The sequence below is a fragment of the Streptomyces sp. NPDC054794 genome (assembly GCF_053611585.1).
Genome location: NZ_JBSHAQ010000023.1, coordinates 1 through 56,541, shown reverse-complemented (window position 1 = coordinate 56,541; position 56,541 = coordinate 1). Strand labels below are relative to the sequence as shown.

The window sequence follows — 56,541 nt, the reverse complement described above, 5'->3', positions numbered from 1 at the left end:
GATCTGTTCTGCGCACTCATCGGGGTACGCGGACTCGGCACTCCGTTCACCGGCGACTGTGCCGGAGGGAGCGGCCTGCGGTTCTGGCCGGGGGACGAGGCGGCGTCAAACATCTGAGGCACCCTAGCGTTGTCTGTGGGATTTCGTAAAACCCCCGGTGTCTTTCCTGGTTAAGGGCTTCGGGTACCCATTGATTTACAGAAGTTGACGTCCCTGTCTACGTGACGGTCAGCACAGCGCAGCCCGATGTTCACCCGTGATGTCCGGATTCATCCTGACTAATTGGTGCATAGGGTCGTCTCTGCGTCAACAATTCGAATTACCTGCGAACAAGGTATGTGGACACGGAAACGATGTTGTTCATATTCCTTGCGAGCCGCACGCGCGAGCGCCCTCGAATTGCTGTGCGGAAGATCGTCGGAGGCGGGCCCGTTCCCGACGATGCGTCACGCGTCGCATACGGGGGCCGGGTTGGTGGCACGATGGTTCTGGCGGGGGTGCGGGGATGTACCCCCGGGCCGGGAGAGCGGACCGACCTAGGGTGTGATCAGTGTGGCCATTTCACTGTCCGTGGTGCTGCTGTTGGCGATCATCCTGGTGGTCATGATCCGAGGAGGGAGCATCAAGGCCGGCCCCGCCATCGTCGCGGTGCTGTTCGGCTTCTTCCTCGCCTCGACCGGCATGGCTCCGTCCATCAACCGGTTCCTCAACTCGATAGCGGAAACGATCAACTCGATCAGCTTCTGACCGGCGGCACGGCGGAACAATCGAACAGCGGGGGGATGTACGGGGATGGCGCTGCGGGAGTCCGATCCGGCCGAGGTGGGCGGCTACCGGATCGAGGACCGTCTGGGCAGCGGCGGCATGGGCGTGGTCTACCTGGCGCGCTCCGCCTCCGGCCGCCGGCTCGCCGTCAAGGTCGTCCACGCCCAGTACGCCGACGACGACGAGTTCCGTATCCGCTTCAGCCGTGAGGTCGCCGCCGCCCGCCAGGTCAGCGGCGCCTTCACCGCCCCCGTCGTGGACGCGGACGCCGACGGGTCGCGCCCCTGGATGGCCACGCTCTACATACCGGGCGAGGACCTCGGCACCCACGTCCGCCGCCACGGCCCGCTGTCCGTGGACCGGCTGCGCGAACTCGCCGCCGGACTCGCCGAGGCGCTGCGCGACATCCACCGCGCCGGCGTCGTCCACCGGGACCTGAAACCGGCCAACGTGATGCTGGCCGAGGACGGTCCGCGCGTCATCGACTTCGGCATCTCGCGCGCCGCCGAGTTCGGCCCCTCCGACGTCCTGACCCAGACCGGCCGCGTGATGGGCACCCCGCCCTTCATGTCCCCGGAGCAGTTCTCCTCCCCGCACGACGTCGGCCCGGCCGCCGACATCTTCTCCCTCGGCGCGATCCTGGTGTACGCCGCCACCCGGCGCGGCCCGTTCGACAGCTCCAACCCCTGGGAGACGGCGACCCGGGTCGTCGAGGGCACCCCCGATCTCGACGGCGTACCCGAGGAGTTGCTCCCCTTCGTCCGGTTCTGTCTGGAAAAGCATCCCAAGTCCCGCCCCACCCCCGACGAGCTGCTGACCCTGCTGCGCGACGGCCGCCTGCCCGCGCCGGGACCGCGGTCCGCGTCCGGCGGCGCCGCGGGCCCGAAACGGCCGCGTGGGCGGCGCCGCCGGTGGTGGCTGGTCTCCGGTGCCGTGGCCGCCGTACTGGCCGTCGCCGGTACGACCTTCGCCGTCAGCCGCCAGGGCCACGGCACCCCGGACGACCTCCCGGCCGGCTGGCGGCCCTGGCACCAGCAGTCGAGGATTCCGTCCCCGCACGACCCGGACGCGCTTCCCAGCGGCTCCTTCAGCCGCTGCGTGGCCGCCGGCCCGTCCCTGGTGTGCGCCGGCGACAGCATTATGGCCACCCGCTTCGACCTGGCCCGCGGCCGCAACACCTGGGCCCTCCCCGTCGACTCCACGCCCGGCGGCAGCAGCGCGGGCAGCGGCGGCACGATCATCGGCACCCGCGGCGACACCGTGTACGTCTGGGGCGTCGACGACCGCACGGCCGCGACCGACCGTGACGCCACCCGGACCCGCTACTCGGTCCAGGCCCTGAGCGCCCGCACCGGCAAGGCGCTGTGGAAGACGGTCACCGGCGAGGGCGAGGTCCTCACCGGTGGCGAGGAGGGCTACGCCGTCCCCACGCCCCGGGGCGTCATCGCTGTGTACGGCGACAAGGGGCAGTCGTATGCTCTGCTGGGCGCCTCCGACGGCAAGATCCGCTGGAAGCACCCCATGCGGTACTCGGCGGCGAACGACAAGGGCGCCTGCCAGCTCGGCGGGGCCGCGGGACGCGTGTACATGCTCTGCGGGGCCTTCGGCAAGGACTACAGCCTCTCCGCCACGACCGTCACCGAGCTCGACCCGGCCACCGGCCGGTCCCGGTGGACGGTGACGGCCAAGGGCGCGCTGAGCGTCCTCGGCCAGGCCGGGGACCACCTCGTCCTGGCCGACGGCATGGGCACGCTGCGCACGCTGACCCTGGTCGACGTCCCCTCGCGCGTGGTGACCACCGTGCGGCTGTCCCGGCCCGAGGCCGCCGTCAGCGGCGCCTACCTGGAGCGCGGCGTCCTGTACTGCACCTTCACCAGCGGCAGCGTCCACGCGTTCTCGCCGCGCACCGGCCGCCTGCTGTGGCGGAGCAACTCCACCGTCGAGCAGCCCGGCCCGCCGACCGCCACGTCCACCCGCCTCTACCTGGCCTCCCCGACCGGCCGGCTGGCCGCCCTCGACCTGCGCACCGGCCGGGTCAGGGCCACCCGCCCCGGCCGCGACGACGGCGGCACCTCCGACTCCACCGGCCCGGCGAGCACCCCCCTGGTCCTGGTCGGGGACGCGCTCTACGTGCCGTACGGCATACGTTCCGTGTTCACGGTGAACATACGGCACCTGTGATCGGGTGACCGGGAGGAACTTTCCCCCCCGAGGTCGATCAGGAGCCCCAGTGAACGACATGGAATTCTCCGAAGGCGTGGAGACAGTCCTGCGTGACCTTCGGGCACAGTGCGCGGTGCAGCCGGACATACGGTGGGACGACGCGGGCGGGATCACGCTCTGGGCCCCGGACGGTTCAGGCCATGGCCTGACACCACACCCGGACGGCACCGCCGCGGAATTGCTCGTGCACCTGGCGGATCAGGTCCAGGACTGGGCGGTGGAGACACTGTGGTCCGAAGGCGCGTCGGCGGTCTGGCCGCAGTGCCCGACGCACCCGGACACGCATCCGCTGACGGCGACTCTCCGCACGGACGCGGCGGTGTGGGTATGCCCGAAGAGGGGAACGTCGGTGGCGCGCATCGGGGAACTGAAGACCCACTAGAGCGGATCACGGCTCCGGGAAACGATCAGGGCCAGGCGGAGGAATCATCCTCCGACCTGGCCCTGAGCCGTTCAGAGCGGGCGACGGGAATCGAACCCGCGTAGCTAGTTTGGAAGACTAGGGCTCTACCATTGAGCTACGCCCGCACAGCGCGCGCCGCAGGTTCGGCGACCGCGGCACAGAAGGCATCGTAGCGGGTCGTACGCCGTCGCCGCACACCCCTTTGGCCCGCCGCGCCACCGCGCACCCGGACGCTCGGAAATGCGGCGGCCGTACTGCCTGCGGGCATGTAGCCTACGTGTCGCACCAGACGGGGTGTGGCGCAGCTTGGTAGCGCGTCCGCTTTGGGAGCGGAAGGCCGTGGGTTCAAATCCCGCCACCCCGACCACCGACATCCGTGACTCGTCGTGATCGCCTTTTGGGGCGTTCAGCTGCTGCGGCTACTATGCAAGCTGCGCGCCCGTGTGTCCCGGCCCACTAGGCCTACGAACTCCTCCGGGCGGCGAAATCCGCCGGACCTGTCTGGCTCGGCAGTATCCAAGAAGTCAGCCACAAGGAGACCGAACCGTGAAGAGCGCCGTGGAGACCCTGAACCCGACCCGGGTTCGGCTCACTGTCGAGGTGCCCTTCGAGGAGCTCAAGGACAGCCTCGACGCGGCGTACAAGAAGATCAACCAGCAGGTCACGGTGAAGGGCTTCCGCAAGGGCAAGATTCCCGCCCGCGTCATCGACCAGCGGTTCGGCCGTGGCGCCGTGCTGGAAGAGGCCGTCAACGACGCGCTGCCGAAGTTCTACACCGAGGCGGTCAACGAGGCCGAGCTCAGCCCGCTGGGCCAGCCCGAGGTCGACATCACCGAGCTGAAGGACGGCGAGACGCTGAACTTCACCGCCGAGGTCGACATCCGCCCGGCCCTGGAGATCCCGGACTACTCCGGCATCGAGGTCGAGGTCGACGCCGTCGAGGTCACCGACGAGGACATCGAGAAGTCGGTCGAGCAGCTCCGCGAGCGCTTCGCCTCCACCGCCCCGGTCGAGCGGGCCGCCGAGGACGGCGACGTCGTCACCATCGACCTGCAGGCCAAGGTCGAGGGCGAGGTCCTCGAGGACGGCGTGGCCGAGGGTGTCTCCTACACCATCGGCTCCGGCGAGCTGCTGGACGGCATCGACGACGCCGTGACGGGCCTGGAGGCCGGTGGCGAGGCCACCTTCACCTCCGAGCTCAAGGGCGGCTCGGCGGCCGGCAAGGAGGCCGAGGTCACCGTCAAGGTCACCCAGGTCGCCGCCCGTGAACTGCCGGAGCTGGACGACGAGTTCGCGCAGCTCGCCTCCGAGTTCGACACCCTCGACGAGCTCAAGGCCGACAGCCGCAAGCGCCTCGCGAACATGAAGCAGTACGACCAGGCCACGCAGGCCCAGGAGCGTGTCCTGGACAAGCTGCTGGAGCTCGTCGAGGTGCCCGTCCCCGAGAAGCTCCTCGAGGACGAGATCAACACCCGCAAGCACAACCTGGAGCACCACCAGCTCGGCCAGATGGGCCTGACCCTCGACAAGTACCTGGAGATCCAGGGCAAGACCGCCGAGGAGTTCGACACCGAGACCCGCGAGGCCGCGGTCAAGGGCATCAAGACCCAGTTCGTCCTCGACGAGCTGGTCAAGCTGGAGAAGCTCAACGTCAACCAGGAGGAGCTCACCGAGCACCTCATGCGGCGTGCCGCCTCCTCCGGCATGTCCCCCGACCAGTTCGCCCAGGCCGTCGTCGAGGGCGGCCAGGTTCCGCTCCTGGTCGGCGAGGTCGCCCGCGGCAAGGCCCTGGCCGTCGTGGTCGAGGCCGCCACGGTGAAGGACACCAACGGCGAGATCGTCGACCTGGACGACGAGGACGAGGACGAGGCCGAGACGGTCGAGGCCGCCACGGAGACGGCCGAGGCCGCCGACGAGGAGAAGGCCGAGGGCTGACGCCCACGGCAGCTCTGACGCGCTCGTAGCACGGGCCCTGGGTACGTTGGTGACCCGGGGCCCGTTTGCCTACCCGGACGTCCGCACGGGCCCGTCCGGACGTCCGCACGGCGCTACGCCCCCGGCGAACACCCCCTTCTCCGGGATTCCCCGAGAGGACCCGCGCGTTAGGGTCCATGAATACGAGGGCAGGGGAGTCCCCTGAAAGCCCCCGGCAGGACGACGTGAGACGGCCCGGCGCCGTCGTAAGACGAGCAGGTGGATACGTGACGAATCTGATGCCCTCCGCCGCCGGCGAGCCTTCCATCGGTGGTGGCCTCGGCGACCAGGTCTACAACCGGCTGCTCGGCGAGCGGATCATCTTCCTCGGCCAGCAGGTTGACGACGACATCGCCAACAAGATCACCGCACAGCTGCTGCTTCTCGCCGCAGATCCGACCAAGGACGTCTACCTTTACATCAACAGCCCCGGTGGCTCGGTGACGGCCGGCATGGCGATCTACGACACCATGCAGTACATCCCGAACGACGTGGTCACGATCGCCATGGGCATGGCGGCCTCGATGGGCCAGTTCCTGCTCACCGGCGGTGCCGCCGGCAAGCGCTTCGCGCTGCCGCACGCGGACATCATGATGCACCAGGGCTCCGCGGGCCTCGGCGGTACGGTCTCGGACATCAAGATCCAGGCCGAGTACCTGATGCGCACCAAGAAGCGCATGTCCGAGCTGACCGCGCAGCACTCCGGGCAGACCGTCGAGACGATCATCCGCGACGGCGACCGCGACCGCTGGTTCACCCCGGAAGAGGCCAAGGAGTACGGCCTCATCGACGAGATCATCACGCATGCCTCCGGTGTTCCGGGAGGCGGCGGCACCGGTGCCTGACCGGCCCGGCCACGCCACGCACCGCCGAGTCTCCAGACCCCAGAACGCCACCAGGACGGTGAACAAGCACATGAGCAACTTCCCCGGCGCCGCCAGCGGCCTCTACGAGGGGCCGCGGCCCGACAGCCGTTATGTCATCCCGCGCTTCGTCGAGCGCACCTCCCAGGGCATCCGCGAGTACGACCCGTACGCGAAGCTCTTCGAGGAGCGCGTGATCTTCCTCGGCGTCCAGATCGACGACGCCTCCGCCAACGACGTCATGGCGCAGCTGCTGTGCCTGGAGTCGATGGACCCCGACCGGGACATCTCGATCTACATCAACAGCCCCGGTGGCGACATGACCGCCCTCACGGCGATCTACGACACCATGCAGTTCGTGAAGCCGGACATCCAGACGGTGTGCATGGGCCAGGCGGCCTCCGCCGCGGCCATCCTGCTCGCCGCCGGTACGCCGGGCAAGCGCATGGCGCTGCCGAACTCCCGCGTGCTGATCCACCAGCCGGCCGGTTCCACCGGCCGCGGCCAGCTCTCCGACCTGGAGATCATCGCCAACGAGTTCACCCGGATGCGTACGCAGCTGGAAGAGATGCTGGCGAAGCACACCAGCCGGCCGATCGAGAAGGTCCGCGAGGACATCGAGCGCGACAAGATCCTCACGGCCGAGGAAGCGCTGGAGTACGGCATCGTCGACCAGATCATCTCGACGCGGAAGATGAACAACGCCGACGTCCGCTGACGCGGAGCGAGCGTTCTCGCCGCCCTTGGCGTGGTGCACGTCAAAGTGAACCGTGCCAAGGGGGGCCCGTACGGGGGGCCCGGCAAGGTACCGTCGGACATAAGGCAGCACCAGGAGCCGCTGGATTCGAAAGCGTCCAGGCGTCTCCCAGGCGAAGGGGAAGCACACCGTGGCACGCATCGGTGACGGCGGCGATCTGCTCAAGTGCTCGTTCTGCGGCAAGAGCCAGAAGCAGGTCAAGAAGCTCATCGCAGGGCCCGGTGTGTACATCTGCGACGAGTGCATCGATCTCTGCAACGAGATCATCGAGGAGGAGCTCGCCGAGACGAGCGAGGTGCGCTGGGAGGAACTCCCGAAGCCCCGCGAGATCTACGAGTTCCTGGAGGGCTACGTCGTCGGCCAGGAGGCCGCGAAGAAGGCACTCTCCGTCGCGGTGTACAACCACTACAAGCGGGTCCAGGCGGGCGAGAACGGCGGCGCCCAAGGACGTGACGACGCCATCGAGTTGGCGAAGTCGAACATCCTGCTGCTCGGGCCGACGGGCTCGGGCAAGACGCTCCTCGCGCAGACCCTGGCCCGCATGCTGAACGTCCCGTTCGCGATCGCGGACGCGACGGCGCTGACGGAGGCGGGCTATGTCGGCGAGGACGTCGAGAACATCCTGCTGAAGCTGATCCAGGCGGCCGACTACGACGTCAAGAAGGCCGAGACCGGGATCATCTACATCGACGAGATCGACAAGGTCGCGAGGAAGAGTGAAAACCCTTCCATCACCCGCGACGTGTCGGGCGAGGGTGTCCAGCAGGCCCTGCTGAAGATCCTTGAGGGCACGACGGCCTCGGTGCCTCCGCAGGGCGGCCGCAAGCACCCCCACCAGGAGTTCATCCAGATCGACACGACGAACGTCCTGTTCATCGTGGGCGGTGCCTTCGCGGGCCTGGAGAAGATCATCGAGGCGCGGGCCGGCGCGAAGGGCATCGGCTTCGGCGCGACGATCCGCTCCAAGCGCGAGCTCGAATCCAAGGACGTCTTCGAGGACGTCATGCCGGAGGACCTGGTCAAGTTCGGCATGATCCCCGAGTTCATCGGCCGTCTCCCGGTGATCACCTCGGTCCACAACCTCGACCGCGAGGCCCTGCTCCAGATCCTCGTCGAGCCCCGCAACGCGCTGGTCAAGCAGTACCAGCGCCTCTTCGAACTCGACGGCGTGGAGCTGGACTTCGAGCGTGAGGCCCTGGAGGCCATCGCCGACCAGGCCATCCTCCGCCAGACCGGCGCGCGTGGTCTGCGCGCCATCATGGAGGAGGTCCTCATGTCGGTGATGTACGAGGTGCCGTCCCGCAAGGACGTGGCCCGCGTGGTCATCACGGCGGACGTGGTCCACTCGAACGTGAACCCGACGCTGATCCCCCGCGACGCCCGCGGCCGCGGCTCCGGCGAGCAGAAGACGGCCTGACGCCGCCCCCAAGTCCCAGAAATGCCCGGCACTTGCACAAGTGCCGGGCATTGCTCGTGTTCCGGCCCAGGATCTACGTGAAACTGCCGAAGTCGAAAAGGCTCCTGGCCGCGGCAAGTGCGGCCGCCGCGGCGGCAGTCGTCCCACGGGTGACGGCAACACCGGCCAGCGCCGACCGGGTCGACTGCATGAACTACGGGGGAAGCCATGGGTATCGGGTGGGCCCGAAGGTGCGGGAGATGTGCAGCAACCGCACGGGCCGCCTGCCGTCGCGCGTGAGGTCACGGGCGCTGAACGACTGACGGGGCGCCTCATCGAGTCGATGAGGCGCCCCGTCGGTGGATCCGGTGCCGATCAGGCCTTGACGCGCACGTCGTTGCGGAGCTTCGCGGCCAGTTCGGCCGCCTCGTCGATCGAGGTGCTCTTGCCCGCGGCGAGGCCGGCCATGTCGAACGAGATCACGTAGGCCAGCGTGCTGTGGTCACTCCACGCGCAGATCGGCATGGTGGTGGTCTTGCCCGACTGGTTGCTCTGCACGTTCTGGCACTTCATGACGCCGTTCGAGAAGCCGGCGGGCGTGACCTTCTCCGGGCTGCCGACGAGCTTGCCGTCCGAGGACGAGTCCTTCTCGGAGTCCTTCTTCATCTGGGCGAACATCCCGTCGAGGACCTTCTCGGGGTCGTCGATGGTGCCGTACACACCGGCGAAGCCGAGGCTCTTCATGGTCAGGCCCGAGCCCGCGCCGTACCCCGCACTCACGTCCTTGGGGTTCTTGACGCCCCACGACTGGGTGTCCTTGAGCTCGTCGTCGGTCATACCGTCGGTCGTGTTCTCCTTCGACTTCTTGTACGTCCCGTCGATCACCGAATCCGGCGTCGTCAGCTTGTGGGCGCCGTCGTCCTTGATGTCCGAGCCGCTCCCGCTTTTGCCGCCGAGGGCGACCGCCGCGACCACCGCGATCGCGGCCACGACCGCCACCCCGCCGATGATCAGACCCGTCTTCTTCTTGCCCCCGCCCGGAGCCGGCGGCTGCGGGACGGTGCCGTACGGCGGCTGCTGCGGGGCGCCGCCCTGCTGCGGGTAGCCGTACCCGGGCTGGGCGGGCGGAGCCTGCTGGGGGTAGCCGTAGCCGGGCTGCGCCGGAGGAGCCTGCTGGGGGTAGCCGTAGCCGGGCTGGGGAGCCTGCGGCTGCTGGCCGTAGGGGCCCGGCTGGCCGTACGGTCCGGGCTGCTGGGGCTGCCCGCCGTACGGGCCCGGCTGGTTGTGACTCATTACTGGGTTCCCCTCCAGAGCTTATGTGTTCCTGACATCCTGGCCCAGCCGCTGGAAGCACACCGCACCGGGGGCCGCACCGTTACACAACAAACGCGTTTCGGGACTGGGTCGTGACACCTCTAAACTGACCCCCGTGACCGAGAACGCTCATCAGCAGCCACCCGCGCCCGACACCGAACTGCCGACCCAGTACGCGCCGGCCGATGTAGAGCGGCCGCTGTACGAGCGCTGGGTGGAGCGGGGTTACTTCGAGGCGGACGCGAAGAGCGACAAGCCCGCGTACACCGTCGTCATCCCGCCGCCGAACGTCACGGGCAGCCTGCACCTCGGGCACGCCTTCGAGCACACCCTCATCGACGCCCTCACGCGCCGCAAGCGCATGCAGGGCTTCGAGACGCTGTGGCAGCCGGGCATGGACCACGCCGGCATCGCCACCCAGAACGTCGTCGAGCGCGAGCTCGGCAAGGAGGGCAAGTCCCGCCACGACCTCGGCCGCGAGGCCTTCGTCGAGCGCGTCTGGCAGTGGAAGGCCGAGTCCGGCGGCCAGATCAGCGGCCAGATGCGCCGCCTCGGCGACGGCGTCGCCTGGTCGCGCGAGCGCTTCACCATGGACGAGGGCCTCTCCCAGGCCGTCCAGACCATCTTCAAGCGCCTGTACGACGACGAGCTGATCTACCGCGCCGAGCGCATCATCAACTGGTGCCCGCGCTGTCTGACGGCGATCTCGGACATCGAGGTCGAGTACCAGGACGACGACGGCGAGCTCGTCTCCATGAAGTACGGCGAGGGTGACGAGACGATCGTCGTCGCCACCACCCGTGCCGAGACCATGCTCGGTGACACCGCCGTCGCCGTTCACCCCGAGGACGAGCGCTACAAGCACCTGATCGGCAAGCACATCAGGCTGCCGCTCACCGAGCGTTCCATCCCGGTCGTCGCCGACGAGCACGTCGACCCCGAGTTCGGCACCGGTGCCGTCAAGGTCACCCCGGCCCACGACCCGAACGACTTCGAGATCGGCCAGCGGCACGACCTGCCGTCCATCACCGTCATGGACGAGCACGCCGTCATCACCACCCCGGGCCCCTTCCAGGGCCTCGACCGCCTGGAGGCCCGCTCGGCGATCGTCGCCGCGCTGCGCGCCGAGGGCCGGATCGTCGCCGAGAAGCGGCCGTACGTCCACAGCGTCGGCCACTGCTCGCGCTGCAAGACCACCATCGAGCCGCGCCTTTCCATGCAGTGGTGGGTCAAGGTCGGCCCGCTCGCCAAGGCCGCCGGTGACGCGGTCCGCGAGGGCAAGGTCAAGATCCATCCGCAGGAGATGGAGAAGCGGTACTTCGACTGGGTCGACAACCTCCACGACTGGTGCATCTCGCGGCAGTTGTGGTGGGGCCACCGCATCCCGGTCTGGTACGGCCCCAACGGCGAGGTCGTCTGCGTCGGTCCCGACGACGAGGCCCCCACCGGCGAGGGCTGGCACCAGGACACCGACGTCCTCGACACCTGGTTCTCCTCCGGCCTGTGGCCCTTCTCCACGCTGGGCTGGCCCGAACAGACCGAGTCGCTCGCGAAGTTCTACCCGAACTCCGTCCTGGTCACCGGCTACGACATCCTCTTCTTCTGGGTCGCCCGGATGATGATGTTCGGCCTGTACGCGATGGACGGCACCCCGCCGTTCCACACCATCGCCCTGCACGGCATGGTCCGCGACCAGTTCGGCAAGAAGATGTCGAAGTCCTTCGGCAACGCGGTCAACCCGCTGGACTGGATGGACAAGTACGGTTCCGACGCGCTCCGGTTCACCCTCGCGCGCGGCGCCAACCCGGGCGTCGACGTCCCGATCGGCGAGGACTGGGTCCAGGGTTCGCGCAACTTCGCCAACAAGATCTGGAACGCCACCCGCTTCGCGCTGATGAACGGCGCGACGGTGGAGGGCCCGCTGCCGGACCCGGCGAAGATGTCGGCGACCGACCGCTGGATCCTGTCCCGCCTCAACTCCGTCATCACCGAAGTCGACGCGTTCTACGACGACTTCCAGTTCGCCAAGCTGTCCGACGCCCTCTTCCACTTCGCGTGGGACGAGGTCTTCGACTGGTACGTCGAGCTGTCCAAGACGACGTTCCAGGCGGGCGGCGAGCCGGCCGAGGTCTCGAAGCGCGTCCTGGGCGAGGTCCTCGACGTCACCCTCCGGCTGCTGCACCCGGTCGTCCCGTTCGTCACGGAGACCCTCTGGACCACCCTCACCGGTGGCGAGTCGGTCGTCATCGCCGAGTGGCCGGCCGACAGCGGCTTCCGTGACGCGGGCGCCGAGCGGGAGATCGAGACGCTCCAGTCCGTGATCACCGAGGTCCGCCGCTTCCGCGCCGACCAGGGCCTGCAGCCCGGCCAGCGCGTCCCGGCCCGCCTGACCCTCGACGGCACGGCGCTGGCTCCGCACGAGGCGGCCATCCGCCAGCTGCTGCGCCTGCAGCCGGAGGGCGAGGCCTTCACGGCCACGGCCACCCTGCCGGTCGCCGGTGCCGAGGTCGCCCTCGACCTCTCCGGCACGATCGACGTGGCCGCGGAGCGCAAGCGTCTGGCCAAGGACCTGGCCGCCGCCGAGAAGGAGAAGGCCCAGGCCACGGCCAAGCTCGGCAACGAGGCGTTCCTCGCGAAGGCCCCGGACCAGGTCGTCGACAAGATCCGCACCCGCCTGACCAAGGCCGACGAGGACATCACGCGAATCCAGGCCCAGCTGGACAGACTGCCCCAGGCCTAACCCTGAGTAGGCAGTGAAAGGCCCCCGGTGCTGACCAGCGCCGGGGGCCTTCGCCCACCTCCAGGGGCGCGGGGAACAGCGCGACAAGCCACGACGTACCCGCACCAGACCGACGACACCAGCTACCCCATACCGGCGCCGCGAAGCCCCCACCCGCTCCGTAGACTGGCCATGTGAGCGAAGCGCCCGGCACCAGTGACACGCCCGACCCCCTCGACGCCTTCGAAGAGATCATCGCCGAAGAGACCGACCGCGACCCCGACCTCGCGGTCATCGAGGCCGGCAGCCGCACCCTGCGCACGCAGGGCGGATCGTCGCAGGCGGACGTACCCGCACGGCCCGAGGACCGCGAGGTCGACAAGGCCCTGCGCGAGGTCGAGGCCGAGCTGGCCACCCGCTGGGGCGAGACGAAGCTGGAGCCGTCCGTCAGCCGTATCGCCGCCCTGATGGACGTGCTGGGGGAGCCGCAGCGCTCGTACCCCTCGATCCACATCACCGGGACGAACGGCAAGACGTCCACGGCGCGCATGATCGAGGCCCTCCTCGGCGCCTTCGAGCTGCGCACCGGCCGCTACACCTCCCCGCACGTCCAGTCGGTCACCGAGCGGATCAGCCTGGACGGCGCCCCGATCTCCGCCGAGCGCTTCATCGAGACGTACGAGGACATCAAGCCGTACATCGAGATGGTCGACGCCCAGCAGGAGTTCCGGCTCTCCTTCTTCGAGGTGCTCACCGGCATGGCGTACGCCGCGTTCGCGGACGCGCCCGTCGACGTGGCCGTCGTCGAGGTCGGCATGGGCGGCAGCTGGGACGCGACGAACGTGATCGACGGGGACGTCGCCGTCGTCACCCCCATCGACCTGGACCACACGGACCGGCTCGGCGAGACGCACGCCGAGATCGCCGGGGAGAAAGCCGGCATCGTCAAGCAGGACGCGACGGTCATCCTGGCCCAGCAGCCGGTGGACGCGGCGCAGGTGCTGCTGAAGAAGGCCGTCGAGGTCGACGCGACGGTGGCCCGCGAGGGTCTGGAGTTCGGCGTGGTCGCGCGGCAGGTCGCGGTCGGCGGGCAGCTGCTGACCCTGCGCGGTCTCGGCGGCGAGTACCCCGAGGTCTACCTCCCGCTGCACGGCGCCCACCAGGCGCACAACGCGGCCGTGGCGCTCGCCGCGGTGGAGGCGTTCTTCGGCGTGGGCGCGTTGCGTGCCGAGCCGCTGGACATCGACACGGTCCGCAAGGGCTTCGCCGCCGTCACCTCGCCGGGCCGCCTGGAGGTCGTGCGGCGCTCGCCCACGATCGTCCTGGACGCCGCGCACAACCCGGCGGGCGCGCGGGTCACCGCCGAGGCGATCGGCGAGGTCTTCGACTTCAGCCGGCTGATCGGCGTGGTCGGCGCGAGCGGCGACAAGAACGTCCGCGGCCTGCTGGAGGCCTTCGAACCGGTCTTCGCGGAGATCGTGGTCACGCAGAACTCCAGCCACCGCGCCATGGACGCCGACGAGCTGGCCGCGATCGCCGTCGAGGTGTTCGGCGAGGAGCGCGTGCAGGTCGAGCCGAGGCTGCCCGACGCCCTGGAGGCCGCGATCACGCTGGCCGAGGAGGAGGGCGAGTTCGCCGGCGGCGGCGTCCTGGTCACCGGCTCCGTCATCACGGTGGGCGAGGCCCGCCTGCTCCTGGGGAAGGGCTGATCCTCCCGTGCGTACGCTCTGTTCCTCGACCCTGATCGGCGAGTTCTTCGTCATCGGCTTCGCCGCTCTGGTGGCGATGAAGGACCCGGACCTGTCGACCTCCACGGTGTGGCTGGTCAGCGGGATCGCGATGTTCCTGTGCGTGGCGCTGTGCGGCGTGATCACGCGGCCCGGCGGGATCGCCCTCGGCTGGGCCCTGCAGATCGCGCTGATCGCCTCCGGCGTCTTCGTCCCGACGATGTACTTCATGGGCCTGGTGTTCGCGGCGCTGTGGTGGGCGTCGGTGCATTTCGGACGAAAGGTCGACGAGGCGAAGGCGCGTTTCGCGGCTCAGGCGGCCGCGCAGGGCGACTCCCCTACACCTGACGCTGCGTAACAGCCACCGGGACACGCCCTGTAGCCTCGTCGCACCGCACACATCTGCAAGAAGGAGCCCTCCGTGACTCAGCGCACCCTCGTCCTCCTCAAGCCCGACGCCGTCCGTCGTGGCCTGACCGGCGAGATCATCAGCCGCATCGAGCGCAAGGCCGGCTGGCAGATCACCGCGCTGGAGCTGCGCACGCTGGACCAGGACACCCTGGAGCAGCACTACGGCGAGCACAAGGGCAAGCCCTTCTACGAGCCGCTGGTGGAGTTCATGGCCTCCGGCCCGGTCGTCGCCCTGATCGTCGAGGGCGAGCGGGTCATCGAGGGTCTGCGCGCCCTGGCCGGCCCGACCGACCCGATCGCCGCCGCCCCCGGTTCCATCCGCGGCGACTACGGCGTCATCGTCCGCGAGAACCTGATCCACGCCTCCGACTCCGAGGAGTCCGCCGAGCGCGAGGTCAAGATCTTCTTCCCGGGTCGCGCCTGACCCTCCGGGGGTTCGGCGGTCGCGAACTTTTCGTCAAATTTTCTGAGGGTACGTCAGTCGTAGCAATTCTGTGACCTGCGGCGGAGGTGCGTTTTCGGCCACCGCTCGGCATATGCGTGGCGATCGGGGGAACGAGTGCCCCCGATGGCCCGTCTCCACAAGCGAGGCGGTACGCCATCTGCTGACAATGGCGAAGACCCTCGCGCAGTGTTCGTGAAGGCGCGTCTACGATGGAAGCCTTCACGTCACAGCACCCACTTCGCCGACCTGAAATGCCCTCAAAAGCTCCCGGGAAGGCCAGACGAATCCTGATGGGGAACTCAATGTCGTTCATCGGCCGTGACATGGCTGTCGACCTCGGGACCGCCAACACGCTGGTGTACGTCAGGGGTCGCGGGATCGTACTCAACGAACCGTCCGTCGTCGCGATCAACACGAACACCGGTGGCATCCTGGCGGTCGGCGCCGAAGCCAAGAAGATGATCGGGCGGACCCCCGGCAACATCGTTGCCGTGCGCCCGCTGAAGGACGGCGTCATCGCCGACTTCGAGATCACCGAGCGCATGCTCCGCTACTTCATCCTGAAGATCCACAAGCGGCGTTACCTCGCCCGGCCGCGCGTCGTCGTCTGCGTGCCGTCCGGCATCACCGGCGTCGAGCGCCGCGCCGTCATCGAGGCCTCGTCACAGGCCGGCGCCCGCCAGGTGCACATCATCGAGGAGCCCATGGCCGCCGCCATCGGCTCCGGCCTGCCGGTCCACGAGGCCACGGGCAACATGGTCGTGGACATCGGCGGCGGCACCACGGAGGTCGCGGTCATCTCGCTCGGCGGCATCGTCACCGCCCAGTCCATCCGCGTCGCGGGCGACGAGCTGGACAACGCGATCATCCAGCACATCAAGAAGGAGTACAGCCTCCTTCTCGGTGAGCGGACCGCCGAACAGATCAAGATCACCATCGGCTCGGCGTACGACCTCGACGCCGACGAGCACACCGAGATCCGCGGCCGGGACCTCGTCTCCGGGCTGCCCAAGACCGTCGTCATCTCCGCCGCCGAGGTGCGCAAGGCGATCGAGGAGCCCGTCAACGCCATCGTCGACGCCGTGAAGACCACGCTCGACAAATGTCCGCCGGAGCTGTCCGGCGACATCATGGACCGAGGGATCGTGCTCACCGGTGGCGGCGCGCTGCTGCGCGGACTCGACGAAAGGCTGCGCCGCGAGACCGGCATGCCGATCCACATCGCCGAGGACCCGCTGGACAGCGTGGCGTTGGGTTCCGGCAAGTGTGTCGAGGAGTTCGAGGCGCTCCAGCAGGTTCTGGACGCCCAGCCGCGCAGATGAAGTAACTCTTCGATTCCGCCGTACGAGATGATCTCCTCTCGTACGGCGGATCGTTGATATAGAGGCATAAGCTCCCACAAACGGGCCCCCAGGGTTTGCGCTTCGGGCTGGCGCTCTCGGGGGCCACCCGAATTCCAATGAGGAAGGGCACGGCCGCCGCACGTGAGGGACACGAAAGAGAGCCGGCTGCTCCTGGTGCTGCTGATCGCCATCGCGTTCGCGCTGATCACGGTGGACATCCGAGGCGGCCAGAACTCCCCGGTCGACGGTGCCCGACAGGCCGCCGCCGCGGTCTTCGGCCCGATCGAGAACGGGGTGTCGTCGGCGGTCGATCCCGTCGGCAACGCCGTGTCGGCCGTCCGTAATTCGGGCGAGCGGCACGACCGGCTCGCCCGGCTGGAGAAGGAGAACGCGGCCCTCAAGGCGAAGCTCGGCAGCGACGACCGCAACCGCAGCCGCCTCAAGCAACTCGACAAGATGCTGAAGGTGGCGGGCGAGGGGCAGTACGGCATCAAGGGTGCCGAGGTCATCGCCATAGGGTCGGCGCAGGGCTTCTCCTGGACCATCACCATCGACGTCGGCGCCAACGACGGCATCCGGCGCGACATGACCGTCCTCAACGGCGACGGCCTGGTCGGCCGCGTCACCACCGTCGGAGCCGACGCCTCCACCGTGCTGCTCGCCAACGACCCCGACTTCACCGTCGGCACCCGCATGGAGGGCAGTGACGAACTCGGCTTCGCCTCCGGGCAGGGCGACCGCCCGCTGCGCGTCGAACTCCTCAACGGCAAGGCGGAGGTGAAGAAGGGCGACCGGCTCGTCACCTTCGGCTCGCAGGCCGACAGACCGTTCGTGCCCGGCGTGCCGGTCGGTGTCGTCTCCCGTATCGACCCCTCCGGCGGCGGCCTGACCCGCACCCTCTACGTCACGCCGTTCGTCGGCTTCACCAAACTCGACATCGTCGGCGTGGTCGTCCAGGCCCCGAAGAAGGACCCCCGCGACGAGGTGCTGCCGGCCAAGCCCAAGCCGACCCCCACCCCGACCGTGACCGTCACGGTCACCCCGTCCGCCGACGCGACCGCCACCGACGAGCCGCAGCAGTAGGAGCTGAATCCCCATGCGTGTCAACCGGATCCTGCTCTCCTCCACGCTGGTGGTCGTCGCCCTGGTGATCCAGGTGAGCGTCCTCGCCCGCCTGCATCTGCCGGGCGCCGTCCCCGACCTGATGCTGCTCACCGTCCTCGGCCTGGCCATGGTCTACGGCCATGTCGGCGGCGCCCTCGTCGGTTTCGGCGCGGGCCTGCTCGCCGACCTCGCCCCGCCCGCGGACCACGCGGCCGGCCGCTACGCCCTGGTGCTGTGCGTCATCGGCTATCTGGCCGGCCTCATCAAGCCGGAGAACGGCCGCATCAAGTCGGCCACCGGCCCGATGCTCGTCGTGGTCGCCGCCGCCATCGGCTCGACCCTGCTCTACGCCGGCGTCGGCGCCCTCGTCGGCGACACCGCCGCCCGGCACGTCGGCCTCGGCGGCCTGCTGATCTCGGCCGCCCTGTACGACCTGCTGCTCGCCCCGTTCGTCGTCCCCGGCATCATGGCGCTGGCCCGCCGCGCGGAGAACGACCCGCTCGCCGAGGCCGGTTCCGCCACCAAGGCCACCGACATCTCCTCCGGCTGGCTCTCCTCCGGCACCGGTCTCAGGATCGGCGGCCAGCGCGGGGGCCTGGGCGGCCTGAAGACCAAGGCCCGCACCCGCACCACGCGCGTCGGCCGTATCAAGGGGGTCAAGCGGCTGTGAGGACAGGGGAGTTCGCGGGCGGCGCGCACAGCTTCGTCGGACATGACACAGACACACACTGAGAGGGGGAGGCAGCAGCAGTGACCAACATTCCCGAGACCGGACGGACCCCACGGGTCCAGATCAGACTGGTCGTCATCCAGATCCTCGTCCTCTCCCTGCTCGGCACCCTCGGCGGCCGCCTGTGGTACCTGCAGATCCGTGAGGGCGCCGAGTACCAGAAGGAGGCCTCCGGCAACCACGTCCAGCAGGTCGTCGACCCGGCCGTACGGGGCTCGATCCTGGACGCGCGCGGCGTGGCCCTCGCCGACAACGAGACCCGTCTGGTGGTCTCCGCCTCGCGCACGGACCTGCTGAAGCAGAAGGACGACGGCAAGGCGGTCCTCACCAAGCTCGCCGGGGTCCTCGGCATGGACCCCCGGGAGGTCCGCCAGAAGGTCCGGCTGTGCGACGCCAAGACCCCGCAGCCCTGCTGGAACGGCTCGCCGTACCAGCCGATCCCGATCACCGACGAGGCCACCGCCAAGCAGGCCCTGCAGATCCGCGAGCGTTCCGAGGACTTCCCCGGCATCACCGCCGAGCCGGAGGCCGTGCGCCGCTACGCGGGCCCCGGCAAGTCCAACACCGCCCAGGTCCTCGGCTACCTCTCGCCGGTCACCGACAACGAGATCCAGCAGGCCAAGGACACCGACTCGCCCTACCTGCGCTCCGACATGGTCGGCCGCAGCGGCCTGGAGCGGCAGTACGACAAGGAGCTGCGCGGCAAGGCGGGCGTCACCCGCTACGAGGTCGACAACCTCGGCCGTGTCATCGGCAAGGCCAAGTCGGATGCCGCGGAGCCGGGTTCCAACCTGGTCACCAGCATCGACTCCCGCGTCCAGCGGGTCGCCGAGTACGAGCTGAACGTGGCGATGAAGAAGGCCCGCCAGCAGTTCGACAAGATCACCGGCGAGAACTACAAGGCCGACTCCGGCGCCGTCGTCGTGATGGAGGCCAAGACCGGCCGGATCGTCGCGATGGCGTCCGCGCCGACGTACGACCCGAACGTCTGGGTCGGCGGCATCTCGGCCAAGGACTACAAGGCGCTCACCGGCAAGAACTCCGACTACCCGCTGCTCAACAGGGCCATACAGGGTCAGGCGGCGCCCGGTTCGACGTTCAAGGTGGTCTCCACGGCCGCCGCGGTCCAGGCCGGCTACGGGTGGGACGGCGGCTATCCGTGCACCAGTTCGTACTCGGTGGGCGGCCAGGTCTTCAAGAACTTCGAGGGCGAGAGCTTCGGCCCGATCTCGCTGGGCAAGGCCCTGGAGGTCTCCTGCGACACCGTCTTCTACGGACTCGCCGACCGGGAGTGGAAGAAGGACGGCGGCATCAACCCGAAGAAGGGCGAGCCCAAGGACTGGTTCTTCAAGACCGCCCACCAGTTCGGCCTCGGCAAGGAGACCGGCGTCGACCTGCCCAACGAGGTCACCGGCCGCATCCCCGACCGCCAGTGGAAGCTCGACTACTGGAAGGCCAACAAGGACGCCTGGTGCAAGAGCGGCAAGAAGGACGGCTCGTACGTCGAGAAGATCGCGTACGAGAACTGCCTCGAAGGCAACAAGATGCGCGAGGGTGACGAGATCAACTACTCCATCGGCCAGGGCGACACCCTCGTCACGCCGATCCAGGAGGCCGCGATCTACGGCGCCGTCGCCAACGGCGGCACCATGTACCACCCGACCATCGGCAAGGCGGTCATCAGCCCCGACGGCAAGTCCGTGCGGGAGATCAAGCCCAGGAAGAACGGCAGGCTGCCGGTCAGCCAGGCCACCCTCAAGGGCATGAACGAGGCCTTCGCGGGCGTCATCACCCGCGGTACCGCCGCCTGGAAGTTCGGCGGCTGGCCGCAGGACAAGATCGAGCTGCACGCCAAGACCGGTACCGCCGAGGTCTACGGCAAGCAGACCACGTCCTGGCTGGCCACCTACACCAAGGACTACACGGTCATCATGACCATCGCCCAGGCCGGTACGGGTTCCGGCGCCTCCGGTGAGGCCGTGCGCAACATCTACAGCGCGATGTACGGCGTCCAGCCGGACGGCTCCGTCAACCGGAAGAAGGCGCTGCTGCCCTCGCCGGAGAAGAAGCTGCCGAAGGTCCGCACGGACGGCACGATCGCCGCCCCGAAGGTCAAGGGCGACCCGGCCAAGGACGTGCAGGCAAGCCCCTCCGGCTCGCCGTCCCCGGACGCCTCGCAGCCCGCGGCGACCACCGCCTCGCCCGAGACGAACAACCGCACCACCCGCAGGCGGGCCCGCCGCAGGGGTAGCCGGAGGATGCTCCCATGACCGGCGCGAACAGCTTCTCCGTCCGCGGGTACGGCCCCCAGCGCGCAGGCTGGACGCGCCTGTTCGCCCGTGACTCGCTGGCCCGGCGCCTGGACTGGCCGATGCTGCTGGCGGCCCTCGCGCTGTCCATGATCGGCGCCCTGCTGGTGTTCTCCGCGACCCGCAACCGCACCGAGATCAACCAGGGCGACCCGTACTACTTCCTGATCCGGCACGTCATGAACACCGGCATCGGGCTCGCCCTGATGATCGGCACGGTCTGGCTCGGCCACCGCGCCCTGCGCAACGCCGTGCCGATCCTCTACGGCCTGTCGGTCTTCGGCATCCTGCTGGTGCTGACGCCGCTGGGCTCCACCGTCAACGGCGCCCACTCCTGGATCGTGCTCGGCGGCGGCTTCTCGCTCCAGCCCTCGGAGTTCGTGAAGATCACGATCATCCTGGGCATGGCGATGCTGCTCGCTGCCCGGGTCGACGCGGGCGACAAGAAGTACCCGGACCAGCGCACGGTCCTGCAGGCCCTGGGCCTGGCCGCCGTACCGATCATGGTCGTGCTGCTCATGCCCGACCTCGGCTCGGTCATGGTCATGGTGATCATCGTCCTCGGCGTGCTGCTCGCCTCCGGCGCCTCCAACCGGTGGGTCTTCGGCCTGCTCGGCGCGGGCGCGCTCGGCGCCATCGCCGTCTGGCAGCTGCACATCCTGGACGAGTACCAGATCAACCGGTTCGCGGCCTTCGCCAACCCGGACCTGGACCCGGCCGGCGTCGGCTACAACACCAACCAGGCCCGCATCGCGATCGGCTCCGGCGGACTCATGGGCGCGGGCCTGTTCCACGGCTCCCAGACCACCGGCCAGTTCGTCCCCGAGCAGCAGACGGACTTCGTCTTCACGGTCGCGGGCGAGGAACTCGGCTTCGCGGGCGCCGGCCTGATCATCCTGCTCCTCGGCGTCGTCCTGTGGCGCGCCTGCCGCATCGCCCGCGAGACCACCGAGCTGTACGGCACGATCGTGGCCGCCGGCATCGTCGCCTGGTTCGCCTTCCAGGCCTTCGAGAACATCGGCATGACCCTCGGCATCATGCCGGTCACCGGTCTGCCGCTGCCCTTCGTCTCGTACGGCGGCTCGTCGATGTTCGCTGTGTGGGTGGCGGTGGGGCTGTTGCAGTCCATTCGTGTGCAGCGACCGATGTCGGCGTAGGGGAGGCCGCGTTGTCCGAGGGGGAGTCCCACGCGGGGACGGGGTCCGCCGAGGAGGAGGACCACGCGAGAGTGGCCCTGTGCCCCGTCACCCCGGAGCTGGCCCACGGGCTCGTCGGCATCGCCGAGCTGGATCTGACCGGTCCCGGGACCGCCGGGCAGGCGCTCGGCGAGCTGGGCTGGCGGACCCTCGACGACGCCCTGGAGGACCCGGCGTACGAGACCGCGCCGGACATCCCGGAGTGCGACCTCATATCGCCGCTCGGACACTTCACCTACCTCGACGGCTACGTCGCGATGCCGTTCTCGTACCTCTACACGATCGGCGGCGAGCTGCTCCCCGACGACTACTGGGGCGCCCTGCCCGGCTGGCGCAGTGAGCCGGGGGCCTGGCGCACGGAGTTCGACGCGCACGCGGAGTCGGTGGTCCGGCTCATGACCGACCGGCTGGGCCCCGCGCACCACGACATCCGCCGGCCGAAGTACGGCGCCCGGTACGTCACCTGGGCCGTGGGGCCCAACGTGCTGGTGATCACCCAGCGGCGGGAGCCGATCTCGTACCACCAGTTCGAGCACGCCGAGGTCGTCGTCTGCCCTCGTACGGTCGAAGGCGGCCATCTTCCCGGCGGCCCCGCCCTCCGGGAACTCGTCACCACCTGACCTTCACCTTCACTTTCCCGTTCACCGGGGTTTTCTCGCCATTCACTTCGATGGTGCACTGCCGTCCGGGCCCGCATACCACTAGATTCGGTTCATGGCGGAGACGAAGCGCGAGATCGAGCGCAAGTACGAATCCGACGACAGTGGCCTGCCCGACCTCACCGGCGTCGGCGGGGTGGCGAACGTCCTCGACAAGGGCGTCGTGGAACTGGACGCCACCTACCACGACACCGCCGACGAACGCCTCGCCCGGTCCTCGATCACCCTGCGCCGCCGCACCGGAGGCTCCGACGCCGGCTGGCACCTGAAGTTCCCGGTCTCCACCGGCGTCCGCGACGAGATCCAGGCCCCGCTCTCCGACACCCTCCCCGAGGAGCTCGCCGCGCTGGTGCGCTCCCGCGTCCGCGACGCCGAGCTGATCCCCGTGGTCCGGCTGCGCTCCGCCCGCGACCTGCGCCACCTCGTCGACGCCGACGGCACGCTGCTCGCCGAGGTCAGCGTGGACGCCGTACGGGCCGAGCGGCTCACCGAGGGCGGCGGCACCGCCCAGTGGACCGAGATCGAGGTCGAGCTCGCCGACGGCGTCGAGACGACCCTGCTCGACAAGGTCGAGAAGCGGCTGCGCAAGGCGGGCGTACGACCGTCGGACTCACCGTCCAAGCTGGCCAGGGCCCTGGCCGAGACCGCCCCCGCCAAAAAGAAGGCCCGCCGCGGGCCGAAGAGACCGAAAGCCCCGGTCACCGCCGGTGACCACGTCCTCGCCTACGTGCGTGCCCAGCGCGACGCGATCGTCGAACTCGACCCGGCCGTACGCCAGGGCGTGGAGGACTCCGTGCACAAGATGCGGGTCGCCACCCGCCGGATGCGCAGCACCTTCCGCTCCTTCCGCAAGGTCCTCGACCGCACCGTCACCGACCGGCTCGGCGTCGAGCTGAAGTGGCTGGCGGCCGAGCTCGGCCTGGACCGCGACCGCGAGGTGCTCACCGAGCGCCTGACGGCCGCCCTCGACGAGGTGCCCGCCGAACTGGTCTCCGGCCCCGTCCACGAGCGGATCCAGCTCTGGGCGAACGCCAGCCACCGGGGAGCGCGCAGCCGTCTCATCGGCGTCCTGGACTCCCGGCGGTACCTGACCCTCCTCGACGACCTGGACGCCGTGGTCGCCGCCCCGCCGCTGCTGGAGGCGGCCGCCGGCAAACCGGAGAAGGTGATCGCCAAGGCCGTGCGCAAGGACTTCGCGAAGGTCTCCGACCTGGTCGAGCAGGGCATGGAGGTGCCGCCCGGCCACAACCGCGACCTGGCCCTGCACGACGCCCGCAAGAAGGCCAAGCGGACCCGCTACGCCGCCGAGACCGCCACCCCCGCCCTCGGCGACCCGGCCGCCGCCCTGGCCAGGTCCATGAAGTCCCTGCAGAGCCTGCTCGGCGACCACCAGGACAGCGTCATGGCCCGCCAGACGCTGCGCGAGCTGTCCGCCGTCGCGCACGCGGCAGGGGAGAGCGCGTTCACGTACGGCCTGTTGTACGGCCGCGAGGAGCGGCGGGCGGCGGCGGTGGAGGAGGAGCTGCCGGGCGTGTGGCGGGAGATCAAGGGCGGGGCGCCCGTCTGACCCCGTCCGACAAGGTCGGGCGTACGGGGGAGGCCGCCGAGCGGGTTACGCTTGATGGTCACCCCTGTCAGCTCACGAAGGTTCGTTGAGATGCCTGCCGAAACCGCCGAGGCCGCGGAGTCTGCTGAGTCTGTGTTTCCGCAGCTCGAAGCCCTGCTCCCACATGTGCAGAAGCCGATCCAGTACGTCGGCGGCGAGCTCAACTCCACGGTCAAGCCGTGGGAGTCCTGCGACGTCCGCTGGGCGCTGATGTACCCGGACGCGTACGAGGTCGGTCTGCCCAACCAGGGCGTCATGATCCTCTACGAGGTACTGAACGAGCAGGAGGGCGTCCTCGCCGAGCGCACCTACAGCGTGTGGCCGGACCTCGAGGCGCTGATGCGTGAGCACCGCGTCCCGCAGTTCACGGTGGACAGCCACCGCCCGGTGAAGGCCTTCGACGTGTTCGGCCTGTCCTTCTCCACGGAGCTCGGCTACACGAACATGCTCACGGCGCTGGACCTGGCGGGCATCCCCCTGGAGTCCAAGGACCGCACGGTCGACGACCCGATCGTCCTCGCCGGCGGCCACGCGGCCTTCAACCCCGAGCCGATCGCGGACTTCATCGACGCGGCGATCATCGGCGACGGCGAGCAGGCCGTGCTGGACATGACGAAGATCATCCGCGAGTGGAAGGCGGAGGGCCGCCCCGGCGGCCGCGAGGAGGTCCTCTTCCGCCTGGCGAAGACGGGCGGCGTCTACATCCCGGCGTTCTACGACGTCGAGTACCTCCCCGACGGCCGTATCGGCCGCGTGGTCCCCAACAAGTCCGGCGTCCCGTGGCGCGTGTCCAAGCACACGGTCATGGACCTGGACGAGTGGCCCTACCCCAAGCAGCCTCTCGTCCCGCTGGCCGAGACGGTCCACGAGCGCATGTCGGTCGAGATCTTCCGCGGCTGCACGCGCGGCTGCCGCTTCTGCCAGGCGGGCATGATCACCCGCCCGGTGCGCGAGCGCTCGATCACCGGCATCGGCGACATGGTCGACAAGGGCCTGAAGGCGACGGGCTTCGAGGAGGTCGGCCTCCTGTCCCTGTCCTCCGCGGACCACTCGGAGATCGGCGACATCGCCAAGGGTCTGGCCGACCGGTACACCGAGGACAAGATCGGCCTGTCCCTCCCCTCCACCCGCGTCGACGCCTTCAACATCGACCTGGCGAACGAGCTGACGCGCAACGGCCGCCGCTCGGGCCTCACCTTCGCCCCGGAGGGCGGCTCGGAGCGCATCCGCAAGGTCATCAACAAGATGGTCTCGGAAGATGACCTCATCCGTACGGTCTCCACGGCCTATGGCAACGGCTGGCGCCAGGTGAAGCTGTACTTCATGTGCGGCCTGCCGACGGAGACCGACGACGACGTCCTCCAGATCGCCGACATGGCGACGAAGGTCATCGCCAAGGGCCGCGAGGTCTCCCGCTCCAACGACATCCGCTGCACGGTCTCGATCGGCGGCTTCGTCCCCAAGCCCCACACTCCCTTCCAGTGGGCCCCGCAGCTCTCCGCCGAGGAGACGGACGCCCGCCTGGAGAAGCTCCGCGACAAGATCCGCGGCGACAAGAAGTACGGCCGCTCGATCGGCTTCCGCTACCACGACGGCAAGCCCGGCATCGTCGAGGGCCTGCTCTCCCGCGGCGACCGCCGCATCGGCGCCGTCATCCGCGCCGTCTACGAGGACGGCGGCCGCTTCGACGGCTGGCGCGAGCACTTCTCGTACGACCGCTGGATGGCCTGCGCCGACAAGGCCCTCGCCCCCTTCGGCGTCGACGTCGACTGGTACACCACCCGCGAGCGCACCTACGAGGAAGTCCTCCCCTGGGACCACCTCGACTCCGGCCTCGACAAGGACTGGCTCTGGGAGGACTGGCAGGACGCCCTCGACGAGACCGAGGTCGAGGACTGCCGGTGGACGCCGTGCTTTGACTGTGGGGTGTGTCCGCAGATGGATACGTCCATCCAAATCGGCCCGACGGGCAAGAAGTTGCTGCCGCTGACGGTCAAGAACGCTGGTCCGACGCCGACTTCGAGTGGTCACGCGCACTGAGGTGGGCGAGGCACTCGATCGGGTGGTTGAGGCGCTGGCGGGGGTGAGCGAGGACGAAGTGGCTGCTGTGATGGCGGCAGTCGGCCCTTCGAGCCCTCGCCGGTCGGCGCCCTCGGTGTCCTCTCGGACGCCGCCGCCTGGTCCTGTAGGGGACCCGCACATCGTCTCCGAGGTGGAGTGGGTCTGAGGCTCGTTGCATGCCCGTAGCCTCCGTTCACTTAACTGCCCCTGGCTGTCGCGAAAACCGTCGTCCTGCTCGATGTCCAGATGGATCGGCCCCCGAAGAACGGGGCTGGGTCGGTACGGCGGGGGGTCGGTGACCAGGCTGGGGTGGTCGAGTCGGCGTACCAGTTCGGTCAGGGCGATCTGGGTTTCCAGGCGGGCCAGTGGGCCGCCGAAGCACAGATGGGTGCCGCTGCCGAAGCCGAGGTGTTGGTTGTCACGCCGGTCGGGGTCGAAGCGGTCGGGATCGTGGAAGCGGTTCGGATCGCGGCTGCCCGAGGCCAGCATGAGCATGATCTGCGAACCCTTGGGGATGACGGTGTCGCCGACGGCGATGTCGCTGTACGCCGCCCGCCAGGGAATGATCTGCACGGGGGGCTCGTAGCGCAGCAACTCCTCGACCAGCGGGACGATCAAACCCGGTTCGTCGCGCAGTCGCCGCAGCACCTGCGGGTGGCGCAGCAGTGTCAGCATGCCGTTGGTGATGAGGTTGACGGCGGTCTCGTGGCCGGCGATCAGCAGCAGTTTGGCGGTGGCGACGATTTCGGTGTCGGCCATCCGACCGTCGGGCCCGTCATCGTTGGCCAGCCGCGACAGCAGATCGTCGCCCGGCCGGCCGTGGCGCTGTTCCACCAGCTCGCCGAGACACTGGCGCAGGTCCTTGCGGGCCTGTACGCCCTTGTCCAGTTTCTCCCTCGGGTCGGACTTGGGGTCGTAGTCGACCGAGTTCATGATGTCGTTCACCCAGAGGTGGAACCTCGGCTCGTCCTCGCGCGGCACGCCGAGCAAGTGACAGATCACGGCTACGGGGAGCGGGAAGGCGAAATCGTCGACGACGTCGATCCGCTCCTTGCCCGCCAAGTCGTCGATCAGGCTGCCGACGGTGGTGGTCAGGAAGCCTTCGAACCCGGTCACCAGCCCCGGGGTGTGCGGGGGGCCGAAGTGACGCATCGCCGTACGCCGCAGGCGATCGTGCTCGGGCGGGTCCATGTGGATGAACGACGACGCGGCCCCTCCCTCGACCGTGGGCGGACGCGACAGATTGCGTACGTCGGAGCTCAGATGCGGGTCATTCAGTACGTGCGTGATCTCGCGGTAGGTGCTGATGACGTAGCTGCCGTCCTGCTGCCGGGCCACCGGTGTCTCGCGCAACTCGGCATACAGCGGGTACGGGTCGGCCCGGGACGAGTAGTCGAAGATCCGCTGCAGCGTGCCGGACGTCTCGGTCGTGGTCAGCCGGCCTTCCTCCTGCCGATGCCGGCGCACGGCCGTGACGCGGCGCCCACCCGGGTCCTGGCCTGTGACGATCACGGTGGCGCCCTGCGCGAACAGGGCGGGGCCGGGGAAGTCGACGGGCACCGGTTTCATGTCGGCCGGCCGGTCCGGCGTGGGGCAGGGGGGCGGGAAAGGTGCGCCCGTCTCGATCAATCGTCGGTAGTGGTCCAGCCACCGGGCGCTGTTGAAGCTCACGGCGGCCGTGACGCGGCCCCGATAGCCGTACGCGGTGACGAAACGGTGGTCGTCCAGCGATCCATGGGTGACGACCACCTCGTCGGCAAAGGTCGGTACGCCGACGGACTTGATGTTGACGCCGAACTGGATCGACCAGAACACCGGGATGGACAGGTAGGGCCGGCGGTCCGCACGGCTGTTGACCATGTTGTGCGCCGCGACCTCGGCCTGCTCCACAGCATTCGCCCAGTGCTCCAGCGAGATCAGCCGGTTTTCGTAGACGGGGTTCGGGCAACGTGCCACGTCTCCCGCGGCGAAGACGTCGTCGGTGGCGCGGCCATTGCTGTCGAGGGCGCGGCAGCCCGTGTCGCAGGTGATTCCCCACACGCCCGCCGCCAGTCCCGACTCCCGCAGCCACTCGGTGTTGCGGATGCTCCCGAGTGCCACCACCGCCACATCGGCGTCGATCGTGCTGCCGTCGCCGAAGTGAGCGCGGCGGAACCGTCCCCGCGCGTCGCCCTCAAGCCGGGTGACCTTGACACCGCAGCGCAGATCGACACCGTGAGCGCGCTGCATGTCCGCCGCGACGTCACCGATCACGGCACCCAGCGCCCCGGCCAGCGGGGCCGCCCCGAGTTCGGCGACGGTCACCGGGATGTCCCGCTCGCGGCAGACGGAGGCGATCTCGGAGCCGGTGAATCCCGCACCGATCACGAGAACGCGGGACGGCCCCGCGGCGAGAGCTCGCTGCAGGCCCTCGGCGTGCTCGCGAGTCCGTACGACGAACACTCCGTCCAGGGCCGCCTCGCTCCCGACGAACCACGGCCGGGCCCGCACCCCGGTGGAGATCAGCACCCGGTCGAAGGGAACCTCGCGTCCGTCGGCGAGACGCACGTGGTGCGTCGCGCGGTCCAGCCCGCTGGCGGGCACGCCCAGCAGCCACTGCGCATCGATGTCACGACGGCGGGGCAAAGCGGTGTCCCCGGCCGGCACCCAGCCGGTCAGTACCTGCTTGGACAGGGGCGGCCGGTCGTAGGGCTCACCGAGCTCGTCGCCGATCATGGTCAGCGATCCGGTGAAGCCCTCGTCGCGCAGGGCCTCCGCGGCCCGCAGTCCGGCCAGTGACGCCCCTACGATCACGATGCGGCCGTCGCTCTTGAACGCTCGCGGATTGTCGGCGCTGGTCATGATGTCGACGCCTCAGCCGGTACGTTCCGTCCCTCCAGCTGGTCGACCAGGATCGCCTGGACCGGGCAGGCCGCCGCGGCGCGTAGCATCTGGTCGCGCCGGGCGTCGTCGGGGTTCGGGTCGTACATGAGCGCTTCCTCGCCGTGCATCCGGAACGCCTCCGGAGCCAGGAACGCGCACTGCGCACACTCCGGCGTTGCGGCTGCATTTTGGTTACGTAAGCGGCGCTCTTTGGGATTGCCGTTTTGAGGAAATCGTGTGACACGGGGCGTCGGATCGGGAGCAACGGTCGCGAGTGAGCGCCCTGCCAGACTTCGGCCCCTGACCAACTTGGCTGGTCAGGGGCCCTTTACCCGGAGTCAGTGAATCGGCTCTTGGCCGATGCTGTGCCGGTCGGCGAGGATCATCGCCACATCGTCCGCCAGATCGCCCCAGGTGTGGCGGATCAACGCCTGGTGCAGCTGTTCCAGGAAATCCTGTGGGGAGGTGTCGGCGCGTATCCCTTCCATGGTCTCCGGCAGAGCGAAGAACGCGCCGTCGCTGTCGCGGGCCTCGATGACGCCGTCGGTGTAGAGCAACAGACGGTCACCCGGGGTGAACGGGTAGCTGTCAGGCTTGTCGGGGAGGTCACTGGCGAGGTCTTCGAGGCCGAGCGGTGGCAAGGGTGAGGGCGGCATCAGAGGTGTTGTCCTGCCGTGGCGCAGCAGTAGCGGAGGCGGGTGCCCACGGTTGATCAGCTGCACCACGGGTTCGTTCGGCACCTGCGCGATGAGCGCCGTGATGAATCCTTCCAGCAGAGCTTCCTCCGTGTATGCACCGGGCACGGCGGCTTCCCGTCGTAGCGCGGCCGTGCAGTGGTTCATGACCTCCACGAGCTCGTCCTCGTAGTGCACGGCTTCCCGGAAGGCGCCCAGCACCACTCCCACGGCTCGCACCGCGGACAGCCCCTTGCCCCGCACGTCCCCCACGATCATCCGGACGCCGTACGGAGTCTGCACGGCCTCGTACAAGTCGCCGCCCACCCGTGCACCGGTTCCTGCCGCCAGGCACAGGCTGCCCACCGACAGTGGCCCCAGTCGCGATGGCACAGGTCGCAGCACGACCTCCTGGGCCGCCACGGCGATGCGGCGGACCTGGTCGAGTTCCCTCTGCCTGCGGGCCTGCACGGCGCTGCTGGTGATGAAACTGGCCGCGGAGACGAGGCCCAGAGCCAGGAAATTGGTGTAGACCTGCTGGGTGCCCCAGGCATTGTTATAGGTCGCGGTGGTCACGCTGATCACCAGTGTGAAAGCCGCCGCCGCGGTGGTTCCCCTGGGTCCCATGGTCACTGCCGCCAGCGCCGGGACGGCGGTGAGGAGAGGGCCGGTGTAGATGAAGTGCGCGGGCGTGAGCTCGATGACCAGCACGGCCAGGGCGATCAAGAAGGGTACGCACTGCATCAGCGTGAAGAGGGCCCGGCCACGACTGCCCGCTCCTGGCCGAGGGGGTGAGCGCAAGAACCACTGCATGCACCAAGCCTGCCTCGCTGAAGGCCATGGCTCCACTCTGCTGCCGACTACCCTGGGTGACCCGAAGAGTCGCCCGGCTCGATTCTTTTGTTGTGCTTCAGCCCTCAGCGGCAGCAACTTCCTGCCTGCCGGGCCGATTTGAATGTGGGAACGCCGGCCCGACACCGGTTGCGAGTGGTCACGCGCAGGCTCATACGAGACTGTGTGGCCTTTGAGACCCTTCCCGTCCGGGAGGGGCTCTCGGCGTGGTGGCGTTCGGGGCCGTGGATCCGGCGCTGTGAGGTCCTCGACGGAGCCGAACCTCAACTTTCCAAGAGGCTGTCGGCGTCCTGCGTGGAGGCCGCGAACGCCTCGGGGCCCTGCTCCGCCGCCGCCGGGTCCATCCACATGACCTGCCAGCCGTGGCCGTCGAGGTCGAAGAAGCTGCGTGAGTACATGAAGCCGTAGTCCTCGGCGTCATCTGCCTTGGAGCCGCCCGCCGCGAGCGCGGCGGCACTGACCGTATCGACCTCGTCGCGGGACGACACGCTGAAGGAGTACAGCGCCAGCGTGTGCGTGGTGGGATCGGCCATCGGCAGTTTCGAGAACTCCGCGAACTTCTCGCGGGTGAGCAGCATGACGAAGGCGTGCTCGCCGACCAGCATGCAGGCGGCGGTCTCGTCGGTGAACATCGGGTTGAAGCTGAACCCGAGCTCGGCGAAGAACGCCTTGCTGAGTTCGAGGTCCGCTACGGGGATGTTCACGAACAGCATGCGGCCGGGGTGTGCGGGATTGGACATGGTGGGTCTCCAGTCGGTGGCTCGATGGCGTACGTACTGGTTGACCGGTCCGGTCGGCGGAACTCATCGGTGGATCCCGGCCGGGTCGCAGTCGCAGCGTGGAGCGCTGGTCCGGCGCCGGCGGGGGTGAGCGGGGACGAGGTGACCCTGTGAATCAGCGGCGCGGCCGAAGTGAAGCGTGCGGGCTGGATTGTTGAGTCCAACCCTGATAAATCACCTTGTCATGACCATGAACACGATTGAACTGCACAGTATCAATCGTTGGGAGGCGTCCTTCCTGCGCGAGGAGGTGGACGGCTACTTCACCCACGGTGTCGAGTGCACGCCGGGCGCGACGGTACTCGACGTGGGCGCCAACATCGGTGTGTTCTCGGCGGCCGTCTATGAGCGGCTGGACGGGGACGTGCGGATCTACGCCTTCGAGCCGGTGCCGCCCCTCCACGCGACACTCGAACGCAATGCTCGCGAGTTCTTCAACGGACGTCTGACCGCGCTCCCTTACGGCTTGGCGTCCCGTGACGACGAGCTCGATTTCAGCTACGTTCCGGCCGCCACGATCTTCTCGTCCTCCTCGCGGGATCAGGGGAACATCGAGGCCGAGCGGCGGCGGGTCACCGCCAGCGTTGTCGAGATGATCCGCCAAGGCGGCCTGGGGCCGGTCCTGCGCCGCGTACCCGCGCCCGTCCTCACTCTTCTCGTCAGCCGCAAGCTCCGGGTGATGCGGCGGCTTGAGACGCACCGGGTGAAGGTCAGGCCCCTGTCATCAGTGCTCGACGAGCAGGGCATCGACCACGTCGACCTGCTCAAGGTCGACGTGGAAGGCGCCGAACTCGATGTGCTCAGCGGCATCGAGGAACGGCATTGGCCGCTGGTCCGCCAGGCCGTCGTCGAGGTGGAGCGCTGGCAGCAGAACCGCGACACGGTCTGTGAGGTCCTCCTCACACACGGCTTCACGGTCAGCACCGAGCAGGACCCGGTGCAGCAGGCCGGCGACATCGGCATGGTGTTCGCGGTCAGGCCTTGACCGCGCGCGGGGGGAGCAGCGGCAGGAGGTCAGCCCACGGCACACACCCCCGAGCCAACCCGATGACCACCATGTCCAACAGGTAGGTTGACCATGGCCGTTCAGAACACAGCGGCTGACTTGGGGGACTTCAGGGGGACTTGGGTACGAATCCGACGTGCGCGCCGACAACGCTTGGACGCAGACATCATCCGCGCCCTGCAGATCCCCGTTCCAAGGTTCGCGCAGGAACGGGCACGACAGCTGATCCAGCAAAGGAAGTGGGAGGAAGCGATCACCGAGATCAGGGAAGCGACGGGCTACGACCGTCGGGACGCCAGATGCGTCAATCTCGCCCTCATGTACGGATGCAGGGTCCCCACCCCCTGCCGCCTTCCTTGGGCCCGGAGGCGACCGGCCCAGAATGTCTCCGACAGCCACAGTTGACATCAACAGCACCGGAGGCGATCACCGTTCGGGGGAGGTTGCCGTATCGAACACCTAGCTGTCCCGGCCGTCTTCGAAGACGAAGAGCGGTTTGGCGCCGTGAGCGGGTGTTTCGGCGAACGCGATGGCTTCCGTGAAGCGTTCGAGCGGGAACGGCCGGCCTTGGGGAATGCTCAGCACTTCGTCGGCGACGAGGCTGCGAACCTCGGACAGCGCGCGCAGCGCATCCGTGGGTGAGGCAGTGCCGAACCAGCGGTTCAGCCAGAAGCCACGGACCACTTTGGTCTCGTAGATGAGCGAGCGCGCCGCCACTGGAATCGTCAGCGCCGCCGGGTCGGTCTGCCGGTGGGTGGAGAGCGCGCCGTAGACCACGACCTCTCCTCCCGGAGCCAATGCCTGGGACACCTGGGCACCTACCTGGCCCGCGACACAGTCGACGGCCTTGCGCACGCCGACCGGTCCCGCAATCTCGGTCACACGCCGCACCAGGTCCTCGTCCTCCGTGCAAATGACCTCGTCGCCACCAAGCGCCTTGATCTCCTCAACGGCATCGCGCCGCCGCACCACATTGATCGTGCGAATGCCCAGATGCCTGGCCAGCTGAATGACGAGCCGCCCGACGGTGGAGCCCGCCGCCGTCTGCAACAGCCATTCTCCCGGCTGTACGTCGAGTTCGCGTGTCACCAGGAGCAGCGCGGTCAACGGGTTGACGGCGAGTTGACAGGCGCTGGAGTCGCTCAGCCGGTCGGGGACCGGAAGAAGCCTGTGCGCATCGGCAACGAGGTATTCCTGCCAGGTGCCGGCCACACGCGGCCCGGGTACGGCCGGGACGGCAACGGTCACCACGCGCTCGCCGATCTTCAATCCCTCGGTGTCCGGACCCAGGGCCTCGATACGGCCCACGCATTCCATGTGCCCCCCGACAGTGGGGAATTCGGGGGAGAAACCGTAGCGACCACGCAACACGTGCAGATCGCTGGCGTGAATCGGAGTCGCCTTCACACGGATCAACGCCTGGCCGGCTCCTGCCGTGGGAACGGGCCGGGATTCCAGCCGCAGGACATCGTTCGGCTCACCGACCTCTCCGGCTACGAGCGCGCGCATGGATTGCGGCATGAGCGACCTTTCGTCTCCCGGCACCCCCCACGAACTCGGCGGACGTTCTGAGCAGGAACGACGCCACCTTCGGTGGGTCTCGACGCCGTATGTGCCGCTCACCTCGCCCGATCGCCCGATCGGCAGATTCATCGAGCGCCAGGTGTCCCCCTGCACTCATCCCAGCTTGCGCTCCTTCGCGAGCGCTGTCATGTCCGGAGTCTCGTGCCCTCGCCCGTGGGAACACACGGCAGGTCCCGGTCACCCGTCATGCGCTGGGAGCCCGATGAGCCCGATGAGCCCGCGGGATCGGGATAGGGGACAGGGCCGACAGATCCTTCGGGACTGGTCATCGCCGGTGGACTTCTGTCGGCCTGCGGTGCCGAGAGCCCTGACGTGACGTACAAAGCCTGGACCGAGGGCGGCAACCTGAAATCCGTCAGGCACGACTACGTCGACGGCCTCAACGGCGCGGTGAGCATTCCGGCCGAGGTGCGCGGAGCCGACTGGAACACACGGCAGGCCGGCCGGTGACCTGCTCCGCCCAGCGGTAGTGGGGCCCGGCCGTAGCTACCGGACCACGTCGAGCTCGGCGTACATGCCGGAGGCGTAGTGGCCGGGGAAGTTGCACAGCAGCTCGTAGCGGCCCGGCCGCAGCGTCATCGTGGTCCAGCCTGTCGTACGGGGGAGGATTCCGTCCCCCTTGCCCGCACCGCAGGTCCGCGAGGCCTCTCCGAGGCTGCCCGTCTCGGAAGTCCGCCCGTTGGCGCCCACGGCCCGTTCTCCCACGATCCGACCCGCCGGCAGCGGCAGCACGACGACTTCGTGCGTCAGTGCTCCCGCGTTGACCACCCGCAGTGTCACCTTCCCGGCCGGAGCCGTCGCCGGGGTGGCGACGAGGCGCATCATGCCCATGCCGTGCAGGCCCGGGCGGCCGCCCGTCATGCGTCCCATGTCCTCCACGGTCACACGGACCACGCTGCCGGTCGGCGTCGGTGCGCCGCATCGCGTGCCCTGCACCGTCCAGGACGCGGGTGCCGTGGCGCGGAAGGCCCCCGTGGCGGCGAAGAAGGCCGTCGTGGCGATGCCCAGCACCAACGCCGCGGCTGCGGCGAAGACCGCCGGCCACATTCCCGGGCGGGCCGCACTCACCGGTGCTCCCGAAGCAGCGCGAGACGCCGTTCGTACTCGTCGTCGTCGATCTCCCCGCGGGCGAACCGCTCGGCGAGCACGTCCTCGGCTCGGCGGCTTCCCCATCGGGGTTCGCCGTTCAACGGGTGCGGGCCGGAGTCCTGGTGGTGACGGGCACCGGCGAGGTAGCGCACGAGCGCGATGACTCCAGCGATGATCAGAGCCCAGAACAGCACCATGAACACGGCCATGGCGAACCAGCCGCCCCAGCCCCATCCGCCGTCGTACCACATCATGCCGATCACTCCCCTCGGCCGATGGCTCGGTGAGTTCCAGGATGGTCGGCAGGGGCGCGGCGGAGTAGGGCCATCGTTCCCCGCGAGGGGGCCGGACGGCCCAACGACCGCACCCACCCGAGAGACGTCCGTGCGGAGCGCGCGCCGCAGGCCACGCCGCGTTCGCCGTCTCCGCCGTCCATTCGATGTTCGTCGTGCCGGTGATCGCGGTCGCCTTCTGGGAGTGGACGGCGCTGGCGATCACGTTCACGTGCGCGGTGGTCGCCGGCGGCGTGCGGGAGGCCGCCGAGGCGACCGCGTCAGCCGGCCGGGTCGCGTCTCCGGTGAGCGTCTGACCGCCCTGCGCCCAACGGGGTGTGTGTACGTAGTCGCGCTCGGTCGGTTGCGGTCGCGGTGCCGCGGGATTGCGGTGATCCTGTCAGGGAGACGCGGCTGGCTTCGCACGGCCACTGTGCGTCGCTGACCGCGCTGTACAGGAAGGCGACGACCATGACAGCGATGCCCGACAAGGCACAGCAGGGGCACGGGGCGCCCGGCGGCGCCAAGTTGATCGACACTCCGTCCTTGGCCGCCGGGGCCATGATGATGCTCAGCGGACCGCTCAGCATTCTCATGGGCGTATCAGGCATCGCGCAGGACAGCCTGTTCGCCTCCTCGTCCCAGTACGCCTACCGGTTCGGCCTGACCGCCTGGGGCGTGATCCACCTCGTCGTCGGACTGGCGCTCGTCATCGCCGGTCTGGGCGTACTGATGAACCAGGCCTGGGGCCGCGGAGCCGGCGCGGCGGTGGCGGGGATCAGCCTGATCACCCAGTTCATGTTCGTTCCGTACTACCCGGTGTGGGCCATCTCGGTGATGACCCTCGACCTGCTGATCCTGTTCGCGCTGACGAGGTACCACATCGAGACCAGCGGCGGCCGGTGAACGTCATTTGCCGACCGTCGAGGCGGCCGGAGGCCGTGTGCCCCGGCCCTGGTCGCGGTACGGGGCCAGGAACGTGGTCAGCGCCGCGAGCAGCTCCTGGGGAGCCTCCTCGGCCACCCAGTGGCCGGAACCGGGAATGACGGCGCTGCGCACGCCGTGCGCGACGAGTTTCATCGTGCCGGCGACATTCCCACCGAGGCTCCCCGCGCCGCCGATCGCGAGGACGGGCAGGGTCAGCGGGTGTTTCCTGCGCTGCAGGTCCTGCGCGCTGGTGGTGTCGAGCGCCCGGTACCACCCGAAGCTGCCGCGCAGGGCGTCGTGCCCGGAGGCGAGGACCCGGACGTAGTGGTCGACGGCGTAGACGGGGAGTTTGCGTACGGCCTTGGTGGCGAACTGCCAGCCGAAGTAGATGCCTTCGCGTCCCCGGACGAGTTCTTCGTTCACGTCGGCGAGCCGGTTGAAGGGGATGTGCCACAGCCGGTTGTTGACCTGCGCGGAGCCGATCATGGGCGGCGACGGGGTCACGCCCGGGAGGATCGCCTCGGCGACGGCCAGGCGGTCGACGCGCTCCGGGTGATCCGCGGCCAGCGCGTAGGCGATGGGCATCCCGGTGTCGTGGCCGACCACGGCGAACCGCTGGTGGCCGAGCGCGTCCAGCAGAGCGACCATGTCGCGCGCCAGGGTCCCGGTGTCGTACCCGGACCTGGGCTTGTCCGTCAGCCCGATGCCGCGCTGGTCGACCGCGATGACCGTGAAGTGCTTGGCCAGCGCCGGCATCACCAGGCGCCAGGCGTACCAGGTCTCGGGCCAGCCGTGGATCAGGAGCAGCGGCGGCCCCTCGCCTCCGACGACCGCGTGCTGGCGCAGTCCATTGGCTTGGACGAAACGGTCGGTGAACGTCTTGGCGAAGCCGGCCGGCAGGTGCGGCGCCTGCCCGACGGAGCCGAGGTCCCGCGGCGTGGGTATGGGCGTGGCCTCGGGTTGCGGGGCCCCGCCGTGCGGCAGGGTGGCGGCGGCCAGTGCGGCGCTTCCCAGGCCGAGCCCCAGCGCACCCGCACCGGCCGTGCGCAGCACATGGCGCCGGGGCAGTCGGGTGGTGGCTTCGTCTTCGAAGTCGCCGTTCCCGGATGCCTGAGACATGAGGCTCCCTTTCCGCGTCCGACGGGCGTACGTCCGCCCAGCCCATGCTGGGTCGCACCCCTTGCTCCCGCAATCGGAGCCGGCGGTCTCCGGCGGGCCTGTACGCGGGGTGGCCCGGTCGCCGTCCGCGCGCGCGGGCCGGGCGATGCGTGGTGAGACTGGGAAGGGCAACAAGGAGGCAGGAATGAGCCGGATGGTGCTTTGTGTCCGCTTCACGCTGCGCGAGGGTGCCGGTGAAGCGTTCGACTCCGGCAAGTACCCCTCCGGGTCCGCGTAGCGGTTCGTCAGGCCACCACCCCAAGGAGGAGGGCGGATTCATGAGCGTGAGCGACATCGACGTGAACGACATCGACATGAAGGTGGAAGTACTCGTCCTACCGGTGTCGGACGTCGACCGGGCGAAGGAGTTCTACGGCCGCCTCGGGTGGCGGCTGGACCGTACCCCGCCCGGAGTCGTGCAGTTCACCCCGCACGGCTCCGCGTGCTCGGTCCAGTTCGGCACGCGCCTGACCTCGGCCGCGCCGGGTTCGGGCAAGGGGTATCTGATCGTCTCCGACATCGAGGCCGCGCGCGGCGCGCTGGTCGCCGCCGGTGTCGAGGTGAGCGCGGTCTTTCATCCCGGGCCGGACGGTCCGGTCGAGGGCCTCGACCCGGAGCGACGCAGCTACTTCTCGCGCGCCACGTTCGTCGACCCCGACGGCAACACCTGGCTGCTGCAGGAGGTCACGGCCCGCCTCCCCGGACGCGTCGATCCCGGGCCGACGTCCTACGGCTCCGTGCCCGATCTCGCGAGTGCGATGCGACGCGCGTCCGCCGCCCACGGTGAACACGAGAAGCGCATCGGCCAGGAGGATCCCAACTGGCCCGACTGGTACGCCCAGTTCATGGTCAACGAGCAGACCGGCGCCGAACCGCCCGAGTAGGGCCGGTACAGGGAGGAACCATGGCCGAGACCTACGATCCCCGCCGTACGGCCGTTCTGCTGATCGACCCCTACAACGACTTCATCTCGGAGGGCGGCAAGGTCTGGCCGCGGCTGGAGCCCGTGGCCGGCGAGGTCGGTCTGCTGGACCATCTGCGCTCCGTGATCGCCTCGGCCCGTGCGACCGGTGTGCGCGTGGTGTTCGTGCCGCACCGTCGCTGGGAGCCGGGTGACTACGACACGTGGGACCACCCGACCCCCTCGCAGCGGAAGATCCAGCAGTTGCACCACTTCGCCAGGGGCTCCTGGGGCGGGGAGTTCCACCCCGACTTCCAGCCGCGGCAGGGCGAGTTCGTCGCTCTGGAACACTGGGGGTCGAGCGGGTTCGCCAACACGGACCTGGACATGTGGCTCAAGCAGCACGGCATCACCCACGTGGTTCTCGTCGGCGTGCTGGCCAACACCTGCGTCGAGGCCACCGCCCGGTTCGCCATGGAGCTCGGCTACCACGTGACGCTGGTCCGCGACGCCACCGCGGCGCTCGGTCCCGAGATGATGCACGCCGCCCACGAACTCAACGGCCCCACCTTCGCTCAGGCCATCGTCACCACGGACCGACTCGTCGCCGCGTTCGACGCATCCCGGCCGTGAACGGCGGCTCACCCGAAGGGAAGGCCGACGAGCGCGGAATCAGTGGCCGGCGACGGCGAGTTCGTAGTCGCCGACGAGGTCGCCCAGGAGGGTTCCCGCGGTGAGGTCACTGGGGACGTGGCCCGCCATGTAGAGGCGGGAGTAGAGGACTTCGTCCTGCATCCACCGGTAGTCCTCGGCCCGGTGCGGGGTGAGGGCGCTGAGGAAGGTGACCGCGGCGGCGGCCCGGGTGGCGTGGCGGGAGGGGTAGGAGTACGGGCCCTTGGCGCCGGGCTTGATGTGCTTCTCCGGGCGCAGGCTCGGGTCCAGGACGAACGGGGCCGGCTGCTTGTCGCGGGTGGCGACCTGGTCGCTGATGGTCTTGGCCAGCTTCAGGGCCGCCTTGAGCTCCGTCTTCTCCGCCGTGCCCCGCTGGACGGGGACAAGTTCGCGCTGGTCGTGGAGGTAGAGCTTCCAGATGTCCTTCTTGCCGTTGAGCTCCAGCCAGGTGGCGGCCCTCTTCCCGGCGGCCGTACGGGACTTGGCGAGTTGCTGGACCTGGTGGAGTTCGGCGGTGCGCTCGGCGGCGGTGGGCGGTGCGGGGACCCGCCGCGCGGCCCAGGCGGCGAAGGCCTTGTCGTCACGGGCGGTGCCGTGCGCCTTCTTCCACTGGGCGAAGAGGGCATCGGCCTTCTGGCGCTGGGCGGCGGCCTGCCTGCCGATCGGCGCGAGGTCGGCGTCCGGGAAGAGGCGCGGGGGCGGGTTCCGCTTGATGCGGTCGGTCGCCGAGAGCTTCGCCTTGCCCGAGGAGGCCGCCGGAACCAGGTGCGGTCGCAGCAGGCCGAAGGCGGCGGCCGCCACGGCGAGCAGCGCGATCACGGCGTACGGCCATTTGATGCCGCGCAGGGGAGTCATACGACGGGGATCCTCTCGATGAGCGGAGCGGGAGCGGGAGCGGGAACGGGAGCGGGAGCGGGAGCGGGAACGGCTTCGGTGAGCGGGGCCGGCGGGGCCTCGGTGGTGAAGTGGGTGCGGGCGAGGCGGCGCACGTCGTTGTCCGGCAGTCCCGGGGTGAGCAGGGCCCGGCCGACGATGTACTTGCTGAGCGACACGGGCCGGGCACCGAGGCGCAGCAGCAGCCGGTCGGCCGGTGCCGGTCGGGCGGTGCCCTTCGTCTCGACGAGGACGTGTCCGGGATCGAGGGCGGCGGTGCGGTCGCCCCGGTGGCAGGTGAGGAGGCCGTCGAGCGTGACGCGGCTGCCGTGGTCCAGGTCCGCGAGGGCCGCGCGGACGTAGCGGACCTCGGCCGCGGGGGTCAGTGCGGCGGCGAGGACGGGGATGTCCGCCCGCCGCAGTACGTCGTCGACGAATTCGGCCGCGCAGACGTCCAATTGGCCGTAGGCCTGGGCGGGGGCCCGGAGGGCGTGTTTGACGGTGGCGCCGCGGCCGTCCTTCGTCTTCACCTCGACGCGGCACAGACCGTCCTCCGCGTACAGGCGCGTACGGACCTTCCAGCGCCGGCGGCGGCCCTGGACGTGGGCGTGCCAGGCGCCGAGCCGCTCGGTGTCGAAGTAGGTGCTGAGGTAGCTCGTCGTACGGCGGCCGGCCAGGTCGAGGACGTGGTGGCTGCCGGCGAGCCGGTCCACGAGGAGGCGCGCGCGGTCGAGGGGGAGCAGGTACTTGCGGTCGGTACGGTGCTGGAGTGCCGCGGCCGCGTCGACCTCGGCGAGCGTGGCACCGCGCAGCGCGGACAGGCCGAGGTCGGCCGCGAGGACGGAGGCGGCGGTCATGAGACGGTCACCTGCTCACGCGGCTCGGCGTCCTGGGCGGGGGCTGCCTCTCCCCCCTCGCCGGGTACGGCGGGGTAGCGGGCGGAGACCCGGGTGGTCTCACGGACGTAGTCGACCTCGTCGATCACCACCGACAGCGGGGCCCGGCCGAAGCGGAACGCGACGTCCTGGGCGATCAGGGAGGGGTCGTCGTAGACGCGGTCCAGGGTCAGTCTCACCGTGCGGGTCGGCGGCTGGTGGGCGCGGGAGTCGTCCACCAGCAGGACGGCCACCAGCACGACCGCGACCAACGCGATGACGAGCCAGTTCTCGCGCCGCGGCAGGCCGGTGCACAGGGCGATGACCAGGGCCACGAACGTGTAGGCGACGTCGCGCAGGGTGAACGCCGCGCTGCGCAGCCGGACGAGGGAGAGTATGCCGAACAAGCCGAAGCCGACCCCGGTCGGGAACTTGCCGGCGCTGATCGTGCTCATCGCCGCGAACAGGCCGACATTCAGCGCGGCCAGGACCAGCGGCATCGCCGGTGCGCTGGGACGGCGCCGGTAGAGCAGCCCGACCAGGATCAGCAGGGCCAAGATGTCGAGGCCACCGCGCGTGATCAGATCCAGGGGTGCGATGTGGTCGGTGATGCCCTTGGCGGCGAGCACCCGTGCGTCCATGACTGTCCCTTTCCGCCCCGGCGCATCGGACGGCGGACCGGTCGCGGCCCGCGGTGGCCGCGACGTGAAGGACGGTAGGGATTTCACATGAACAGACCATGAAGCCTTCCGGGCCCCCGGAGCCGGGCCCGTGGGCGGGTTAGCCTGGCCGCCATGCACTACCTGGTCGTCGATGACGAGACCCGCCTCACGGACCTCGTCGTCCGCTACCTCACCGAGTCCGGACACACCGCCGAAGGCCGCTACGACGGCCCCTCCGGCCTGGCCGCCGCCCGTGATCCCCGCCTGGACGGGGTCCTCCTGGACGTGATGCTGCCGGGCATGGACGGGGTCGAGGTGTGCCGCACCCTGCGCGGCGAGGGCGTCGACGTCCCGGTGATCCTGCTCACCGCGCGCGGAGCGATCAGCGAGCGGGTGGCCGGGCTGGACGCCGGCGCCGACGACTACGTGGTCAAGCCGTTCGCCATGGAGGAACTGCAGGCCCGGCTGCGGGCGATATCCCGGCGCCGCCCCGACAGCTCCGGCCGTCTGGAGGTCGGCGACCTCGTCCTCGACCCCGAGCGGCAGCGGGCCTGGCGGGCGGACACGGAGCTCGACCTGTCCCGGCGCGAGTTCGACGTGCTGCGGGTGCTGATGGAGAACGCGGGCCGGGTCGTGACCCGGCTGCAGCTGCTCGACGAGGTGTGGGACGGCGAGACCGACCTGCGCAGCAACGCCATCGACGTCCACGTCTCCAAGGTGCGGGCCAAGGTCGACCGCGCCTTCGACCGTACGACGATCACGACCCTGCGCGGACGCGGATACCGCCTGGAGACCGCCCCGTGACCCTGGCGGGCGCGGGCGGGCCGCGGGCCTGGTTCGGGCGGCTGCCCGTCGTCACCCGCCTCGTCCTGGCCGTCGCCGTCACCATGTCCCTCGTCCTGACCGGGACCGCCGGGTTGGTCTACTGGCGGGTCCAGACCGCACTCGACCGGCAGCTGCACGACGATCTGGCCGCCTACCAGCAGAGCCTCGACCGGGCTCTGCGCGCCCGTACCGCGCTGCCCCCGGGCCCCAGCGGCAGCCTCTACCAGGTCCTCGACGTGCACGGCCGCGTCCTCGGCGCCAGTGATGCCGCGGGCCGCCGGGCACTGCTCACTGACGCCGAACTCGACGCGGCCGCCCGGGGACACGCGGTACGGCGGGACATCGGCTCCCTGCTGCCGATCACTCCGGACACCTTGCGGCTGCAGGCCGAGCGCGTCACGGCCGGCGGTGCACCACGGATCGTCGTCGCCGCCGTCCGCCGGGGGCATCGCGACGAGGCCCTGCGCGAACTGCTCGCGCAGCTCGCCCTCGCCTCCGGACTGACCCTGATCGCCGCCTCGTACGTCGGCTACCGCACCGCACGCGCCGCCCTGCGCCCCGTCGAGCGCTACCGCACCGCGGCGGCCACCCTCGCCGACGGCGCCCAGAACCTGCGCCTGGACGTGCCCGCCGACCGCGACGACGAGATCACCCGCCTCGGCCACACCCTCAACCGCATGCTCGACCGCCTGGAGGCATCCGCCGTCCGCGAGCGCCGGTTCGTCGCGGACGCCAGCCACGAGCTGCGCACCCCGCTGTCCCTGCTGCGGGCCGAGGTCGACGTCGCGCTGCACCGCCCCCGCCCGGCCGAGGAGCTCACCGAGACCCTGCGCTCCGTGGACGCCGAGGTTCAGCGCCTGATCGACCTCTCCAACGCCCTGCTGGACCTGGAGGAGCTCGGCAGCGCCGACCACATCACCCGGGCCCCCGTACGCCTCACCGACCTCGTCGACACCGCCGTCGCCGCGCAGGCGCGCACCGCCGAGCGGGCCGGGCGCGCCCTGACCGTGGACGCGGCGGACACCACCGTCGACGTCGACGCCCGATGGCTCGTGCCTGCCCTCGGCAACCTCGTCGACAACGCCCTGCGCCACGGCCACGGGACCGTCCGCCTCACGGCCGCCGTCCACGAGGGCAGGCTGCGGCTGCGCGTCACGGACGAGGGGCCGGGCTTCCCGCCGCAGTTCCTGCCCCGGGCGTTCGACCGCTTCGCCCGCGCCGAGGCGAGCCGCACGAGCGAGGGGTCCGGGCTGGGGCTCGCCTTCGTACAGGCGGTGGCGACCGCGCACGGCGGCACCGCGCACGCCGAGAACGCGCGGCACGGGACCGCCGTCACGCTCGACCTGCCCTGCTGACCCCTGCCCCGCAGACCGGGTGCGCGGGCCTCTTCGCCCGGCACCGGCGACGTACGGTGGACACATGGACCCGCCCCTCCCGGGCCCGCTGGCCCACCTGGCCCCGCTGCTCGGCCATTACGGCTACTGGGCCGTCGGCGTCGTGGTCCTCGTCGAGGACTTCGGTGTTCCCGCCCCCGGCGAGACGATCCTGATCGCCGCGGGGATCTACGCCGGGGCCGGGCGGCTGAACATCGTCGCGGTCGCGACGCTCGCGTTCGCCGCGGCCGTCGTGGGGGACAACATCGGCTACCTGATCGGACGGTCGGGCGGGCGCACCTTCGTGCACCGCTGGGGTCGGCACGTGTTCCTCACCCCGGAGCGCTTCCAGAAGGCCGAGGAGTTCTTCACCGGCCACGGCGGCAAGGTCGTCACCGTCGCCCGCTTCGTCGAGGGCCTGCGCCAGGCCAACGGCATCGTCGCCGGCACCAGCGGCATGGCCTGGCGCCGCTTCCTCGCCTTCAACGCGCTGGGCGCCGCGCTGTGGGTCGGTCTGTGGGCGACCCTGGCCTACGCGGCCGGCACCCACATCACGACCCTCTACGACGAGATCACCCGCTACCAGCTCTACGCGCTCATCGCCCTCGGCGTCCTGGCCGCCGCGCTGGTGGGCCGGCATCTGCTGAGGCGGCGTCACCAGGTCCGTCCCAGCCGCCAGGACGGCGACTAACCGCCGCAGGGGCCGTCCGTGACCGTGCCGGTGTCGTCGGCGGTGTCCGGGACGGTGGCGCAGGCCTGCCTGCCGGTGGCCGAGTCGGTCACGGTCACCTGTCCGCTCGTGCCGAAGGAGGCCGCCACATTCACCCGGTACACGCCCTGGGAGGTCACCACCATCGAGTCCAGTGGCGCGTCGCGCGGCGAGGTACTGCACGGCGCCGGAGCGTACGTGGCCGCGCCGCCGGACGCCGATTCGCCCGGGTACGTGAAGGTGGGTTCCGGGGCGGCGGTGGCGCAGTTCCGGGCGGTGTCCAGAGCCTCGCCGATGATCTCGCGGCCGGCCGCTCGCAGCCCGCCGCTCGTCTGCCGGTCCTCGGAGTGGCGGACCAGCAGCCCTAGCCCACCCACCAGGCACAGGGTCAGGCCGAGACCGAACAGCCAGCCCGTCGGGCGGTGCCCGGCATCGCGCTCCCGCCGCCCCAGGGCGGCCGCCACGGCGGCCGTGACGACGACCACCCCGCCGACCCCGAGCAGGGCCACGGCGGGCCCGGTCGACACGAGCCCCACGTGCTCCCCGTCACGTGGCATCCACTGGGCGACCAGCACCGTACGACCTCCGTTCCGGTCGGCTGGCGGCCACCAGGACGACGGTGATGCTGATCAGCAGGGACCAGGCGCCGAACTTCTCCACGCCGACGGGCTGCCAGCCGTGGAGCTGGTACGGGTAGCGCCAGGCGCCCACGTAGGTGGCGAGGTTCTCCGCCACCCACAGGAAGAAGCCGATCAGGACGAACGACAACGCCAGCGGCATCTGTCGGCGTACCCCGCGCACCGTGAACCGCGCGGAGGTGCCCGCGGTGACGGCCACCAGCAGTCCGGCCAAGGGCCAGCGCGCATCGGGCAGCCAGTGATGACTGAAGAAGTTGAGGTAGACCGCGGCGGCCACCGCCGCGGTCGCCCTGGGCCGGTAGCGGATCAGTTCGAGGTCGAAGAGGTGCCAGGCCCGGCAGATGTAGCTGCCCACGGCCGCGTAGAGGAACCCTCCGTACAGCGGGACACCGGCGAACTTCAGCACGGCCGGCTCCGGGTAGCTCCATGAGCCGAGGGCCACCTTCACCAGCTCGAAGGCCAGCCCGATGACGTGGCAGACGGTGATGACGGCGATGTCCCGCCCGCTCTCCCAGCCACGCACCCAGAACAGGAGGGTGAGCAGCACGCCGTAGACGACGAGCAGGTCGTAGCGGGCCACCGGAAGTCCGGGCAGCAGGGTGGACACCGCCACGCCGGACAGCAGCGCGATGGCGAAAGCGCAGGCCCTGGTCTGCGTCCAGGCGAACACGAGCAGTTGGCGAACCGACGAGGCCAGGGGGCCGGCGAGGTATGCGCTGAAGCTCAACATGGTGCACGGGAGGACGAACATGCGTGCTGAGACGGTTCCGGCTCCCCTTCGCATGGGTCATCGTGGCCCGGCCGTGCTCGGTTCAGCCCTCGTCGGCGTGCGGGCCGTAGAGCGCGGCGATGGTCTCGGACGTCGCCCACCGGCTGTACGTGGGGGACTGGGGCCAGCCCTCGGGCGAGTCCTGCCACTGCTCCTGGCGTCCGTACGGCAGCAGGTCGATCAACGCGAAGGAATGACTGAGCTGTTCGGTGCCGCGGCCGTTGGTGTGCCAGGTCCGGTAGACCGTGTCCCCGTCGCGGAGGAACACGTTGACCGCGAATCCCCCGTCGGGCGGTGCGCCGACGTCGGCCCCGAACGGGCTGTCGGCGGTCGAGTACCACGTCATCCGGTTGCCGACCCGCTGCTTGTAGGCGAGCGCCTCCTTGATGGGGCCCTGGGTGACGACGACGAAGCGGGCGTCGTAGTTGTCCAGGAACTCCAGGCGCGTGTACTGCGAGGTGAACCCCGTGCAGCCCGGGCACTGCCATTCCTTGCCGGCGAACCACATGTGGTTGTAGACGATCAGCTGGCTCTTGCCCTCGAAGATGTCCGCCAGCCGAACGGGGCCGTCCTCGCCCTCAAGGGTGTAGTCGGGCATCTCGACCATCGGCAGGCGACGGCGCTCGGCCGCGATGGAGTCCAGCTCCCGTGTCGCGGCCTTCTCCCTGGCCCGCAGTGCCTCAAGTCGGCGCTCCCAGGTCGCGGCGTCGACGACGGGTGGTAGTGCGGAAGTGGTCATGATGCCCTCACAGAGCTCGTCGCGGTCTTCGCTTGCACGGAGGTGGACCGCTCCGGGCTCCGGAACTCATCGGTCGCCGGCCGACGAGTTCCGGTGCCCGGGCCCTTCTCTCTGTAGGATGTACGTGCTGCGCGAGTCCGGGTCGTGGAAGAAGAAATAGAGTTCGAGGGCCTTCTCGTCGTCGCGCCGCAGCTCGAACGTCCAGGTGTAGGTCTTGGGAATCCGGGGGCTTTCCCCCGTCGGGGCGGGCGGATCGTCCGGCTCCGGCGCGCGCGTGGCCACCGCGGTGCGTGAGGTGAGCTTCAGCCGGACGTGCTGGCCGTCGTTCCACCCGGTCCGCTTGTCGGTCAGCTCCCAGGTCCCCCTGCCCGACAGCCGCCACCGGTCGTCGAAGTCCCATTCCAGGCCGTCCAGGAGACGGATGTCGGCCTTCCCGTCGGGCCGGAGGACGACGTGCGTCCGGTCGTAGCCGAGCCAAGAGCCCGCTACTTCCGCCGGCTTCGCGTCATGCAGTGCGGGCACGTCGTCGTACATATGGGGATTGCATCCCGTGAGTGCGAGCAGACAGGCGACGAACACCGCGTGCCGTCCTCTGGCGAGGCCGGACAACTGGGGCAGCACGGCCTTCCCCCCTTCCCCCACAGCAGCGCCGAAGACGAGCGGACGCAACCGCTCGCCGATCAAGGTCCCGTCATGCTGGCATCATTTCTGAACGCGTTCAACTCCTGTGCGGCGGGCAACACCCCGTCGACCTCAGGTGAACCGTGCGTCACCGACGTCGATGGAGACCATCGTCTGTTCCAGGATCGGGCGGTTGTCCGCGTCGCTCCGGTAGGCCCGGCGCCTGGTGGGGAGCCGGATCCCGTCCGCCTCGACGATGTCATGGACGTACTGCGCCGCGGCGAACCCGCCCGCGACGTCGACGTGGTAGTCGTGCCGCCGCAGCAGATGGTCGAACCCGAAGTAGAAGTCCTGGTGGGTGCTGTGGCTGGCGATACCGGGCGGGAAGGTGGCGCGCAGGCCACGCCAGAGTTCGTCGCCCTCCCGCCAGGGGGCGATCTCGGTGACGTCGAAGCCGGGCATCGCGAGCAGGAAGGGCGTCGTGAGGTACGTCCACAGCGCGTACCCGTTGAAGTAGGCGCGGTCCAGCGGGTCCCAGGGGGTGCTGAGGTCATGGCCGGTGAACGAATCGCGCGGTGCGTCGCGTTCGGCCACCACGTGCCCGTCGAGCTTTTCGACGGCGACGCGGTCGGGCCTGAAGTCGGACCGCTGGTCGGGCGCACCGAACGGCAGCACCGAGGCGTGCTCCTCGTGCAGCCAGACGGTCATCTCCCGCGGCGTGGGGTCCTGCGGCATGCCTTTGATCGTGAACAGGTCGCCGCCGCTGACGATGGTGGCGCGGACCATGGTGAGCGCGTTCCAGCGGTCGAGGCCGCCATGGGCGTCGAGGACCGCTGAGAGCAGCGCGTTCATGTCGGTCTCCTGCTCGGTCGGGGCGCCCCACTCATCGTTCACCGTTTTGCGGACGTCCGCTCGACGGCGGAGCGGGCCGGAACCCGCCACGGGTCGTGGCGCGCCGGATGTGACGTTCCGAGCCCCTTCTCTGTCGCGCACGGAGACCGAGAAGAGGAACATCGGAGTGACGGAGGCGAGGTGGTGGCTGTAGTGGCTATGGGGACGCCGTCGATGCTGTTCAGCGAGAGTCCGGAGGATCCGTTCGCCCTCGGGCACGGAGCCACGGCCGTACTCGATGATCAGGGCACCGTGGTCGGCTGGAGCGCACGGGCCCAGGAACTGCTGGGCTATTCGGCCAAGGAAGTGATCGGACGGGCGTGGCGGGAGTTCCTGGTCGACACCCGTGACCTGCCGGTCGCGCGCTCCGTCGTCGTGAACGCCGTGAGGGCGGGGGGCTGGTTCGGGGTCCTGCCCGTGCGGCACCGCGACGGGCGGCGGGTGGAGATGGGCTTCCGGGCCCGTGCGATCACTCGGGACGGGGACGGCCAGGAGTGGATGCTGGTCGGAGCCCCCGCCGCGGAGGTCATCGCCTGGCAGCGGGACCGTGCGCTGCTGGATGGCCTGTACCGCCGGTCCCCGGTCGGTCTGGTCACCTATGGCCCGGACCGGAAAGTGCTTCGGGTCAACCGTGCCATCGCCAAGGCGAGCGGCGTCCCGGTCGATGCGCCGGTGGGCCATCACCCCCGGGACTTCATGGTGCAGGACGACGCGGCGCGGGCCGACGAGCGAGTACGGCACGTCCTGGAGACCGGAGAGCCGCTGATCTTCACGGAGCAGTCCGCGCGAGCCGCCCACGAACCCGGTCGCGAACGGATCGTGTCCGTCTCCGCGTTCCGGATGGAGGACCCCGCGGGCCGGGTGCTCGGCGTCGCCGAGACGATCGAGGACGTGACCGACCGCCACCGGGCGCAGCGCAGGCTCGCCCTGCTGAACGAGGCGAGCGCCCGGGTCGGAAACTCACTGGATGTGATCCGGACCGCCCGGGAACTGGCCGAGGTGGCCGTCGACGGCCTGGCCGACATCTGCTGCGTGGACCTCATGAAGCCGGTCACCCTGGGCGACGAACCGCCCCCCGGTGTGACGGGTCCGCTGTTGCGCGTGGCCCTCTCGCCCCCGGATCCCCGGATACCGTTCCACGAAGGCGAGGTGGTCCCGATCCTGCCGCAATCCGCGCAGGCGCGGTGCCTGGACGAGCGGCGCACGATTCTCGACCGGCAGCTCACCCTCCGCCCCGAGTGGTACGTCATGGACCGGCGACGGATCGAGGTCGCCTCGGGTCTCGGCGTTCATTCGCTGATCGCGGTGCCTCTGGTGGCGCGCGGCCTGATCCTGGGCGTGGTGAGCCTGTGGCGATCACGCCATTCGGAACCCTTCGAGGACGACGATGCCGCGGTGGCCCAGGAGATCTCCTCGCGCGCGGCCGTCTGCATCGACAACGCGCGCCGCTTCACCCAGCAGCAGAACGCCGCGCTGACCCTCCAGCGCAGTCTGCTGCCGAGCGCGGCGACCGACCTGCCGGCCGTCGAGGTGGCCTGCCGGTACCTCCCGGCCAGCGGTGAACCGGGCATCGGCGGTGACTGGTTCGACGTGATCCCGCTGTCGGGAGCCCGGGTCGCCCTCGTCGTGGGGGACGTGGTCGGCCACGGGATCCACGCCGCGGCCTCGATGGGCCGCCTGCGGGCCGCCGTGCGCACCCTGGCCAGCCTCGACCTCGAACCCGACGAGGTGATGGCCCGGCTGGACGATCTGGTCAGCCTGCTGGCCGCCGAGGTGGAGGCGAACGCCCACGGCAACGGGTCGGCGGACGAGCAGGTGCTCGGGGCCACCTGCCTCTACGCGGTCTACGACCCGGTGTCCCGGCACTGCTCCCTGGCCCGCGCCGGCCACCCGGCACCCCTGTTGTCCACACCGGACGGCGAGGTGACCGTGCTCGACCCGCCCGCGGGGCCGCCGCTCGGCCTGGGCGGACTGCCGTTCGAGACGTACGACCTCGATCTTCCCGAGGGCAGCCTGCTCGCGCTCTACACCAACGGCCTCCTGGAGGCGCGCAGCGGCGACATCGACGCCGCGCTGGAGAGCCTGCGCACATGTCTCTCCGCCGTCGGTGATCCGCTGGACCACACCTGCCACGCCGTGATCGAAGCGCTGCTGCCGGTCGGCCACGTCCCCGCCGACGACATCGCGCTGCTCATCGCCCGGACCCGGGTGCTGCCGCCGGAGAACGTCGCCTCGTGGGAGCTGCCCCTGGAGGCGACCTCCGCCGCCCGGGCGAGGGAGCTGACCACGGCGAAACTGACCGAATGGGGGCTGGAGGAGCTGGCCTTCACCACCGAGCTGGTCGCCAGCGAGCTCGTCACCAACACCTACCGGTACGCGGAGGGCCCCGTCACGTTGCGCCTGATCCGTACGCAGACCCTGATCTGCGAGGTGTCCGACACCAGCCACACCTCCCCGCACCTCAGGCGGGCGCACAGCACGGACGAGGGCGGACGCGGGCTCTTCCTGGTCGCGCAGCTCACCGAGCGGTGGGGCACCCGCTACACCCACGACGGCAAGACCGTCTGGACGGAGCAGCCGCTGCCGCCCACGGCCGGCGACGCACAGCCGCCGGAGGCCGACTGACCGCCCACCGCGGACCGGATCCGGCGGAAACAGGCTGGTCACGACGCGGGGGTCGGGCGATCATCCCTCGTCGACGGCCGCCGGGGGAGAGGCACCGTGCTTGCGGGGCCGCGTCCGCGGGGGAGGGGCCAGTGGGAGAGGACCGACCTGGTACGGGAGTACCGTGGGCGCTCCCAGATGGCCGCCGCGTTCCTCACCCGCATCGCCGGAGACACGGTCGAGGTCCGCCGGAACGGGCGTTCCGCGGTACGGAGTTCCGCGCTCGGCCGCCGCGCTCAGCCCGTCGCCGTGCTCGCGGTCAGCGCCTCGCGGAGCCAGGAGTCCGCGGCGCCCAGGGTCGGGCCGGGGACCAACTCGCCCGCCAGCTGCCAATACCGGGACATCACCGGGTGGTCCGTCGCGGCGAGTCCGGCGGTGAGGGTGCGGCGGAAGGCGGGGGTGTCCCGGGCGGCACTGGCGCGGGCGTGGGCGGCCACATAGCAGTCCAGGGCCTCGCCGGGGCCGGGGGAGCGGTCGGCCCGTAGAGCGCGTTCCACCAGGTCGTAGGCCTCGTACAGGCCGTCGTAGAGCAGGTCGGGGTGCGCGGCCGTGGCGGGTCGGTGGGTCGCCAGGCAGCCGTCCGTGGCGGCCGTCGCCAGGGCGTGCAGCCGGGCGAAGGCGACGACCTGGTCCGGCGTCGGGTCCGCGGGAGGCTGGGGTATGGCCGCCTCGGCGACCGCGGAGCGCAGGCGGGCGGACAGGCGCACGGGAAGCAGCCGGCGCCAGTAGTGCGCGAGCGCGGCCGTGCTGGGCGGGACGCTCACCGCCCCGATCAGCTCCAGACGTTCCGCCACCTGCTCGGGACCACCTTCCTGTACGGCCCGCAGCGCGGCCTCGCGCCAGCGCAGCGCGGCGAGTTGGGTGCCGACGTCGTCCAACTGCCGTGTCACCAAGGCCTCCAGGGAGTCGTCCCCGCAGTCCAGAACCCGGCCGATCTCGGGCACGGGCACACCGAGCGAGCGCAGCGCGCGGATCGTGCGCAGCCGGGCCGAGGCCTCGGGGCCGTAACGGCGGTGGCCACCGGAGCTGCGCGTGGCCTCGGGCAGCAGCCCCTGGTCGGAGTAGAAGCGGACCGTCTTGACCGTGGTCTTCGCGTGCGCGGCGAGCTCGCCGATGCTCATGCCGTCCGGGTCCGTGGGCAAGGGTTGAACCTCCCTCAGGGGGAGTTCCTAGGTTACCCGCGACGACCCCGCCCCTGGAGGTGCTGATGACTGTATTCGTGCTGGTCTCCGGTCCGTTCACCGACGAGCGCGTCTGGAGCGAGGTGACCGGACCGCTGCGGGAGTCCGGCGCCGAGGCGTACCCGGTGACCCTGAGCCGGTGGCCCGGGGCCGACCTTCGGACGCATGTCGACGACGTGGTCCGGCTGATCGACTCCCTGGAGCCCGGGCCGGACGCAAAGGTGGTGCTGGTCGGCCACGACTACGCGATCCACCCGGTGCTGGGCGCGGCCGACCGCAGGCCGGAGCGGATCGCCCGCATCGTGTACCTGGACGCCGGACTGCCGCAGGACGGCGACCCGGCGCTGGCCCTGGTGCCCGACCCGACGGTGGGCGAACTCCTGCGCGCGGACGGCGACTCCGGGCGGGAACCGGCATCGGCGACGGCGACGGCGACAGCGACGGCACCGGCCCCGGTCCCCGTCCCGGCTCCAAAGGAGTGGCAGCGCTGGGGCAGCACGGAGGGACTGTCGGCGGAGCGACTGCGGCAGCTGACCGCTCTCGCCGCCCCGCAGCCCGCGCGCACGCTGACGCGACCGCTGCGGCTGACGGGCGCCGCGGCGGACGTGCCCACCACCGGAATCCTGTGCACGGCGGGCGGCGTCACCTTCGAGACGGTGCAGGCCCTGGTGCGCACCGGCCCGCCGCAGTTCCGCAGGCTGGCCGACCCACGGGTGGGCTTCTTCGAACTGGCCACCGGACACTGGCCGATGCTCTCCCGGCCGCGGGAGCTGGCCGAGGTGCTGCTCCGCGCGGCCGCGGGCGTGGGCCGGCGGCTGACGGCACCCGAGGGCGAGTGGGACCCGTTCCGCGAGCCCTTCCTGCTCGACGTCCCGGAGCTGCCGCGGGTGCGCGACGGGCGCCTGGACCTGCACCTGCCGGATCCGCCGCGCGGGCCACGGCCCGCCGTGCTGTTCGTGCACGGCGGCCCGGTGCCGCGCGACCTCGACGCCACGCCGCGCGAGTGGCCGTTCTACGTCGGCTACGCCCGCTACGCGGCGAGCCTGGGCGTGGTGGGCGCCGTCGTGGACCACCGCCTGCACGGCATCGCCGACTACGCGCGGGCCGCGGGGGACGTGGCCGCGGCCGTGGAACTGCTGCGCGCCGACCCCCGCGTCGACCCCGGGCGCATCGCCGTGTGGGCCTTCTCCGGCGGGGGGCTGCTCGCCGCCGACTGGATCACCGCCCCGCCCCGGTGGCTGCGCTGCCTGGCCCTCACCTACCCGATCCTGGCTCCGCTGCCGGGCTGGGGCGCGGTCGGCGCCCGTTTCCACCCGGTCGACGCGCTGCCGGCCGACGGCGGTGCGCTGCCGCCCCTGGTGCTGACCCGGGCCGGCCTGGAGACGCCGCGGATCGCCGCCACGGTCGAGTCGTTCCTGGACAGGGCGGCGCGGACGAAGGCCCCGGTCGAGGTCATCGACGTACCGCACGGCGTCCACGGCTTCGAGATCCACGACCGGACGGACGAGTCCCGCGAGGCCGTGACCCGTGCGATGCGCACGGTGCTCGGGCACCTGGGGGTCACACCCGCGTAGACGGCATGCGAAGGGCACGTACCCACGGCAGGCTGGGAAAGGAGGGGGCGGGCCCGGCGAGCGAGGGAGAACCCTCATGGGGCAGCAGTCGACGCGGGCGGCGACGAACGTGGCGGCCGAGAGACCCGCCGCGGGCGGCGGCGTGTTCCTGTCCTTCGCGCCGTGGATCATCTTCGGCGTCGTCGCGAGCCCCAGCACCTGGAAGTACGCGGCGCTGGCCGCGCTGGTCGCCGTGATCGGCCTGTCCGGGAGGGACATGCTCCGGGGCCGGTTCTACGTCCTCGACATGGTCGGCATCGTGTTCTTCGCCGTGATCTCGGTCCTCGCGCTCGCGCTGGACCGGTCGCGACTCGTCTGGCTCGAAACGTATGCGCAGGTCATCTCCAACGGGATCGTGGCCCTCGTCGCGCTGGGATCGCTGGCCGTCGATCCCTTCACCGCGCAGTACGCCCGGCGGACGACCGACCCGGGCGTGTGGGACTCGCCCGTCTTCAAGCACATCAACCAGGTGCTGACCGCCGCCTGGGGAGCGGTCTTCGCGCTCATGGCCGTCTCGGCCTGGCTGGCCGTCCGCGTCCCCTCCCTGGACGACTGGTTCAACTGGGTCATTCCCGTGGTGCTGCTGGTCGCCGTCGTGAAGTTCACGGAGCGCTATCCGGAGGCCTACAAGCAACGGGCCCTCGCCACCTGACCGACCGCACGGATCCGTCCTTTCCACGGAGACAGGGCATCCGTACGAGGGGCTGCGGCGTCTACGCGGGTATGGATTTCGAAAAGGCGCCCGAACCGCGGCGACCGGAGCCCGAGGGGTGCCTGGTCGTCGCGGTGCGCATCCCCGTACGCATCGTCGTGCTCGTGCTGGTCGTGCCGGTGCGGATGCTGTGGGACGCGCTCGTCGCCGGCGGCCGACTGCTGCGGGACACCGTGCTCAGGCCCCTCGGCCGGGCGCTGCAGTGGGTGGCCAAGGCCCTGTTCGTCTGGCCGTTCGTCGCCCTGTGGCGGTACGTCCTCGTGCCCGTCGGCCGGGCGCTCGCCTGGCTCGCCCACGTCCTCCTCGTCGTCCCGGCACTGTGGTTCCACCGGTACGTACTGACTCCGGTGGGGCAGGCCCTCGCCCGGGCGGCGCGTGGGATCGGCGCCGCGATCGCCTGGGTGGCGCGCGGTGTCGGGGCCGGGCTCGCCTGGATCAACGCGCGCCTGCTGACCCCGGTCGGGCGCGTCCTGCTGTGGCTGCTCACGGGCATCGGGGCGGTGTGCGCGGCCATCGGCCTAGGGGTCTACACCGCCGCCGCCTGGCTGGTGCGGTACCTGCTCGTCGTCCCCGCCCTGTGGCTGTACGAGTGGTTCCTCGCGCCGGTCGGACGGGCGATCGCCTGGTGCGCCCAGGGCCTCGTGTGGCTGCTGGGTCTGCTCGTCACCGGCATCGGCATGGCCCTGTACTGGACCACCCGGATCCTGGTGGTGCTGCCCGCCCTCGCCCTGTGGCGCTGGGTGCTGGTGCCCGTCGGCCGGGTCCTCGCCGTCGTCGGACGCGAGATCGCCGAGGCGCTCGGGCACGCGTGGCGCATCGCCGGGCGGATCTCGCTCGCCGTCGGCCGGTTCCTCGGCACCCTCTTCCGATGGATTTTCGTGGACCCGGTGCGCTGGGTGTACCGGACGGTCCTCACCCCGGTCGGCCACGTCGTACGGGACGTCGTGCTGCGCCCGGCCGCCGAGGCCGCGTGCGCCGTGGGCCGAACCGCTCGGCAGGCCCTGACCACCGCCCGGGAGACGGTCCGACAGGCACGCGCCGACTTCCGCCGGATGCTGTTCGGCGAGCAGCGGCAGCCGCAGGCCGTGGCCCGACGGGAACCGCCGGGCCGTGACACACGTACTCTTGGTAGCAGTACGACCGCTCTCACGAAGGACTGAACGACACTGGGCAAGCGACAGCCCGAAGGCCCGCCGCCCGCACCCGCGGTGCAGCGCATCCGACTGCGCTACACCAAGCGCGGCCGCCTCCGGTTCACCAGCCACCGTGACTTCCAGCGCGCCTTCGAGCGTGCGTTGCGCCGTGCCGAGGTACCGATGGCGTACTCGGCAGGTTTCACGCCGCATCCGAAGGTGTCGTACGCCAATGCCGCACCCACCGGCACGGGCAGTGAGGCGGAATACCTGGAGATCGCACTCGCCGAGGCCCGCGATCCGCAAGCCCTGCGGAGCCTCCTCGACGAGTCACTGCCCGCCGGGCTCGACATCGTCGACGCGGTCGAGGCACACACGTCGGGCCTCGCCGACCGGCTGACCGCTTCCGTCTGGGAGTTGCGGCTGGACGGCGTCGACCCGGCCGGCGCCGAGCGCGCGGTCGAGGCCTTCACCCGGGCCGAGACCGTGGAAGTACAGCGCATGACCAAGAACGGCGTCCGCACCTTCGACGCCCGTTCCGCCGTGGTGACCCTGGAGAGCCGGGCCAGCACGGAAACGCAAGGTTCGCAGGCTGATAGGCCGAGCGACCAGCCCTGTGCGATACTGCGGCTGGTTGTTCGGCACGTGACGCCTGCCGTACGACCCGACGACGTCCTGTCCGGTCTCCGCGCCGTGGCCGACCTGGCGCCGCCGGTCCCCGCAGCGGTGACCAGGCTGGCGCAGGGGCTGTTCGATGCAGAGACCGGCACGGTGACCGACCCGCTCGCGCCCGACCGCGAGGCAGCAGCGACCGAGCCCCACCCGGCCGCCCTGACTGCCGCCGCGACGGCGCCGGTGCCGGAAGGTTCCGCGTAAGGACGGACGTCGAAAGCGCCGCCCTCGTACTCGGGAGCCACCTGGGTCGGGCAGCGCCACCGACCAGAAGACTTTCGCCAGGCCGTAAGCGACAAGGCGTACGGAACCGGCGAGACAGGACACAGAGAGCTCCCGTGCGGCGCCCGCGCCCCGGACGGCGGCCATCGCGCATCGCGCGGGCCGCGGACGTCAACGGTGGTCGATCCTTGTGATCGACGCCGGACCAGGCGCGGCGCCCGGGAGCCTGACGGGAGAAACGCCCGCATGCTCGAACCGACCGAGCCCACCGAGGGCTCCGAACTGAACACCCCCAGCGACACCCTGCCCCCGCGCAGGCGTCGCCGTGCCGCGTCGCGCCCGGCGGGTCCCCCCGCCGCCGCCGAGAACGCGGCCGAGGTCACCACGCCGGCCATACCGGCCGCCGACCTCACGCAGGAGCCGGCCGCCGCCCAGGCGCCGGAGACCGAGAAGATCACCGAGCCGGTCGAGGCCGAGGTCGTCGAGGCGCCCGTCGCTGTGGAGGAGGCCGCGCCGCGTACGCGTCGTCGTGCCACCCGCCGCGCGTCCGCGCCCGCCGGAACGCCCGCGGCCGCGGAGGCCGCCGAG

Annotated in this window: 52 protein-coding genes, 2 tRNA genes and 2 pseudogenes (1 of these 56 only partly in view); 35 read left to right on the top strand and 21 right to left on the bottom strand. The window is 70.2% G+C overall.

Features of this window, described 5'->3' with window-relative positions:
• Positions 1-20 carry the 5' end (the start) of an acyltransferase family protein gene (locus ACWGKT_RS24170; RefSeq protein ID WP_453275324.1) on the bottom strand. It extends 1,072 nt beyond the left edge of the window, so the window shows 20 of its 1,092 coding nt (coding positions 1-20); it begins with the start codon at positions 18-20; the stop codon falls past the left edge of the window.
• 532 nt (positions 21-552) lie between these two features.
• Here ACWGKT_RS24170 and ACWGKT_RS24165 point away from each other — a divergent pair.
• The 3 genes from ACWGKT_RS24165 to ACWGKT_RS24155 are packed head-to-tail and all read left to right on the top strand — an operon-like array spanning position 553 to position 3,370.
• Positions 553-747, top strand: coding sequence for a hypothetical protein (locus ACWGKT_RS24165; protein ID WP_235453825.1), 195 nt, complete (start codon positions 553-555; stop codon positions 745-747).
• A 45-nt stretch (positions 748-792) separates the two neighbouring features.
• Positions 793-2,946: a protein kinase domain-containing protein gene (locus tag ACWGKT_RS24160; protein ID WP_453275323.1), complete on the top strand. Its 2,154-nt coding sequence runs from the start codon at positions 793-795 to the stop codon at positions 2,944-2,946.
• A gap of 58 nt (positions 2,947-3,004) precedes the next feature.
• The gene (locus tag ACWGKT_RS24155) at positions 3,005-3,370 is read left to right on the top strand and encodes a hypothetical protein (RefSeq protein ID WP_356145170.1); all 366 of its coding nucleotides are present in this window, start codon (positions 3,005-3,007) and stop codon (positions 3,368-3,370) included.
• Positions 3,371-3,445: 75 nt separating this feature from the next.
• On the opposite strand, the gene ACWGKT_RS24150 is transcribed toward ACWGKT_RS24155, so the two are convergent.
• Positions 3,446-3,516, bottom strand: a tRNA-Gly gene (locus ACWGKT_RS24150).
• Positions 3,517-3,681: 165 nt separating this feature from the next.
• Between ACWGKT_RS24150 and ACWGKT_RS24145 the strand changes: the two genes are divergently transcribed.
• The 5 genes from ACWGKT_RS24145 (at position 3,682) to clpX (ending at position 8,402) form a co-directional block, all read left to right on the top strand.
• A tRNA-Pro gene (locus ACWGKT_RS24145) sits at positions 3,682-3,758 on the top strand.
• Positions 3,759-3,937: 179 nt separating this feature from the next.
• A complete protein-coding gene (gene tig, locus ACWGKT_RS24140) occupies positions 3,938-5,326 on the top strand; it encodes a trigger factor (RefSeq protein WP_356145042.1) in 1,389 nt (462 codons plus the stop codon).
• Between the two features lie 278 nt (positions 5,327-5,604).
• Positions 5,605-6,210, top strand: coding sequence for an ATP-dependent Clp protease proteolytic subunit (locus tag ACWGKT_RS24135; protein ID WP_235453840.1), 606 nt, complete (start codon positions 5,605-5,607; stop codon positions 6,208-6,210).
• A gap of 70 nt (positions 6,211-6,280) precedes the next feature.
• Positions 6,281-6,946, top strand: coding sequence for an ATP-dependent Clp protease proteolytic subunit (locus tag ACWGKT_RS24130; RefSeq protein WP_235453822.1), 666 nt, complete (start codon positions 6,281-6,283; stop codon positions 6,944-6,946).
• A 169-nt stretch (positions 6,947-7,115) separates the two neighbouring features.
• Positions 7,116-8,402 (top strand): ATP-dependent Clp protease ATP-binding subunit ClpX, encoded by a 1,287-nt coding sequence (gene clpX / locus ACWGKT_RS24125; RefSeq protein WP_235453821.1) that lies wholly within the window; start codon positions 7,116-7,118, stop codon positions 8,400-8,402.
• Positions 8,403-8,756: 354 nt separating this feature from the next.
• Here the strand turns inward: clpX and ACWGKT_RS24120 are convergent, their stop codons facing one another.
• On the bottom strand, positions 8,757-9,674 hold the full coding sequence (locus tag ACWGKT_RS24120) for a hypothetical protein (RefSeq protein WP_453275322.1): 918 nt from the start codon (positions 9,672-9,674) through the stop codon (positions 8,757-8,759).
• Between the two features lie 136 nt (positions 9,675-9,810).
• Between ACWGKT_RS24120 and ACWGKT_RS24115 the strand changes: the two genes are divergently transcribed.
• The 12 genes from ACWGKT_RS24115 (at position 9,811) to ACWGKT_RS24060 (ending at position 25,984) form a co-directional block, all read left to right on the top strand.
• Positions 9,811-12,435 (top strand): valine--tRNA ligase, encoded by a 2,625-nt coding sequence (locus ACWGKT_RS24115; protein ID WP_356145037.1) that lies wholly within the window; start codon positions 9,811-9,813, stop codon positions 12,433-12,435.
• 173 nt (positions 12,436-12,608) lie between these two features.
• Positions 12,609-14,123 carry a bifunctional tetrahydrofolate synthase/dihydrofolate synthase gene (folC, locus tag ACWGKT_RS24110; RefSeq protein ID WP_453275321.1) on the top strand — a complete coding sequence of 505 codons (1,515 nt, stop codon included), beginning with the start codon at positions 12,609-12,611 and terminating at the stop codon, positions 14,121-14,123.
• 7 nt (positions 14,124-14,130) lie between these two features.
• Complete coding sequence (locus tag ACWGKT_RS24105; protein ID WP_453275320.1) at positions 14,131-14,499, top strand: DUF4233 domain-containing protein; 369 nt, start codon at positions 14,131-14,133, stop codon at positions 14,497-14,499.
• A gap of 63 nt (positions 14,500-14,562) precedes the next feature.
• A complete protein-coding gene (gene ndk / locus ACWGKT_RS24100; RefSeq protein ID WP_235453816.1) occupies positions 14,563-14,976 on the top strand; it encodes a nucleoside-diphosphate kinase in 414 nt (137 codons plus the stop codon).
• A gap of 323 nt (positions 14,977-15,299) precedes the next feature.
• On the top strand, positions 15,300-16,319 hold the full coding sequence (locus ACWGKT_RS24095; RefSeq protein ID WP_004931372.1) for a rod shape-determining protein: 1,020 nt from the start codon (positions 15,300-15,302) through the stop codon (positions 16,317-16,319).
• A 162-nt stretch (positions 16,320-16,481) separates the two neighbouring features.
• Positions 16,482-17,423 (top strand): rod shape-determining protein MreC, encoded by a 942-nt coding sequence (gene mreC / locus ACWGKT_RS24090; RefSeq protein WP_453275319.1) that lies wholly within the window; start codon positions 16,482-16,484, stop codon positions 17,421-17,423.
• Positions 17,424-17,436: 13 nt separating this feature from the next.
• Positions 17,437-18,114 (top strand): rod shape-determining protein MreD, encoded by a 678-nt coding sequence (mreD, locus tag ACWGKT_RS24085; RefSeq protein WP_453275318.1) that lies wholly within the window; start codon positions 17,437-17,439, stop codon positions 18,112-18,114.
• Between the two features lie 80 nt (positions 18,115-18,194).
• Complete coding sequence (gene mrdA, locus ACWGKT_RS24080) at positions 18,195-20,444, top strand: penicillin-binding protein 2 (protein WP_453275317.1); 2,250 nt, start codon at positions 18,195-18,197, stop codon at positions 20,442-20,444.
• Positions 20,441-21,640: a rod shape-determining protein RodA gene (rodA, locus tag ACWGKT_RS24075; RefSeq protein ID WP_356145025.1), complete on the top strand. Its 1,200-nt coding sequence runs from the start codon at positions 20,441-20,443 to the stop codon at positions 21,638-21,640. Before mrdA ends, rodA begins: the two co-directional genes overlap by 4 nt.
• 11 nt (positions 21,641-21,651) lie before the next feature.
• Positions 21,652-22,299: a hypothetical protein gene (locus ACWGKT_RS24070; RefSeq protein WP_453275316.1), complete on the top strand. Its 648-nt coding sequence runs from the start codon at positions 21,652-21,654 to the stop codon at positions 22,297-22,299.
• A gap of 94 nt (positions 22,300-22,393) precedes the next feature.
• Positions 22,394-23,905 (top strand): CYTH and CHAD domain-containing protein, encoded by a 1,512-nt coding sequence (locus ACWGKT_RS24065; protein WP_453275315.1) that lies wholly within the window; start codon positions 22,394-22,396, stop codon positions 23,903-23,905.
• A gap of 90 nt (positions 23,906-23,995) precedes the next feature.
• Positions 23,996-25,984, top strand: coding sequence for a TIGR03960 family B12-binding radical SAM protein (locus ACWGKT_RS24060; protein ID WP_453275314.1), 1,989 nt, complete (start codon positions 23,996-23,998; stop codon positions 25,982-25,984).
• 357 nt (positions 25,985-26,341) lie between these two features.
• On the opposite strand, the pseudogene ACWGKT_RS24055 reads toward ACWGKT_RS24060, so the two are convergent.
• The 5 genes and pseudogenes from ACWGKT_RS24055 to ACWGKT_RS24035 all read right to left on the bottom strand — a co-directional run.
• A pseudogene (locus ACWGKT_RS24055) lies at positions 26,342-27,259 on the bottom strand (cytochrome P450); the annotation flags it as partial.
• A 216-nt stretch (positions 27,260-27,475) separates the two neighbouring features.
• A pseudogene (locus tag ACWGKT_RS24050) lies at positions 27,476-28,846 on the bottom strand (NAD(P)/FAD-dependent oxidoreductase); the annotation flags it as partial.
• Complete coding sequence (locus ACWGKT_RS24045) at positions 28,843-29,175, bottom strand: ferredoxin (protein WP_453275313.1); 333 nt, start codon at positions 29,173-29,175, stop codon at positions 28,843-28,845. The pseudogene ACWGKT_RS24050 and the gene ACWGKT_RS24045, both read right to left, overlap by 4 nt.
• Positions 29,176-29,205: 30 nt before the next feature.
• Positions 29,206-30,354 carry a PP2C family protein-serine/threonine phosphatase gene (locus tag ACWGKT_RS24040; protein WP_453275312.1) on the bottom strand — a complete coding sequence of 383 codons (1,149 nt, stop codon included), beginning with the start codon at positions 30,352-30,354 and terminating at the stop codon, positions 29,206-29,208.
• Between the two features lie 302 nt (positions 30,355-30,656).
• Positions 30,657-31,133: a VOC family protein gene (locus ACWGKT_RS24035; RefSeq protein WP_453275311.1), complete on the bottom strand. Its 477-nt coding sequence runs from the start codon at positions 31,131-31,133 to the stop codon at positions 30,657-30,659.
• Between the two features lie 229 nt (positions 31,134-31,362).
• Here ACWGKT_RS24035 and ACWGKT_RS24030 point away from each other — a divergent pair, with 229 nt between their 5' ends.
• Complete coding sequence (locus tag ACWGKT_RS24030; RefSeq protein WP_453275310.1) at positions 31,363-32,157, top strand: FkbM family methyltransferase; 795 nt, start codon at positions 31,363-31,365, stop codon at positions 32,155-32,157.
• A gap of 480 nt (positions 32,158-32,637) precedes the next feature.
• Here the strand turns inward: ACWGKT_RS24030 and ACWGKT_RS24025 are convergent, their stop codons facing one another.
• On the bottom strand, positions 32,638-33,687 hold the full coding sequence (locus ACWGKT_RS24025; protein WP_453275309.1) for a zinc-dependent alcohol dehydrogenase family protein: 1,050 nt from the start codon (positions 33,685-33,687) through the stop codon (positions 32,638-32,640).
• Between the two features lie 387 nt (positions 33,688-34,074).
• Between ACWGKT_RS24025 and ACWGKT_RS24020 the strand changes: the two genes are divergently transcribed.
• Positions 34,075-34,212 (top strand): hypothetical protein, encoded by a 138-nt coding sequence (locus tag ACWGKT_RS24020; protein ID WP_356145544.1) that lies wholly within the window; start codon positions 34,075-34,077, stop codon positions 34,210-34,212.
• Positions 34,213-34,248: 36 nt separating this feature from the next.
• On the opposite strand, the gene ACWGKT_RS24015 is transcribed toward ACWGKT_RS24020, so the two are convergent.
• Positions 34,249-34,830: a sulfocyanin-like copper-binding protein gene (locus ACWGKT_RS24015; protein ID WP_453275308.1), complete on the bottom strand. Its 582-nt coding sequence runs from the start codon at positions 34,828-34,830 to the stop codon at positions 34,249-34,251.
• Entirely contained in the window at positions 34,827-35,105 is a 279-nt protein-coding gene (locus ACWGKT_RS24010) for an SHOCT domain-containing protein (RefSeq protein ID WP_453275307.1), read from the bottom strand. The genes ACWGKT_RS24015 and ACWGKT_RS24010 overlap by 4 nt, the downstream gene beginning before the upstream one ends.
• Before the next feature lie 185 nt (positions 35,106-35,290).
• Between ACWGKT_RS24010 and ACWGKT_RS24005 the strand changes: the two genes are divergently transcribed.
• Both ACWGKT_RS24005 and ACWGKT_RS24000 read left to right on the top strand, forming a co-directional pair.
• On the top strand, positions 35,291-35,440 hold the full coding sequence (locus ACWGKT_RS24005) for a hypothetical protein (protein ID WP_453275306.1): 150 nt from the start codon (positions 35,291-35,293) through the stop codon (positions 35,438-35,440).
• Positions 35,441-35,594: 154 nt separating this feature from the next.
• On the top strand, positions 35,595-36,029 hold the full coding sequence (locus tag ACWGKT_RS24000; protein WP_453275305.1) for a DUF7144 family membrane protein: 435 nt from the start codon (positions 35,595-35,597) through the stop codon (positions 36,027-36,029).
• A gap of 3 nt (positions 36,030-36,032) precedes the next feature.
• Here the strand turns inward: ACWGKT_RS24000 and ACWGKT_RS23995 are convergent, their stop codons facing one another.
• Complete coding sequence (locus tag ACWGKT_RS23995; RefSeq protein WP_453275304.1) at positions 36,033-37,169, bottom strand: alpha/beta fold hydrolase; 1,137 nt, start codon at positions 37,167-37,169, stop codon at positions 36,033-36,035.
• Positions 37,170-37,486: 317 nt separating this feature from the next.
• On the opposite strand from ACWGKT_RS23995, the gene ACWGKT_RS23990 reads away from it, so the two are divergent.
• Both ACWGKT_RS23990 and ACWGKT_RS23985 read left to right on the top strand, forming a co-directional pair.
• Positions 37,487-38,092, top strand: a complete 606-nt coding sequence (locus ACWGKT_RS23990) for a VOC family protein (protein ID WP_356145500.1) — start codon at positions 37,487-37,489, stop codon at positions 38,090-38,092.
• A gap of 20 nt (positions 38,093-38,112) precedes the next feature.
• On the top strand, positions 38,113-38,742 hold the full coding sequence (locus tag ACWGKT_RS23985; protein WP_356145498.1) for an isochorismatase family cysteine hydrolase: 630 nt from the start codon (positions 38,113-38,115) through the stop codon (positions 38,740-38,742).
• A 39-nt stretch (positions 38,743-38,781) separates the two neighbouring features.
• On the opposite strand, the gene ACWGKT_RS23980 is transcribed toward ACWGKT_RS23985, so the two are convergent.
• From ACWGKT_RS23980 to ACWGKT_RS23970, 3 genes are read right to left on the bottom strand one after another with little or no spacing between them, the layout of a single operon-like run.
• Positions 38,782-39,636, bottom strand: a complete 855-nt coding sequence (locus tag ACWGKT_RS23980) for a phosphatase PAP2 family protein (protein ID WP_453275303.1) — start codon at positions 39,634-39,636, stop codon at positions 38,782-38,784.
• A complete protein-coding gene (locus ACWGKT_RS23975) occupies positions 39,633-40,511 on the bottom strand; it encodes a VTC domain-containing protein (protein ID WP_453275302.1) in 879 nt (292 codons plus the stop codon). Before ACWGKT_RS23975 ends, ACWGKT_RS23980 begins: the two co-directional genes overlap by 4 nt.
• On the bottom strand, positions 40,508-41,170 hold the full coding sequence (locus ACWGKT_RS23970; protein ID WP_453275301.1) for a DUF4956 domain-containing protein: 663 nt from the start codon (positions 41,168-41,170) through the stop codon (positions 40,508-40,510). The genes ACWGKT_RS23975 and ACWGKT_RS23970 overlap by 4 nt, the downstream gene beginning before the upstream one ends.
• Before the next feature lie 153 nt (positions 41,171-41,323).
• Here ACWGKT_RS23970 and ACWGKT_RS23965 point away from each other — a divergent pair, with 153 nt between their 5' ends.
• From ACWGKT_RS23965 to ACWGKT_RS23955, 3 genes are all read left to right on the top strand, one after another.
• Entirely contained in the window at positions 41,324-41,995 is a 672-nt protein-coding gene (locus ACWGKT_RS23965; protein ID WP_453275300.1) for a response regulator transcription factor, read from the top strand.
• Complete coding sequence (locus ACWGKT_RS23960; protein WP_453275299.1) at positions 41,992-43,371, top strand: ATP-binding protein; 1,380 nt, start codon at positions 41,992-41,994, stop codon at positions 43,369-43,371. The genes ACWGKT_RS23965 and ACWGKT_RS23960 overlap by 4 nt, the downstream gene beginning before the upstream one ends.
• Positions 43,372-43,435: 64 nt before the next feature.
• Entirely contained in the window at positions 43,436-44,080 is a 645-nt protein-coding gene (locus tag ACWGKT_RS23955) for a DedA family protein (RefSeq protein WP_453275298.1), read from the top strand.
• Here the strand turns inward: ACWGKT_RS23955 and ACWGKT_RS23950 are convergent.
• The 5 genes from ACWGKT_RS23950 to ACWGKT_RS23930 form a co-directional block, all read right to left on the bottom strand.
• The gene (locus tag ACWGKT_RS23950; protein WP_453275297.1) at positions 44,077-44,625 is read right to left on the bottom strand and encodes a hypothetical protein; all 549 of its coding nucleotides are present in this window, start codon (positions 44,623-44,625) and stop codon (positions 44,077-44,079) included. The genes ACWGKT_RS23955 and ACWGKT_RS23950 overlap by 4 nt on opposite strands.
• Positions 44,626-44,644: 19 nt before the next feature.
• A complete protein-coding gene (locus ACWGKT_RS23945; protein ID WP_453275296.1) occupies positions 44,645-45,466 on the bottom strand; it encodes a DUF817 domain-containing protein in 822 nt (273 codons plus the stop codon).
• A gap of 82 nt (positions 45,467-45,548) precedes the next feature.
• Positions 45,549-46,244 (bottom strand): DUF899 domain-containing protein, encoded by a 696-nt coding sequence (locus ACWGKT_RS23940; RefSeq protein ID WP_453275295.1) that lies wholly within the window; start codon positions 46,242-46,244, stop codon positions 45,549-45,551.
• Between the two features lie 66 nt (positions 46,245-46,310).
• Positions 46,311-46,865, bottom strand: coding sequence for a hypothetical protein (locus ACWGKT_RS23935; RefSeq protein ID WP_453275294.1), 555 nt, complete (start codon positions 46,863-46,865; stop codon positions 46,311-46,313).
• A 132-nt stretch (positions 46,866-46,997) separates the two neighbouring features.
• Positions 46,998-47,717: a hypothetical protein gene (locus tag ACWGKT_RS23930; protein WP_453275293.1), complete on the bottom strand. Its 720-nt coding sequence runs from the start codon at positions 47,715-47,717 to the stop codon at positions 46,998-47,000.
• A 198-nt stretch (positions 47,718-47,915) separates the two neighbouring features.
• Between ACWGKT_RS23930 and ACWGKT_RS23925 the strand changes: the two genes are divergently transcribed.
• Complete coding sequence (locus tag ACWGKT_RS23925; protein WP_453275389.1) at positions 47,916-50,381, top strand: SpoIIE family protein phosphatase; 2,466 nt, start codon at positions 47,916-47,918, stop codon at positions 50,379-50,381.
• 275 nt (positions 50,382-50,656) lie between these two features.
• Here ACWGKT_RS23925 and ACWGKT_RS23920 read toward each other — a convergent pair whose 3' ends face one another.
• On the bottom strand, positions 50,657-51,562 hold the full coding sequence (locus ACWGKT_RS23920) for a helix-turn-helix domain-containing protein (protein WP_453275292.1): 906 nt from the start codon (positions 51,560-51,562) through the stop codon (positions 50,657-50,659).
• Between the two features lie 65 nt (positions 51,563-51,627).
• Here ACWGKT_RS23920 and ACWGKT_RS23915 point away from each other — a divergent pair, with 65 nt between their 5' ends.
• The 5 genes from ACWGKT_RS23915 to ACWGKT_RS23895 all read left to right on the top strand — a co-directional run.
• The gene (locus tag ACWGKT_RS23915; protein ID WP_453275291.1) at positions 51,628-53,175 is read left to right on the top strand and encodes an alpha/beta fold hydrolase; all 1,548 of its coding nucleotides are present in this window, start codon (positions 51,628-51,630) and stop codon (positions 53,173-53,175) included.
• Positions 53,176-53,251: 76 nt separating this feature from the next.
• Entirely contained in the window at positions 53,252-53,866 is a 615-nt protein-coding gene (locus ACWGKT_RS23910) for a hypothetical protein (protein ID WP_453275290.1), read from the top strand.
• 71 nt (positions 53,867-53,937) lie between these two features.
• The gene (locus ACWGKT_RS23905; RefSeq protein ID WP_453275289.1) at positions 53,938-55,086 is read left to right on the top strand and encodes a hypothetical protein; all 1,149 of its coding nucleotides are present in this window, start codon (positions 53,938-53,940) and stop codon (positions 55,084-55,086) included.
• A gap of 48 nt (positions 55,087-55,134) precedes the next feature.
• Positions 55,135-55,935: a TIGR03936 family radical SAM-associated protein gene (locus tag ACWGKT_RS23900; RefSeq protein ID WP_356145471.1), complete on the top strand. Its 801-nt coding sequence runs from the start codon at positions 55,135-55,137 to the stop codon at positions 55,933-55,935.
• Between the two features lie 264 nt (positions 55,936-56,199).
• Positions 56,200-56,541 (top strand): hypothetical protein (locus ACWGKT_RS23895; RefSeq protein WP_453275288.1); only part of this gene is annotated, 342 nt, incomplete at its 3' end.

What these genes read in the sequence shown, in the direction of transcription:
- ACWGKT_RS24160 (WP_453275323.1), top strand. Translation starts at nt 793, where the DNA reads ATGGCGCTGCGGGAGTCCGATCCGGCCGAGGTGGGCGGCTACCGGATC.
- ACWGKT_RS24155 (WP_356145170.1), top strand. Translation starts at nt 3,005, where the DNA reads ATGGAATTCTCCGAAGGCGTGGAGACAGTCCTGCGTGACCTTCGGGCA.
- ACWGKT_RS24135 (WP_235453840.1), top strand. Translation starts at nt 5,605, where the DNA reads ATGCCCTCCGCCGCCGGCGAGCCTTCCATCGGTGGTGGCCTCGGCGAC.
- ACWGKT_RS24130 (WP_235453822.1), top strand. Translation starts at nt 6,281, where the DNA reads ATGAGCAACTTCCCCGGCGCCGCCAGCGGCCTCTACGAGGGGCCGCGG.
- ACWGKT_RS24120 (WP_453275322.1), bottom strand. Translation starts at nt 9,674, where the DNA reads ATGAGTCACAACCAGCCGGGCCCGTACGGCGGGCAGCCCCAGCAGCCC.
- ACWGKT_RS24095 (WP_004931372.1), top strand. Translation starts at nt 15,300, where the DNA reads ATGTCGTTCATCGGCCGTGACATGGCTGTCGACCTCGGGACCGCCAAC.
- mreD (WP_453275318.1), top strand. Translation starts at nt 17,437, where the DNA reads ATGCGTGTCAACCGGATCCTGCTCTCCTCCACGCTGGTGGTCGTCGCC.
- rodA (WP_356145025.1), top strand. Translation starts at nt 20,441, where the DNA reads ATGACCGGCGCGAACAGCTTCTCCGTCCGCGGGTACGGCCCCCAGCGC.
- ACWGKT_RS24065 (WP_453275315.1), top strand. Translation starts at nt 22,394, where the DNA reads ATGGCGGAGACGAAGCGCGAGATCGAGCGCAAGTACGAATCCGACGAC.
- ACWGKT_RS24060 (WP_453275314.1), top strand. Translation starts at nt 23,996, where the DNA reads ATGCCTGCCGAAACCGCCGAGGCCGCGGAGTCTGCTGAGTCTGTGTTT.
- ACWGKT_RS24040 (WP_453275312.1), bottom strand. Translation starts at nt 30,354, where the DNA reads ATGCAGTGGTTCTTGCGCTCACCCCCTCGGCCAGGAGCGGGCAGTCGT.
- ACWGKT_RS24035 (WP_453275311.1), bottom strand. Translation starts at nt 31,133, where the DNA reads ATGTCCAATCCCGCACACCCCGGCCGCATGCTGTTCGTGAACATCCCC.
- ACWGKT_RS24030 (WP_453275310.1), top strand. Translation starts at nt 31,363, where the DNA reads ATGAACACGATTGAACTGCACAGTATCAATCGTTGGGAGGCGTCCTTC.
- ACWGKT_RS24025 (WP_453275309.1), bottom strand. Translation starts at nt 33,687, where the DNA reads ATGCGCGCGCTCGTAGCCGGAGAGGTCGGTGAGCCGAACGATGTCCTG.
- ACWGKT_RS24010 (WP_453275307.1), bottom strand. Translation starts at nt 35,105, where the DNA reads ATGATGTGGTACGACGGCGGATGGGGCTGGGGCGGCTGGTTCGCCATG.
- ACWGKT_RS24005 (WP_453275306.1), top strand. Translation starts at nt 35,291, where the DNA reads ATGTTCGTCGTGCCGGTGATCGCGGTCGCCTTCTGGGAGTGGACGGCG.
- ACWGKT_RS24000 (WP_453275305.1), top strand. Translation starts at nt 35,595, where the DNA reads ATGACAGCGATGCCCGACAAGGCACAGCAGGGGCACGGGGCGCCCGGC.
- ACWGKT_RS23995 (WP_453275304.1), bottom strand. Translation starts at nt 37,169, where the DNA reads ATGTCTCAGGCATCCGGGAACGGCGACTTCGAAGACGAAGCCACCACC.
- ACWGKT_RS23990 (WP_356145500.1), top strand. Translation starts at nt 37,487, where the DNA reads ATGAGCGTGAGCGACATCGACGTGAACGACATCGACATGAAGGTGGAA.
- ACWGKT_RS23985 (WP_356145498.1), top strand. Translation starts at nt 38,113, where the DNA reads ATGGCCGAGACCTACGATCCCCGCCGTACGGCCGTTCTGCTGATCGAC.
- ACWGKT_RS23980 (WP_453275303.1), bottom strand. Translation starts at nt 39,636, where the DNA reads ATGACTCCCCTGCGCGGCATCAAATGGCCGTACGCCGTGATCGCGCTG.
- ACWGKT_RS23975 (WP_453275302.1), bottom strand. Translation starts at nt 40,511, where the DNA reads ATGACCGCCGCCTCCGTCCTCGCGGCCGACCTCGGCCTGTCCGCGCTG.
- ACWGKT_RS23970 (WP_453275301.1), bottom strand. Translation starts at nt 41,170, where the DNA reads ATGGACGCACGGGTGCTCGCCGCCAAGGGCATCACCGACCACATCGCA.
- ACWGKT_RS23965 (WP_453275300.1), top strand. Translation starts at nt 41,324, where the DNA reads ATGCACTACCTGGTCGTCGATGACGAGACCCGCCTCACGGACCTCGTC.
- ACWGKT_RS23955 (WP_453275298.1), top strand. Translation starts at nt 43,436, where the DNA reads ATGGACCCGCCCCTCCCGGGCCCGCTGGCCCACCTGGCCCCGCTGCTC.
- ACWGKT_RS23945 (WP_453275296.1), bottom strand. Translation starts at nt 45,466, where the DNA reads ATGTTGAGCTTCAGCGCATACCTCGCCGGCCCCCTGGCCTCGTCGGTT.
- ACWGKT_RS23940 (WP_453275295.1), bottom strand. Translation starts at nt 46,244, where the DNA reads ATGACCACTTCCGCACTACCACCCGTCGTCGACGCCGCGACCTGGGAG.
- ACWGKT_RS23930 (WP_453275293.1), bottom strand. Translation starts at nt 47,717, where the DNA reads ATGAACGCGCTGCTCTCAGCGGTCCTCGACGCCCATGGCGGCCTCGAC.
- ACWGKT_RS23925 (WP_453275389.1), top strand. Translation starts at nt 47,916, where the DNA reads ATGGGGACGCCGTCGATGCTGTTCAGCGAGAGTCCGGAGGATCCGTTC.
- ACWGKT_RS23915 (WP_453275291.1), top strand. Translation starts at nt 51,628, where the DNA reads ATGACTGTATTCGTGCTGGTCTCCGGTCCGTTCACCGACGAGCGCGTC.
- ACWGKT_RS23910 (WP_453275290.1), top strand. Translation starts at nt 53,252, where the DNA reads ATGGGGCAGCAGTCGACGCGGGCGGCGACGAACGTGGCGGCCGAGAGA.
- ACWGKT_RS23905 (WP_453275289.1), top strand. Translation starts at nt 53,938, where the DNA reads ATGGATTTCGAAAAGGCGCCCGAACCGCGGCGACCGGAGCCCGAGGGG.